This window comes from Spirosoma endbachense (assembly GCF_010233585.1).
In the GTDB taxonomy this organism is placed as follows: domain Bacteria; phylum Bacteroidota; class Bacteroidia; order Cytophagales; family Spirosomataceae; genus Spirosoma; species Spirosoma endbachense.
Genome location: NZ_CP045997.1, coordinates 461,374 through 519,044, shown reverse-complemented (window position 1 = coordinate 519,044; position 57,671 = coordinate 461,374). Strand labels below are relative to the sequence as shown.

The window sequence follows — 57,671 nt, the reverse complement described above, 5'->3', positions numbered from 1 at the left end:
CTGTGTTGCCCGGCGAAGCCACCTACCCGATTGTCCTGAAGACCAACAAATCGGAAGTTAATTAATCCCTTAAAACGTCCGCTGAATGCCTATTCCAACACGTTGGCGTAACCCAGTCACCGGACGGGGTTGATCGTATTGGAAATAAGTCAGTTCATAGTAATCAACAGCCTGGTATCGTTTATGGAATTGATACGAATACGTTACCCGTGCGTCCAGGAACGGACTCTTCCCCAACCAGCTGGCTGCGATTTGATCCCGGCCAAAATAGGGATAATCCGGGCGATAAACTGCACTAACGATCGCTGCAAATGCCTGTCCCTGAATGCGCTGCCTGGCGCTCAGCGGATAGGTTGCCTTCGCCGATACACCCAATGAGGCAACCGCAGTATACACAATCGTCGAACCCTCCATGTCCGGCGAATAATTCGTCGTATTGTTAAACAGGCGAACCCCAGGGCCTGCAAAATACTGAACCCGATTGTCCAGGCGGCTAACCGGTAACAACCGCCATTGGTAATCGAAGCTCAACGCCATAAGCTGGGTTGACGCTTTTCGGGAAACAATGGACTGGGGAGATGCCATTGCGTTTTCAATCGGTTCTGCCCATAGTAGGCTTGCAGGCCCAATCCAATTCCCCTGTAGGTGTAATCCGAATGGAACTGATCCTTGATTTGTGAGGGAGAAACTCCGGCTGTAAGTCCCCAGAATTGTGTTCGCTGCTGACCCAGAACCGGGTTAGCCAACATCCTCAATAGAGAAACTAGTAGGGCGTGCACTACGTACTTAGTCATAACAAAGCGGGAAGAATACCAAACCGGATCATACCAAATACCTGCGCCGTGTGTCCAGAATTCAAATTCCCCGCCGTAGAAACAATCACTATATTCACGCTCGGAATAACGACAATAAAATGACCACCGTTGCCCGACGCATAATAAGCGGGATAGGTTTTATCATCCATGACGAATTGCCTTCGCCACCACAAATAACCGTACTCCTGATCACGCAAAACGACCTGTTTTCGCGTCGATTCGTCCACCCAATTGGCAGAAAGTACCTGCTGGTCCTGCCATTTCCCTTTATCCAGAAATAACTGTCCAGGTTTCGCCATGTCGCGCGGCCGAATAAACATCCGCCCACTGGTGTTAACCTGACCGGTCGGCATGCGATCCCAGCGAATCGGCCCAATACCCAGCGGATTCCATAAATACGCCTTCGCAAATTCATCAACGGTTTTCCCCGTCGCCTGTTGAAGAATACCCCCCAACACCGCAACGCCCCCGGTGCAATAGTTGCTCATGGTTCCGGGATTCGCTTTCATCGGCAGGCTAAGCGTATAGCGAATCCAATCCGGCGACTGGTACATCGTTGCTTCGTTGCCCGGTGATTGCGGGTCGTCATCGGCACACTCCAGGCCCGAACTCATCGTTAGCAAATCCCGGATGGTCATTTGCTTTTTGGTGGCAGTGAGGTTCGGCAAATCGGTGTATTGCGGAAAATAATCGACTACCTTATCATCGATGCTCTTGATCAGGTGTTTGTCGACTGCAATACCAACCAATGCCGAGGTGATACTTTTCGTTGCCGAGTAAATGTTTTCGGGAATGGATTGGGTGTAGCCATTGAAGTAATTTTCATAGACCAGTTTCCCGTATCTGACAATCAGCAGGCTGTGGATATTCCGGTATTGTTCCGTCAGAATTTGATCCGTTAACTCTTCAATCGGCCTGGGGTCCAACTGCTGACTTTGGAGCGAAGCAACTGGCCAACCATCGGCGATCTGTCCGGGAAGCTGATGGGTATAGCTTATCGGAGGATCATTACGTAACCGATTACAGGCCGTTAAGCTGAATATCAACGTAATACGTGAAAGTAGACGAAAGCACCTCATAATTCCCTTTTAAGTGCCCACAAAGGTGAGTCGTTCAGGGAAGTAATAAAAAGGTTGCCCTTTTCCTTAACGTTATTTAACAGGAGGTTGAAACCTGCCTATCCTGCTGAATTTATACCTATACACCAGCTAAACGAGCTCTTATTCCTCACTGGAAAGCAAGCCGGTTACTCCAAACAGGACGGTTCCTAAAATTTTGGGGCCGAACTTTTTCCCAGTAAACCGGCCAAACTCACTCATCCATTTGGTCTTTTCCAAAACCTTTGCTCCGGTTTCCCGTAGGGCTTCCGTCGCTGCTTTACCCGCGGCTCTCCGGGTAAAGTACATGACAGGGGCGCTCAGCCCTAATACGGAAATCCCGATCAATGTTCCTGCCACAGCGCCAACGGCTCCGGAAAATTCTCTCCCCGATTCTTCGAACTGCTTCCATTTTTCTTCGAAATCATAGTCTTTTGCGTCCATGGCTTTTTTCACAATAAGTTGACTGAAAACTGTCACTTAAAGATAGGCATTAGCCGTTTAGAACCGACAATTGAGACTATTTTTAGGCGACGACAGGAATTTTAGCCTGAGAGCAAATAGCTTGAGCGGTAGACTGGCTTAAACTCTTTACTTTTTGCTCCCATATCTTAAGCTATCTCAAGAAAATTGAGTTGTGAAAGAGCCTTATCCAGTATTTTTCCAGAAAATTACTGGCCAGGTATTATGCTGAAATACATAGAAAATGAACACATTGGCAGGCCAGGAGATTGTTATTTTTCCAATTACTCATTCGAAATAAATCACCCCTGACAAAAGAACTACCTTTAAGCTAAGCTAACCCAACCCTCTTTCCGTATCGATCCAGAATCAACCTATGACACAAGCAGTTCCGGACAGTCCTACATCCTGGTTTTTTAAATTTTGTGAATGTGCGTTGGCGGCTACTGCTTTGCTCAATCTTCTCTTGATTCCCCTGGAGTTTCTGCCATTCTCATTTTTCGGGAAATACGGCCATTATATTGAGTTTATGTTAATTGGCACGGTCGGTTTGGCCTTACTCAGAAGCCTGATCTACGTTTGGGTATGGCATCGATGCGAGCAGGCCAAAACGGTGCACAGCGATTTATATCATGCCTGGCTACAAGGTATTATTCGCTACTGGCTGGCTTTATCAATCTCCAGTTATGGCTTTGCCAAACTATTAAAAACGCAGTTTCAAACCGCTGAGTACCGACTGGATATGCCCTTGAGTTCGGTTGATGGGATGGGCCTGACCTGGTATTATTTTGGGTACTCGTATCCGTTGGCAGTGATTATTGCCCTTTGTCAGATAGGCGGGTCCCTCCTACTGCTTTATCGCCGGACAACCCTACTGGGAGCGATGATCCTTTTACCGGTGATGGTCAACATCGTTCTGATTAATCTATTCTACAAAATAACGATAGGAGCTTTTTTTAATTCGGTCATTTATTTAATATCTCTGGTGTTTCTGCTGCTGCTGCACAGAAAAAGACTCAAACTTATTCTCTGGACTGTAGTCGATCATCTTCCTGCTATTGTCTTAGGGCGAAGTTGGACCAAGCACAGCCTACGCCTGCTACCTATTGCCGTTGCCTTTATTTCTATTAAAGCATTACTAGTCATGCATCCCGAAGACCAGACGCTAAAAGGCACCTGGGCAGTGGAAAACCTGATCCGTAACGGTCAGGTCCAACCAGCTGCGGCATGGTTAACGGATCGGAAGGCCTGGAGTCGAGTCTATTTTGCGGGATTTGAAGGCTGCGCCTTTAGTCCAAATCCGTACCGATTCGAATTCAGTGAAAGTTTACTGGGCAGCTATGAGTTCGATAGCCTGCAAAACAAACTGCAAGTGGCCTTCTATTCGTCTGATACATTACGGGCCACCCTTAGTAATCGTACCGCTGAAGCGATGCGGCTCCAGGGAATTCTCGGTCATGACACATTAGACATGCAACTGACTCGACTACACCGATAGGCTGCCAGAAAAGTAGCATTGAGTATTCTTGAATTGTAGTTCACTAATTTATTTCATTAAAGTCCTGCTGCTTGTCACTCCTGGTTATTTTCTTTACATGAAACCGCTACTGGCAGGCACGTAAACCAGTACATGATGGATAAATTTTCAACAGCTATTACAATAAATTCTGAACCTGCTGGCGTGTGGGCTGCTTTAACAAAGCCTGAATTAATGGCTACATGGTTAGGGGAGCCTGAAACGAAAATAGAAATCGATACTGAGTGGAAAATCAACTCTCCAATTTTCATTCGTGGTTTTCATCACGTAAAATTTGAAACGAAAGGAATTGTCCTTCAGTATGATACTGAAAGAAAGCTAAGGTACAGTCATTTAAGCTCAGTGTCCCGACTCCCAGACAAGCCTGAAAACTATTCAATCCTTGAGTTTACGTTAACCCCCATCGATAAGCAGACGCTATTGACGCTTACTATCGAAAATTTTCCGACTGAGTCAATTCAAAAACATCTGGAGTTTTACTGGAGAACGACTGTCTTACTCATCAAGAAAAGCGTTGAGGAACCAGCAGACTGCGTATAGAAGCCGCTCGTTGGATTGTTTCTTTGCTTGGGACCTTACTTATCTTGATTGTAGGAGTCGATAGGTTGAAAACTTAGCTTATAAAGCCAGTATCGTTTGTCGAACATGGGCGGTAATTCTTTCGCCTGCCTGAAACCCAGCTCTTCATACATTGTCCGGGCGGCATTCATGAATTCGCTGGTGTGCAGTGCTACCCCAATCTCACCCGTTGCTTTAGCGTGATGAATACAAAGTTCCGTGAGTTTTCTGCCAATCCGCAACCCCCGAAAATCAGGATCAACGCCCAACAAACGGATATAACTCCAGTCTGCGGGAAAAATAGGAGTCGGATTACCGGTTGGAAGCAAAAATATCACGCCCACCAACCGGCGGTTTGCCTCACAGACAAATGTTGTCGCTTTACCCAGCAACTCCGTGTATAAGTTCTCATTCGATAAATTAGCCTCCATCCGGGCCCAGTTGATGGGCGTCAAAACAGCTTTATAATCGTGATAGGCTTTCAGCGTTACCCGAACGATGTTCGGAATATCAGTTGCGTTTGCTTTACGGTATGTCAGGTCAGGATCGGCCATTTGGGTGTTTATCTTTCCACTCTATAGGATGCTCTTTTCCAGAATTACTCGCCCATTTTTATCCGGCTACCGAAATTAAATTGTAGTTTCTGGCCCGCATCATAGGTAATGCGCAGGACTGTACCCAAATAATTGCTGGGCATCGTTACCAGGTGCTTAATCTGAACCGGATCCGTACTGAGGGGAAGTCGACCACAGGACCAGACACTCGGATCACTCCATAAACCGGTTTTAACGGTGTACATACTGGTACAGACAGGAAGTGTTTTGAATGTATTGGAGGAAGTAAACGCTGAACTTTCGGTGGCTGAACAACGCGTTTGGATCTGCCACTCGTATTGCGTATCAATGGCCAGGCCCGATAGATCGAAATAACCCTGCCCCTGATCGCTGCTTAGATTTGATAGGGTGATCCAGTCGGTTGCACCGACCACTCGATAACGACCTTCATACCGTGTTCCTGCGTCGGCATTGGCAAAGCTCCAGTTCAAACGGGCCGACGTCATGGTCAGATTCGTGACGTTTAAGCTGTAGGGTGTACTACAGGCGTATGTAGAAAAGGTATTGGTGCCCGATGGGGCTGCATTGATTCCGTTGGTACACTGACTTCTGACCTGCCACTCATAGCTGGTGTTTCCGGTCAGCCCGGAAATGACCGTATTAGTGCTGGTCAGATTACTCACCGTTGTCCAGGTAGCCGTACCCGCCAGCCGGTAAAATACCTCATAGGTCACATCGACACCCGCCTGCCCCCAGGACAAAAAAGCCGATGTAACCAGGGGCGTCTGTGACAGATAATCGGCTGATTTACAAAGGGTAGAGAAGTTGGGGCCAGTCGAAAACGTTGAACTTCCTGTTGGCGAGCACACGGTTCTGATCTGCCATTCATAGGTTGTCTGATTGGTTAATCCGCTAATGGAATAATTCCCTCCTGTAGTGGCACTGCTCACGTTGCTGATGGTAACCCAGTTTGCCTCACCAACCGCCCGATAGCGAAGGTCGTACTTCGTACCGGGGTCAGCTGGATTATACCAGTTTAACCGTGCTGACGATGATGAAATCAGATCAGTTGAGAGGTAATTGGAAGAAGGTGCGTAGCAACCAGTCGTAAACGTCAACGTTGCGGTAAAATCAGACTGGGCTGTTGCCGAGCAGGCTATTCGCACTCGCCATTCATATGCTGTAGTAGGCATCAGACCAGTCAGTTGCCGGGAGGAATACCCATATCTTGCCGTTTCAGTGAGCAGATTCCAGGTTGGATTACCAACAGACCGGTATTGCAACTCAACAGTACTACCCGACTCCAGGGCATTGGCATTTACCCAGCCAAGCGTAACCGCGGTTGCCGTCGGCATACTGGAGAGCCCGATGGGAACCGCCGGACAATAGGTACTAAAAGTCGTTAACAGGCTATACGCCGACTCGTCAGTGACTGAACAAACGCTTTTGACCTGCCATTCGTAGGTTGTATTATTGGCCAAACCAGTCAGTGAACAGGTCGTGGTGGTTAGGCTGCTGACCGTCGCCCAGTTGGCAGTACCGACCGGTCGATAGCGAACGGCATACGTCCGTCCCGATTCGAAATAGGGCATAAACCACGATAAATTCGCGGATTCGGCTCTTGGCGTAGCGCTCGGATATAGAGGAGAAACACAGGCATAGGTCGTAAAGGTCAGCGGGTCCGTAAATTCTGACGTAGCCGTTGCGGAGCAAACGCCCTGCACCCGCCATTCATATTGTGTATCTGACGTCAGGCCCGTCAGCGTGTAGGAGGATGTGTTGGTTATAGTACTACTGGTATTCCAGGTAGCGGAGCCGACAGCCCTCCACTGCAGGATAGAGGCAGGTGAAAAGGTATTCCAGGACATAGCCGCCGAAACACGGGCCGGAATGACGCCAAACGAATACGTAACTGGCGTTTGGCAAAGGGTGGTGAAGGTAACTGGCCCCGAGTAGGTGTCTTGATCCGACGCTTTCACCCGCCACTCAACCGAAGTATATCCGCTTAATGAAGAAATAGTAACTGAGGTTTGTGGTAGACGCACTTGTTCGTTCCAGCCAGTACTACCGATCGCCCGCCATTGCACATCGTAGGTTACATTGTCGCCAAGGCTGTTCCAGTTTAATTTTGCAGTATTGGCCATAATGTTCGTCGTTGTCAGCCCGGTAACCGGGTCAGTGGTCCGGGGAGTTGCTATATCGGCGGTTGGGCTCAAACTACCGGTTGTGCTGTTGGACGGGCGAATGCGATAATAATAGTGCGTCCGAAGCCGGGTATCATAATCCACAAATGTGGTTTCATCAGGCCCTACCCCGCCAATGGGCACAAAACCCTCGGTGGCCGACGTTGTCGAACGCTCGACAAAATAACCCATTTCATTCGTGGCGTTGTCCTGCCAGGTTATCGTAATAGCAATACCATTAAGCGAGACCGCGACATTACTCGGGGACACGACATTCGTTGGAGGATGAGAAAGGGAATAGCTCGTATGAGTCTGTCGGAGGGCAAGACCAGCCTGCATCCTGTCGTACTGGCCCGGTGTAAAATCGTGCGTACACGGAAAATAATACGACATAATGTTGGTGATCGAGGGGGCGTAAAGATCCCCATTGGCATCGCGGGCCGTACTGCCAGGGCTATATTGCGGGCAGCCATTTGCGTCCGTCACATAGGCTCCGGCAATGTGATAGGGATCGGCGGGCGTATCGCAGATTTCATCCCCCGCCGTCGTGCAGTTGGCTCCAGCTCCTCGTGTCACCAACTCGTCAGTCGGATACTCTCCATTGGAATACCCAAAGGTATGAAGCACACTAAACGTATGCCCTAATTCGTGAGGAATCAGGCGATTGCCTAAATCAAAATCTCCTCCATTTGTTCCGATAAATGAACGGGTCGTAACGATGTCGTCTAAAGGAAAACGGGCAAATCCACCCACACCGGGGTTCGTAAAATGGGTAACATAATATTGGTTCAGCGCATCGGTCGCATCACGACCATCGACCGTATTTCCTTCAGGGAACGGAAAAACGTTGTATAAATCGTCATCATCGATGTAATCAGGCGTTGTACCAGCGAAGTAAAACTGGATGCCAAACCCATTGAGCAGGTAATAGCTATTGGTAACGGCCATTACCTGATTGAGTCGGGTTAGATTGAAATCGGCGCTACCGTCGCTCCGGCGAACGATGTGGGGACGGATGGAGACGTATGTAATGGCGGTTGGGGCAGCACCCGATGCCCGCTTGCGTTGCAGGGCCAGTCTTGCCAGTTGCCCAAGCGACAGGGACTGTGCAGGGGTTAAGCTTGGCGTACCACAGAACGGTAGAACGGGCGGGGTAACCGACTGGGCAACGACTAATGGGGACGCGAAAAGCCCAATCAGGCAGCCAATCAGTACGATAATTTGTCTGTATAAAGTCAATTTCATGGAGTAGGGAGTAGTGGATTCGCAGGAGGACTTGACTAATTTATTGGCAAACTTTTCATTCTTCAGAGAGAAAGAACACGGTTGGATTGGCTCTGTGGAGGTAGGGGTAAACCCAGAATAACCACCTACATTTCTAGCGTAAATGTAGGTGTGCCGCTTGTTAAAATGGAGCCAAATCCTATCAATATAGGGACATTTGACAAGGGGATGTACTAGCTGACAAAACAGAACGTTTCGTGCCGAACTGTTTTAACCTGCCAACCTCTCCAGGACATAGTGGCAGGCTATCACCAACGCAAACGGCGAATAGCCTTGTAGACAACACGATTGAATTTGACTAGTTTATGCAGCGAATTGCTCAGTAGTACTGCGGGCTCACCTTCAGCTTTATGATAACTCCAGACTGGTGAACTCATTTTTCTCCCCGACAGGCATGTCCGCCTGCCGAACCGATACAGTAGCAGGCAAAACACCTAACCAGTTTGCGGCCCACTCAACCGATAGTTCGGAAATGGCCTGTATTGCTATTGATTCGAGCAGTGGCTCCCCCCGACCACGAAGCAGGTATTCGGCCGATATTCGTGGCTCCGCCACAATAAGTTGTTCCAGTAGTTGAACGGCCGCTGTCGGCCCATCCCCGCTCAGTAATTGAGTCAAAAGGGCTAATGGTACGTTATGGTCTGTTGAAAATTGGCGTGCAGAACTGGTTAGGGCCGTGAAGACAACATTGATTCGGTCCGGGAGGGTAAGCATACGTTTACTTTTTAGCAATTTGGCACGACAAACCTATTGCGGTTTGTACTTACAATCAATGTGCCAATTAACTAATTTTTTTCATCCAGCCTACCTATCTTTTTCTGTTTAAGGTAACTCTGATGCCAGAGTGCCTGGCATTGAGCCTGTTCACCTCGTAGAAACCAGATCATTCCGCCCTTCCTACAAATCGAGCGCTAACTGGCCTCCCTTATCCAGTGAAACAGACTGAAGACTTGACAACGACACGCCCAGCAAGCGAATACCCTTAGGTGCAGGGATCAACGACGTTAATAAATCGAAGCTGATTTGTTTAAAATAAGCCGGGTCCCGGATCAGGCTAAGCACCGTTCGGCTGCGGGTAATCTGCTGAAAATCTGCATATTTAACTTTTAAGGTTACGGTCCGTCCCAGCACATCCGTCTTTTCACAATAGGCCCATACACTTTCCTGAAGCGGCAATAATGCCTCCCTCAACTCAGCCTCGTCGGTTAGATCCTGCTCGAATGTTGTTTCGGAGCCGATCGATTTACGCTCCCGGTCGGGCATGACCGGACGGTGATCGATGGCCTGGGCAATGGAATAATAATGGTGCCCCGCTTTCCCGAAATGCTGAACCAAAAAGGCTTCACGCTGCTGGCGCAGGTCCAGGCCCGTAAAAATGCCCAGTTGATTCATTCGGGCCGCGGTAACACGACCGACCCCATGAAACTGACCGACTTTCAGTTGTTCGACAAAGGCTTTCCCCTGAGTCGGTTTAATGACGAATAGTCCATCAGGCTTGCGATAATCGGATGCCAGCTTAGCCAGGAACTTATTATACGATACGCCCGCTGAGGCTGTTAGGCCGGTAACCGCCTTGATCCGGGCTTTAATAGCCTGAGCGATCAGTGTAGCCGACGGATTATCGACCAGATTATGCGTTACATCCAGATAGGCTTCATCCAGCGAGAGTGGTTCGATAAGGTGCGTGTATTCAGCAAAAATAGCCCGTATCTGTTCAGAAACGGCCTTATAAACGTCAAAGCGGGGTTTCACAAAAATAAGATCAGGGCATTTCCGAATGGCAATCGAGGAAGCCATTGCCGATCGAACGCCAAACTGGCGGGCTTCGTAGCTGGCTGCAGCCACTACACCTCGCTGCCGGGAACCCCCAACGGCAATGGGCTTGCCTCGCAAATCAGCATTATCCCGTTGCTCAACGGATGCATAAAACGCATCCATATCGATGTGAATAATTTTGCGATTGTCGGGCTGATCCACGTCCTTAAGTGCCGGAGTCGGTTTTGTTGAGTGTTTCTGGTAGATGAATTCGTCAGTCAAGCAGTGGATGTGGTGTCGGTTTCTCAAAATCGACACCACATCCACTGCTTGACTGACGAATTCACGGATCAATAACGTCTTTACCTGTCCCGAAAATACAACATAACGGAGGCATTTGCACGAAAAAAAACGACCCTTGGCCCATATTATTACTGTAGTTTGTATTTTTGAAATCACTCACAATCCTATTCGTTATGTTAGATCTGGTCATTGATGCACGCCCGGCATCATTAGGGAATGGGTTCAGTGTGCGACGGATTCTCCCCTATCGGTTGCGACGAATGCTCGGACCATTCATTTTTATGGATCATGCCGGACCCGTGAGTCTTGATCCGGCCCGAGTGACCAGTATGGACGTGTTGCCACATCCGCACATTGGCCTGTCTACAGTGAGTTATTTATTTGATGGACAGGTTACTCACCGCGACAGCCTGGGCGTACAGCAGATTATTCGTCCGGGTGAAGTGAACTGGATGACCGCCGGGAGCGGTATTGCCCACTCTGAACGGTTCGAGGACCCGTCTATGCTGGCAGGCGGTACGCTGGAGATGATCCAGACCTGGGTAGCTCTCCCCGAAGCTGACGAAGAAAATGCGCCAAGCTTTACCAATTACCAGCCCCAGGAATTACCCATTTTTACCGATGGCGGCATCTGGATGCGATTGATTGCTGGCGATGCGTTTGGCTTGCATAATGACGTAAAAACCCACTCTCCGTTGTTTTATACCCATGTAGTTCTGAAAGCAGGAACCCGATTTGGCTTGCCAATGGGTTATCCTGAGCGGGGTGCTTACGTGGCCAAAGGAAGCGTGGAAGTGGGTGGCCGGTTTTATACAGCTGGTCAACTGCTGGTATTTACGCCCGGAATTGATCCGGTCCTTATTGCTCGCGAAACCTGTACACTCATGCTCTTAGGGGGTGAACCACTGGGAGAGCGATTCATCTGGTGGAATTTTGTGTCTTCCCGGCGGGAGCGTATCGATCAGGCCAAGGCCGACTGGCAGGCAGGCCGTATTGCCCTACCACCGAATGACAATGTCGAATTTGTGCCGTTACCGGATGACCGGTCCAGACCCGCCGGAAACCCTCCACCCCCGCCCCTTTCCTGATCAGGTTGAGCGCGAATCTGTTCAGCAATGGTTCCAGCAACGATACCGTAACTGAACATAGCAGCGATGCTATTTATGGATGGGACTCATCGCTGCTATGTTCAGTTAATCAGCCACTTACAATAGCCTCAAATTAGCTGGCAGTCTACTTATTGAATTACTACCGGAAAGTCGGTATCCAGATCAGACGACCCCGGAGCAGGCGTTCCATTTTTCACATTCGGCTGGTGGCGAAGCACGACTTTCAGCTTTCCCGTTCCTGCGGCTCCCGTTGTCATCGTCGTCGTTAATCCAATGGGATAGGGTCCAGGCGCCGGATTTGTATCTTTGTCGGTGATTGTTACGGCCAGAGCCGAGGCTGCCCCGGTTGTTGCCGTATAGGTATATACGAAGAGGTGTTCGTTTGCTTTTTCCTTTATTTCTTCCGTAGCGTTAAGCGTGGGCGTTTTCGTTTTGTCATACAGCGACACAACGCCCGAATAGGTCGTATTGGCTTTCAGGTTTAGTGTTGCTTTACTGAAATCGGCGGAGGTGTTCAGGTTTTCGATCGTTGCCGTTACCACCTCGGTCGGCGTGGCTTTGTTTGTTAATGTCAGCGTGGCCGTCGTGATGGCTTCATTATCGTCCGTTGGGGCAACATTTTCTTCATCCTGTTTACAGGCTCCGGCAACCAGCATGACAGGAACCACCATCCAGAGGGCTTTTTTCAACAGATACATAACGTACATCAGGTTATATGTGAAACTAAATTGACGCAAAGAGAATCTCATTGACGACTGGCAAAGGTCAGCGGGAGCTTTAGTTTGAGCATGATATTTCGCCCTGGCTCATCGGCGAAGTAGCGAAACCGGTCGAGGTAGTCCCGATACGCCCGGTTCAGCAGATTTGTACCCGTCAGAATGACGGACATCGGGTGATTGCCCACTCGCCAGGAGAAACCGGCTTCGGCTCCAAACAACGTGTAAGCGGGCGGAGGGGGCGCAAAATCCCCCGTAAAAATGATCTGACCATTCTCCTGCCGTTGCGTAACAGTCGGAACCCGGTTTTGCCTGGCCACATACTGACTGGTAATGCTCACATACACGTTCGAAAGTCGCCCCCGATTTGTGGTTGAAAAATCATAACGCAGCCCATTATCGGTATGATTTGCCGGAATATAGACCAGGTAATCGTTGTTCGTGTGATCGTACGCAAACAGCAGCGACGTTCGCGAGGTGATGGTCAGCTGATCGGTCAGCTTATACCGAATGGTTGCATCAAGTCCCCGAAATGTTGCTCGAACCTGGCTGTATGAATAAGCCGGGAATGCGCCCCGTTGCCGAATAATCGGCACTGAATCGGGCTTCAGGTAGATGTAATTGTTAATCCAGTTGTTATAGAAACCCAGATCCGCATAAAATCGCTTGCCGGTATATTCGACCGACAGATTCATATTGTAAGCCAGTTCCGGATTCAGGTTTGGGTTACCACGCTCGTAGGCTACGGCACTTTGGTGCAATCCGTCGGAATAGAGATCACTCACCGTCGGGGCTCGCCAGGCGGTACTCATCGTGCCAGATAGCGTTAACTGCGGACTTGCCTGATAGGTGGCCCCCAGCGACCCGGTCAAATTGCTCCAGTCGCGCGTTTTGGCAGTAGTGAGATTGGTCGTCTCATCCAGAAAATACGCCCGGAGCCATCGGTAATCATACCGGACTCCCCCCTCCACGGTCCAGTTGTCGTTGGCGTATCGCTCAATGGCAAATAGCCCGGCACCATAATTTCGGTAGTTCGGAATCAGGAATAAATACCGCCGGACATTTCCCTGCGTGATCCCATTAAATCCGACCGTTCCGGAAAACTGGCCACCCGTTGCAGTTTTAATGGCCCGATGCTCCCAGATCAGATCGGCGGTCTGCGTCACTAATTTCAGGTAGAGTTCGGGGTCGGTTACGCGACTAAACGACTGCAAATCGTACTCCCGGCGAACATTCTGCTGCTGAGCAACCGTAATCGAAAGTGTTCCCAATCGCTCAGACCGGACAAAGGCTTTTACCTTCAGCAAATCGTGTTGCACCTGCTGATACGGCCGACCCAGGTCGTACGAAAATCCGGGCTGGTTTATGGGTTCGGGACGGGCGATGGCGGCATAAAAATCGGCCAGGCTACCGACCTGTGCACCGGTAAATAGTCCCACTTTCGTAGAAAACTGACTGTAAAAGATCTCGGCACCAACATGCTGACGGGTGTAATTGACTGTACCGGAGAAGTTATTCTCATGGTAACTACTGTTTTCGAGGTAGTAATCTGGCGTTTTTGTGTACCCTACACGCTTGAGAGTACCCTGTAGCCGCCAGCTCAGCCCCGCTAACTTTTTACCAAATGCCTGCTCAATAAGTCCCGAAACAATCCCCTGGTCTCCATTCGTACCACCAACCAGGTTAAGCTCACCGGCAATTCCGGGTACTGTTGGCATCGTTTTCGGCTCGACCAGAATTACCCCGCCAATGGCATCGGAGCCGTAACGAATGCTCGCTGCTCCCTTGATTACAGTAAGCCGCGAAGCCAGAAACGGATCAATTTGTGGGGCATGTTCGCTACCCCACTGTTGGTCTTCCTGCCGAACGCCATTGTTTAATGTCAGAATTCGGTTGCTGTATAAACCGTGAATAACCGGCTTGGAAATGGAAGGTCCCGTTTGAATCGAATACAATCCGGGTAATGTTTTCAGACTCTCCCCCAGCGACTGACCGCGCGTGGCATCGAGCGAACTCCCTGCCAGCTCCGTTTGCACCTGAAGCAATTGCTGCGCTTCAGATCGGTGTTCCGTCACAATGACCTCCTTCAACGTTTCATTGTCAGGTGTTAAGGCAACCGGTGGTAATGCGACCGGAGAATCCGTTCCAACGGCAATGGACACAACTCGCGTCTTATAGCCAACAAACTGATAGTCAATGCTATATTCACCCGAACAAAGGCCCGGTATCCGAAAATTTCCCGCCGAATCCGCAACGGCCCCGGTTGCCAGTTCACGAATATAGACGGTTGCTCCGGCGAGTGGTTCGTGGTTGTCCAGTCCCATAATTCGACCAGTCAATACGATACTACAGGCTCCAGATTGCGACTGACCCATGGAAGCGGTCCCTAACGACAGCCAGACAACACAACAAAGTTTTAGCAAATCTTGCATCAGTCCCCTACTCCGACGATGATTTATCCTGGTAGACTCAATCATCTTTATGCAACAACGTTGCAATATTAAGAAAAAGGGATGACACCACCCAAATTTGTGTGATTTTGTGCAGGATTTCTTTTGGAGATGCACGTTCAGCCCGCCTGACCAGCGAATGCTGAATCGAAGACGTGTTAATGCAGGATGTCGAATACCAGTTCGCGCAGGATGTCGCCCTCGCTCATCGTGGGTGTATCAATGCCTTTGCTCTGGGCATCGGCCCGGCGGATCGCATGTATAATATCGGCTACTTTAGGCAATGTGAAGGCACGTGCAGCAGTCATATAATCTTTAACAAAAAACGGATTGACGCCCAGCAACGGTGCCAGCCCTTTGTCGGTCTGATCTTTGGACGCCTGCACCAGCAGCACTTTACTAAAATAACCAAACAGTTGCGACAGGATCACAACCAAGGGGTTATCTTTCGGATTTCGGGCGAAATAGTCGATAATCTGGTTGGCTTTTACGATGTCGCGTTGACTGAGCGCCTTCTGAAGTTCAAAAACGTTGTATTCCTTGCTGATTCCAACGAGCCGCTCAACGGTAGCGGCTGAAATTTCTTCGCCTACGTGCAGGTTGATCAGAATCTTGTCAATTTCGCCCGCCAGTCGTTTCAGGTCATTACCGATGTGATCGGCCAGAAGCTGGCAGGCTTTGGGACTTACTTTGGCTCCCTGTTCCCGGCAATATTCCCCGACCCAATCGGGTATTTTGTTGTCGTAGAGCTTCTTGACACCCAGGAGCTTTCCCTTCGCACCAAATGCCTTTACCCAGGCTTTACGCTCGTCGAGGGCCGGTTTGCCGTCTTCCCTGACATAGCAAAGCATCAAAATCGTACTGGATAGTGGGTTCAGGGCATAGTCTTCGAAGAGCGTCTGCGCCGATTTATCACCGATTCCAGCCATTTGCTGCGCTTCCTTAACCAGCACCAGTTGCCGCTCGGCCATGAACGGATAGCGACGGGCGTAATTGAGCACGGCCCCTGCATCGGTGTCTTTTCCGAACAGTACGAATTGATTAAAGCCGCGTTCGGCAACCGGTACGGCTACTTTTTCGAGTTCTTCGGCAATTCGGTCGATATAAAAGGGCTCGTCGCCGTGAATGAGGTAAACAGGAGCAATCCGCTTATTGCGGATATCTTTTAACAGGGCATCTACGGCTGCAATCAAAACGGGAATCGGTTTACGGTATACGGTTCGCAAAATTAACAGTTCGGGGGCATTTACGCGGAAATAATACAGCAGGCCGTCGTTTCTGCATCGAATCTGCGTAAGTTTTTTATCTTTATTCCACTCACTCACAGACGCTTCACACGATGCAAAACCGTTTACACTGGCTCACCGGATTTTTCCTCTTTTTATCGTTTCAGGCCATTAGCCAATCGCCCAGCCCGTATGAACGGCAGGAAGTGATGATTCCCATGCGCGATGGCGTCCGATTGAATACGGTCATTTATACCCTCAAAAACAGCCAATCACCCCTGCCGTTTTTGCTAACCCGTACGCCTTACGGCGTCAGCCACACCGAGAGTCCGGATCGGATTCCTTACGTGAAAGACATGGCCGAGGATGGCTATATCTTTGTTTATCAAGACATTCGTGGGCGGTACAAGTCGGAAGGTACGTTTGAAATGCAGCGAATGAGCCGGAATAAGAAAGACTCGAAAGCCATCGACGAAAGCTCCGATACCTACGACACCATCGAATGGCTGCTGGCGACTATTCCCAACAATTCGAAAAAAGTAGGCATGTATGGCATTTCGTACGCGGGCTGGACCACCGTAATGGGTGCCATTGACCCGCACCCGGCCCTGGCTGCTGTGTCGGAGCAGGCAACCCCTTCGGATATGTTTCTGGGCGACGATTTTCACCATAACGGTGCGTTTCGATTGAGCTATGGCTTCGAGTATGCCTTTATGGAAGAAGCAACCAAACAGGATTCGCTGTTTCCGTTTCCAAACTACGATACCTACGAATGGTATCTGAAACTAGGGCCATTATCAAACGTCAACAAACTGTATTTCAAGAACAAGCTCCCTAGCTGGAATGACTTTGTCAATCACCCGAATTACGATTCATTCTGGCAGAAACAGTCACTTATTACCCGCATCGACCGTCCCAAAATACCCATCATGAACGTAGCGGGCTGGTGGGATCAGGAGGATTTTTACGGCCCGTTGAAAGCGTACCAGCTCTGGGAAAAACAGGATCAGTCGCATAAAAACTTTCTGGTGGCTGGCCCCTGGAATCACGGGGGCTGGGGACGTTCCGACGGCCGAACGTTAGGAAACATCCAGTTCGATACGGCCACATCGGTAACGTTTCGAAAAGAGATACAGGCGCCTTGGTTTGCTTATCACCTGAAGGGAAAGGGCCCGGGAAATTTTCCGGAAGCCATTACGTTCCAAACGGGTTCGAATAGCTGGCAACGTTACGACAGCTGGCCACCGAAAGAAGCGACTAAACGGAATCTGTATTTTCAGGCCGACGGAAAGCTATCATTCGAGGCCCCTAAAGCCACGTCTGGTGCTGATGCCTACCTCTCTGACCCGGCTCAGCCTGTTCCGTACCGAACACGCCCGATTGAAGCGACCTACGGGCCGGGTTCCCGCTGGCGCACCTGGCTCACCGAAGATCAGCGATTTGTTCACAACCGACCGGACGTACTTTCGTGGGAAACGGACGCGCTACCAAACGATATTACGGTAACGGGCGAGGTCTGGGCCAAACTTTTTGCCGCAACCACCGGCAGCGACGCCGACTGGGTCGTAAAACTGATCGATGTCTATCCGGCTCAATACCCGCAGCAGCCAGCGATGGGCGGCTATCAGCTTATGGTCGCCAACGATGTGTTTCGCGGGCGATTCCGGAACAGTTTTGAAAAACCCGAAGCCATTGAGCCAAACAAACCTGAAGTCTACTCGATTGATTTGCACAGCATTAACCATGTTTTCAAAAAGGGCCACAAGTTAATGGTGCAGGTTCAAAGCACCTGGTTTCCGATCATCGACCGTAATCCGCAAACCTTTGTCCCCACTATTTTCGACGCCAAAGAATCCGATTACCGGAAGGCCACGCATACTATTTTCCGGTCAGTTACTCATCCATCGCATCTGGAAATGAGCGTGGTCGGGAAATGAGGACGGAGCGAGTACACGCACAGTCCTCTGCTTGAACGCTCCTACAAACCAGCGAACTCGGCTTCTATCCATTTTGGCTACAACATATCCCAGTTTGGCTACAGTCAACTCCTGGCAAAAAATGACCTTTGTGTTCTTCATTAATACAAAGGTTATGATTCACTCGAAAGGATATGCAGCGCAACGTGCTGAAACGAATTTGGCCCCATGGAATTTTGACCGGAGAGACCTCGGCCCGCACGACGTACTGATCGATATTGCTTATTGCGGAGTTTGCCACACCGACGTTCATCTGACGCGTAATGAATGGTTTCCCGGTATCTTTCCAATGGTACCCGGTCATGAGATTGTCGGTATCATTTCGCAGGTTGGCAGTCACGTACAAACGTTTAAAAAGGGCGACCGTGCCGCTGTGGGTGTGATGGTTGACTCGTGCCTGACCTGCGAAGAGTGCAGAAACGGGCAGGAGCAATTCTGTAGCGTGAGCCCGGTGCTGACCTACAACAATCTTGACCACAGCGGCCAGCCTGTCTACGGTGGCTATGCCAACAACATTGTTGTGCACGAACATTTCGCCCTGCATGTAGCCGAAAACCTCGACTTTGCTGCCGTAGCCCCGTTGCTGTGTGCAGGCATCACGACCTATTCGCCCCTGCGCAAATGGAAGGTGGGCGAAGGCCATAAGCTTGCCGTTGTTGGTCTGGGTGGACTGGGCCATATGGCAGTGAAATTCGGCGTAGCCTTTGGCGCTGAGGTTACGGTATTGAGCACATCGCCAAACAAAGCTGATGCCGCGAAAAAACTGGGAGCGCACCGATTTGTTGTCACCAAAGATGAAGAGCAGATGAAGTCGGCTTTACGCTCGTTTCACTTCATTATCGATACCGTTGCCGCCAATCATGACATTAATCCGTATCTTGGTTTACTCAAAACGAATGGTGTGTATATCAATGTTGGCATGCCAGCCGAGCCCTGGCAGCTTCCTTCATTCGCCCTGGCTGCCGGCAATAAAGTAGTGGCTGGTTCGGGGGCAGGCGGTTTGCCAGAAACCCAGGAAATGCTGGATTTCTGCGCTCAGCATAACCTAGTTTCAGACATCGAGCTGATTGCTATCAAAGACATTCATACCGCTTTTGAACGGATGTTAAAAGGCGATGTGTTGTATCGTTTTGTGATTGATATGGCCACATTATAAACGTTGACGCCTTCGCCGGAATAGCTCCGGGTATTCCGGCACCTGTTCACTACTATGAAGAAAGCAACAAACCAACCCTATACATTCAACTCTATTTCGGAGTTACACAAGGCGCTCGGCTTGCCCAAACCCCTGCATCCCCTGATAAGTCTGAGCAATTATGCGGACATCAAAACGGACACGACAGACATAGCAAAGGGGATGATGACGAATCTTTACAAGATTTCGTACAAAAAGAATTTTACCGGCAAGGCAAGGTATGGTCAGCATTATTATGATTTTAATGAAGGGGGTCTCTGTTTTGTTTCGCCCAATCAGCTGATTTCAGAAGTGGAACCACAGGGTAGTTACGAAGGGTTTACGCTGATGATTCATCCGGATTTTATCCGGAATTATCCGCTGGGGAAAACCATCAAAAATTACGGGTTCTTTTCGTATTCATCCAACGAAGCCCTGCATCTTTCTGAACGGGAAAAAGAGAAAATCATGGGCGTTTTCAAGAGCATTGGGGAGGAACTGGCTTCGCCCATCGACCAGTTTAGTCAGGATGTGATTGTCTCGCAGATCGAGCTGCTGCTCAACTACAGCAATCGGTTTTACAACCGCCAGTTTATCACCCGCAAAGCCATCAACCACGACCTTCTGACAACGCTGGAAGCTTTACTTGCCGATTATTTTGACAGCCAGAAACCATTAACAACCGGCCTGCCTACGGTTCAGTACCTATCCGACCAGTTGAATGTATCGCCCCGCTATTTAAGCGATATGCTCCGCATGCTTACAGGGCAAAATACGCAGCAACATATTCATACTAAGCTAATTGAAAAAGCTAAGGAATTATTGAGTACTACTAATCTTTCGGTAGCCGAAATTGCCTACCAACTCGGCTTTGAGTACCCCCAATCGTTCAATAAAATCTTCAAACGTAAGGCCGATGTATCGCCGATTGAATTCCGGCAATCGTTTAATTGAAACACGATTTGTTAAGTTGTCCTGAAAAGACAACTTTCACGATAGCAAACATTCCAGACCAACTACACAATGTCCTATTGCCGAGCTATAGATTACATGCCTCAAGAACGCCAGTCCCTGCACAAAGCCTATCACGATCATCTGTATGGCTTTCCCATTCACGATGACAATGAGCTATTTTGCCGGCTGGTGCTTGAAATCAACCAGGCTGGCCTTAGCTGGGAAACCATCTTAAAAAAGGAATCGACTTTCCGAATCGCCTACGACAATTTTGAGCTGAAAACAGTAGCCGCCTATACCGATGCCGATCGGGAACGATTGATGGCAGATCCGGGCATTATTCGCAATCGGTTGAAGATCAACGCAGCTATAGAAAATGCAAAAACCATACTCGCGCTCCAGGCAGAACATGGCTCGTTTGAAAAGTGGCTGGAATTGCATCATCCCAAAACAAAAGAGGAATGGGTGAAGCTGTTCAAAAAGACCTTCCGCTTTACGGGCGGTGAAATTGTCAACGAGTTTTTAATGAGCATCGGTTTCCTGCCGGGTGCCCACTCAGCCGATTGTCGGGTGTATACGAACGTGCTGGAGGCTAAACCGAAGTGGATGAATGCTTAACAACAAGTTATAAGTAACTAAAAAGGCTATCAGTTATGATTAAGTCGATAGTAAAACCACCAATCGAGTTGAAGAATGCATCTTTTGTTGGCTCCATTACGGACTCAACGCATTTCGGTCACCCGTATTTAGTTATTGGATATCAGGCAAAACTCTATATTTGGCCATGGAAGTGAAAGTACACATACCATTTCAGGAGCTATTGACGATCGTCAGACAACTATCGCCTTCACAAAAGCAAGGCTACAAAAAGAACTAGCTCGGGCAACTAAGCCAGCTACCGAAAAGTCTCGTCTAACTCAATTACTACTCAATGGGCCAGTCTTTACGGATGAACAGATTAACACAATGGAGGAGGCCCGCAAATCGATGAATCAATGGCGGACCGAATCTTAATGGTTGATACCAGTCTGTTAATTGACTATTTTCGCAAGACCGACAAATCTAAAACCAAACTTGTTCAGCTTTCATTACAGTTTGAACAACTCGCTATTTCGAGCGTTACTGAATTTGAAGTTTACAGCGGTGCAACAGCAGCACAACTGGTGTTTTGGAATGAATTACTTTCTGAAATTCTCGTGTTTCCTTTTGACAGTAAAGCCGCACATACTGCTGTATCCAATCAATTACCCTTAGATACATTGAATCGTAAGCACGTTGACAATATACCGTCACTGACCCTGCTTAACACCTAAGATACTTCTGGCCTCTCCCACTCCATCGCCGACGAATCATACGCCCGGACTTTCTGACCCTCATACACCAATTTCCCGACGACCCAACAGTGTCCATATCAGTCGAGTGAACTTTTCGGTCGCCGATATAGGCGTTGTCCTATACGGTGGCGGGGTAGAACAAAACCAGATCGGCAACATAACCACGTGAAGTCAGTCAGCAGTTTCGTTAGCCCAGGTGTTTGGCGTTCAGGCTGATCATTTACTGGATGGTGATTTCGAGTGGCATTAGTTTCTGCTCCTACACGACTCGAAGCGAAAGTCCTATCCAAAAAGAATAGCATTTCCTATTCTTGATTTATTCCTTATTTCATGTCAAATCATTTTCAATTATACGAACAAAACCATAGTTTTAGCCAAATCTGAAGCATACCTATCAATGAATAATCGGGCAATTTTGCTCACAGACGGCTTATTGGCCACCCCCAACGCCAAAACAGCCCACGGACTGATCCGGGGGTCGGATCGCTATCAGGTCGTGGGCGTGGTCGATTTGCCAACGGCTGGACAGGACGCAGGCACCATTCTCGACGGGATATTCCGGAATATTCCCGTTTTTGCATCAGTCGATGAGGCACTTTCGACGGTTGGGCCGGTTTCCCATGCTATCGTTGCCGTGGCAACAAGTGGCGGAGTTTTACCCCCAACCATGCTCACCGATATTCGCCAAAGCCTGGAAAAGGGGCTGTCGGTGGTTAACGGATTGCATGAATTTCTGAATGAGAAACCCGACCTGGTTGCGCTGGCCCGGCAGTATGGTGGTCAGCTCATCGACGTGCGACGGCCTAAACCCCGGCAGGACCTTCATTTCTGGACGGGTGAGATTAACCAGATTACCGCCCCTATCATCGCGGTTATCGGCACCGATTGTGCCCTCGGCAAGCGGACAACCACCCGCCTGATCCGGGAAGCCTGTAACCAGCAGGGTATCAATGCCCAAATGATCTATACCGGCCAGACCGGCTGGCTTCAGGGTGGTCAATATGGCTTCATTGTCGATTCGACCCTCAACGATTTTGTATCGGGTGAACTCGAACATTCGCTCGTTTCCTGCTGGCGCGAAACTGGCGCCGATGTCCTGCTGATTGAGGGTCAGGCCGCGCTCCGAAACCCCAGTGGTCCCTGTGGCTCGGAGTTTCTGGTGTCGGGCAACGCCCGGTATGTGGTGCTGGTTCATGCGCCCCAACGAACCTATTATGACCATATTCCAGATTGGGGGCGCATACCTCCCGTTGATACAGAGATTAACCTGATCAATGCCTATGGCTCGACGGTCATTGCCCTCGCTCTCAACACAGAAGGATGCAGTCGGGATGAAGCCTTTGCTTACCAGAATCAATACAGAGAACAGCTTGGTATTCCGGTACTTCTCCCACTGGAAGAGGGTGTAGCGCCTATTGTACCTGTTATTCAGACCCTAACCACTGCGGCTCATGCGCATTAAAGCCATCCGCTCCTATTGCCGGGATCTGGCGCTTACGAAACCGTATACGATCGCTTACCAGACGATTTCGACGGTCGAGAATGTCTTTCTGGAAATTGAACTGGCAAACGGGATTGTCGGCGTTGGGGCTGCCAACCCTTCGCCGGAAGTGGTAGGCGAATCACCCGACCAGGCCTTGCAGAATTTGCAAAGTGACTGGACAACCAGACTCATCGGGCGCGATATCAGGCTCTTTTACAACCTGCTCGATGAAGCCAGTCAGCAGTTTCCGAATGCGCCGGGCACATTAGCCGCCCTGGATATTGCCCTGCATGACGCCTTTGGTCAATTTCTGGGCGTTCCGGTTGTCGCCTTTTATGGGCAGAAAATCCAGTCGTTACCAACGTCCGTAACCATCGGCATTATGAATGCTGCCGATACACTGGTAGAAGCAGTTGCTTATTATGAGCTGGGTTTTCGGGTGCTCAAGGTAAAAACCGGCTTGAATGTATCTGAGGATATTGAGCGAATCCTGAAGCTTCGGGAGCGTTATCCGCACGACCTGACCATTCGTGTCGATGCGAATCAGGGATATTCGCTAACTGAGTTGGAGGCTTTCCTGAAAGCGACATCCACTACTCAGATCGAACTGATCGAACAACCATTACAGGTTGGTACTGAACACGAATTACTTGGTTTACCCGATACCATACGGCGGTTACTGGCAGCTGACGAATCGCTAAAAAATCCCGAAGCGGCCTTAAAACTTGCCCAACACCCCCAGCCTTTTGGTATCTTTAACATCAAGCTGATGAAATGTGGGGGTATTCGGTCAGCACTTGAGATTGCCACCATTGCCCGGTCAGCTACCATTTCCCTGTTTTGGGGTTGCAATGACGAAAGTCGGATCAGCATTACCGCAGCCTTACACGCAGCTTTTGCGTGTGCAAATACCCGTTACATTGATCTCGATGGCAGTCTGGATCTTGCCGAAGATGTGGTATCGGGTGGTTTTGTTCTCGAAAATGGCGTCATGCGTCCAACCGGTGAAGCGGGCCTGGGATTACGTCGCCTGATATAACTTATTCATCCATTAGTAACCAATGCTCCCCTATTTCCCGTTTGGCCAGCAGTTTAATGACAAAATGGGTACGTATCCGTTGCCCGAAAGCGACTGGCTTGTTGAGGTTGATCCACAATATCAAACCGAAATTGCTCTAAAACGCCAGTTGCTGAACACGTTACCCAACTACTATTATCAGGCGTTGCCCGGCCACGAAACAGCTCAATGGGAGGTTTTGGAGCTGGTCCTGCAAAATTTGGCCCGGTTTTCGCCTGATTCGTTTACGCTTCATCAAAACGGCGATCAATGGTTTTGGCAGAATCGCATACTGAACGAAGAGACAACCTTTACCTTCGGCGATCTGCGAACCCTCCCCAACGATCCGCTCGATTGGGCAGGGCGACAGGTTCAGGAAGATCTGACCATTCTGGCGGGTAAGGAAGCCACGCTGGTAGCGGGACAATTGTGTTTCGGTAATGGATGGTGTCTGGATGAGAAACTTGGGTTGCCCTTCTGGCAGATTCACAGACCCATTGTCCCCATTGTAGAACCCATGATGCAGGCCGCACAAAAGCTTATGGAACGATTGCCAGTAGGTCGCCCGGTCTGGCGTGTGAACTGGAGTGTGAAAGTAACCGATCAATTGGACATGACAAGCCGCCATACGCCAATGCTCGAGAAACTTCTCGCGGATCAAAGTGCCCAAATGACGATCGACTCCATCGCAGAACAACTCTATATCCGTATCGAACGGCAAACGCTTACCCGATTACCCCGCTCAGGAGCCATTCTGTTTGGCATTCATACCTATCAGAATCTACTGGCTCGTGAAGTAGAAGAACGGGCCGATGCTGCCATTCGAATGGCTCAGGTATTTAGCACGACCCCAGCCGCAATGATTGACTATAAAGGAATGACCTCGTTTTTGCCCATCTTAATCCGTTACTTGAATAATATATACTCAAATTACTACAAATCAACTAGTTGAAATAATATAATCAGGCCATATTTACTTAACTTCATGACAAAACTCGCCCGCAGCATCACGCTTAACCAAGCCATTTTACTGGTTGTCAGTGGAATTGTTGGCTCTGGAGTTTTCAAAAAAGTAGCACCGATGGCGGCAGAGTTAGGATCACCGATACTGGTCCTGGCTTGTTGGGTTATGGCGGGTATTGTCAGTTTGGCGGGTGCATTAACCTATGCTGAGATGGCGGGTATGTTCCCTCAATCGGGGGGCGAATACGTTTATTTCAGACACATTTACGGCCGCCTGTTTGCCTTCCTGTACGGCTGGGGGGCGTTCACGGTTATGCGCACGGCCACGATTGCCGCTCTCGCGCATATATTCGGCCAGTCACTGCTCTCGCTTACAGGTACGCACGGAGCTTCTGCGGAATTAAGCGTAAAGCTAATTGCAAGCTCGCTAATCGTTTTTTTGAGTTTCGTCAATTACCGGGGTGTATCGTTCGCCGAAGGGCTTAGCCGGGCGCTGATTTACCTGACATTTGTAGCAGTCATCATTATTGCGTTTCTGGGTTTTCAAGCCCAGACAGGTAGCCTGACTCACCTTACCCAGTCTGTTCAGGAACCCGTTACAAATGCACGGGGCAGTTTACTGGGCTCCCTTGTTGTTGCTTCACTCGGTGCTTTCTGGGGTTATGAAGGGTGGAATCAGATTGGCTACATTGGCGAAGAGATCAAATCCCCACAACGTAATCTGCCTATCGCACTGGGCGTAGGCACCAGTATCGTGGTTGGCATTTATATACTCTTGAATGCGGTTTATTTATACGTGCTACCCATTGATAAACTTGTTCAATTAGCCAGCACACCCGATAAAATTGCGGCTGTTGAAGTCGTGCGGCAGGCGGCAGGCTGGGCCGGTGCCACGTTCATTTCGGTCTTGATCCTGGTAACGACCTCAAACTCAACCAATGCCTCTATACTGATGCCAGCCAGGGTTTTTTATGCGATGGCGCGCGATGGACTGTTTTTTAAAGCAGCTGCCCGTATTCATCCCCGTTATAAAACGCCATCGGTAGCCATTCTGCTTCAGGGCTTTTGGTCAATTATACTGGTCTGGTCGGGTAGTTTTGACCAATTGACCGATATGCTGGTTTTTGCTTCATTTATTTTTTACGGGGCCACTGCCCTGGGTGTGATTCTGCTTCGCCAAAAACAGCCCGACATCGTTCGCCCTTATCGGGTAATCGGTTATCCGATCGTACCCTTATTTTTCTTGTCCTGTTGTACGTTACTTGTTTTGATGACACTGATTAATCAGCCCCGCGAAGCGCTAACGGGCTTGGGGTTAATCGCTACCGGCCTCCCCTTCTATTGGTTCTGGCGCAGAAATAGGCCGGTAGTGGTCGAGAATCCGTAAATTTCAGTTCACCCAGGTAGCGAAAATTAGTCATACATTCCGATGTGTCTGAATAGTTTAAGTGAGCCATCTTTTTCCCTACGCCAGATCCGTAAATCTTTCCCAACCCCAACGCCCGACCAGTCACCATTTCTCACCGTAGCAATGTGGCTGGCGTATTCAATTACATACGTTCCCAGATGATCGATGCGGTCATTACGGATGTCCAGTTTTTCAAAAATTGGTAGGCCTTTGCAGTGTTCAACCAGAAAAGCATCCAGCTCTTTTTTACCCTTGTATATAGGATGTCCTGTGTAGCAAAACATGCCATCATCGGCATAAAACTGAGCCCATATCCGGTAATCATGCTGACTAACGGTAGCTTCCATCAGGCGATTCAGGGCAGCAAGTTCAAAACTTATGTTGTTTGTGATTGGCATGTGCGCCTGTACCGCAACGTCAACTACGGGTATCTCCTTAAATGTCAATAGATCGCCAATTTCAAGCGGGTGGTTGTAATTCCAGGCCTCCGTCATCAACAATAACGCACCATTCGCTGCCTTTTCCCAGATATTGACATACTTGCCCATTAGTTCATAGGCTTTACCAGTACGTTTTTCGTTCATTTTCAGAATAAATTGGCCAATCTCCGCTACCATCGACCCAAGGTCATTGACTTCCAGCTCGTTCCGGCTAAATTCCTGAACCACAAATCGTGTCCTAAAAGCGTTGTGGTATAACAGGGCATTACCTTTACCCATAATCGTTTTTTGATACTCGGGCATCAGTCGTATCGTTTCGGCACAATAGGCCTGAATCAGCGCTGGATTCTTTTCAAGCATACTCCTCGAATAATCAGACCTGAATTGCTTCAAATAAGCGATCGTTTTTTCATCCGCCTTTAAATCCGATTGGGCAAATAAACCAGCACTATTCACGATGGTTAGTAAAACGAGCAGAATGATCCATCTGTACTGTATCATGTCGATTAGCTCCTTGAGAATTTAGAGTGAGTAAGCCTTTATTGGTTGACATCAAACACGAGATACCGGGCCAGAAACGGGAGCACTCGTGCGTAGAAACGGCCATTTTCGGTCCAGTTTCTGTTCCAGGGATTACCCCGATACTCCTCGGCCTCGTGCTCGATACCCAAATCCTCAAGCTTCCGGCTGAACGCTCGATTGGACTGCACATGGTCCTGATTCGGATCGAAGCGCCCCCAGTCGAAGGCGATGCCGCGCATGGTTTGAAGATTCTCAACCGACTCGTCGAGTGTTTCTTCGAGGTGAAAGCCTCGTTTTGACTTTCTGGTATTTTCGACGTTGAGTTTCGGTTCACCGTTTTCGAGTTCCGTAAAGAAATCACAATAGAACGGAGGTCGATTCAGATTGGGCAGGTAAGCCTGGCTGACGGTTACGAAGATTTGCGCCCGTCCATCGCCTTTCAGATCGGCAAACGATTTTGCCCGATGAATTTTCTTCCAGTCGATGTCAACCGAGGTCCAGGGCAAAAAGCCAATCCCGGTAGCAACCGGGTGCAATGCGTAAACCAAGCTGAAAAGCTCAGGGTGCACCATCGCCAGCTTCAACGCGCCCCGTCCACCGATAAAGTCGCCAGCAAGCGCACGGCTATCGCGGTGACGAAGGGTACGAAATCGGCCATCTATAAATGGGACCAATTCGTCGGTCGTAAAATCGAGCCAACGCCCACTGACCGGTGAATTTTCATAAATACTGCCGGTTGTGGGCGAGCTGTAGTCAGCAGCGACAAAAATGAACTCGTTTACAATACCGTTCGCAAAGCCACGCTCCAACAGATTAATTATCGAACCATCTCCAACCAGTTTTTCCGCGTTCGAGAAAATACTATGGAAGTAATAGACGACTGGATAAGACTTGCTGGAATTCGCATAACCTGGTGGCAGATAGACCTTGATGTCACGGTTCGTATCAAGGCCAATTCGGTTATCACGGAGGATGGTCGATGCAAGGTTTTCAGTGACCAGAGTGCCATGTTTTATGTCCTGATCTGTAGCACTCTTCCCCTTAACCAGGCTCTTTGCTAATTTGGGTTGTGCAACTACATCGATGGCTATTATACGTAGAAGGGCCACTAGGGCAAATATGAATTTTGTTCTTTTCATACAGGCATTCAGGATTATGAGAAGTTAGAACTGTCCAGATTTACCGCTTCTGATCCTGAAGGAAAAGGCACTCAGCAACGGTTGGCAACAGACTTGGTGCCGTAAAAGAAGGTGTGATGAATCCCAAAAAAAAGAATGAATGACGATCGTCGCCCAATAATTGACCAACTGCCTGAAATCCAGATAAACAGGTAGAGAATCAGCAAATGCCCCCAATTTTACTGGTCATTTAGCCGGGAACGCGTTTCGTCAATTGGTATCGTCCGTTTATCGATCGAAAGCGCGAACTCTGCTGGATTTTTGTACTTTCGAAACAGCAACCCCCTTTTAGTCAGTACAGTTAGGGACAGGTCTCCCGAAAGCCTTACAAAATGAACGTGCTATCAATTTACCAGCCAGAAAAAAACTGGTTTTTTAGATACAAATTATATCACCTGCCGTTCTGGTTTCTGTACCATTATTTATGGTGGGTGGTTACGCTGGGCAATCCGGTAAAAGTCTTCCAGACGATAGTTATCTTACCCTATGCGCTTAAATACAGCTTCTACGTCATTTTTCAGGCATTAGCGGTCTATTTCAACTTATATTATCTACTTCCCAGGTATCTCGAAAAAAACAGAGTAACCAGCTACATCATCTATTTAACCCTGACGGTTTTGTGCGCTACCCTATGCATTGTCGGGGGATATTATTTCAGCGCCTACATCGGCGGTAAAACCATTGCAGAACTGTTTGGAAAATCGGCCTGCTTCAATACCTTTCTGGGAAATGCCTTGCCCTCAACTGTTGCCAGTGTAACGCTGGGTATGAGTATTAAACTGACCAAAAACTGGATTCAGACCAGACAGCGGCAACAATTGCTTGAAAAAGAGAAACTGGAAACCGAACTGAAATTCCTTAAAAACCAGTTCAACCCGCATTTCCTGTTCAATACCATCAATTCCATCTTCTTTCTGATTCATAAAAACCCTAACATGGCCTCCGACTCATTGGCCAAATTTTCCGAATTACTACGGTATCAATTGTACGAATGCAATGATCAATTGATTTCTCTGGACAAGGAAATCAGCTATCTGGAAAATTTTATTGAGCTGGAAAAACTACGGCAGAATACGAACATGCAATTGACGTTCGACATCGAACCAGGCTATATGGCTCACTTAAAAATCGCTCCATTTATCCTGATGACCTTTGTCGAAAATGCGTTTAAGCATGTTTCCCGGCACAATGACCGACCGAACTGGATTGCCATTAAATTAGAACTGGATGGTCAGCAACTCGACTTTTTTGTGGCCAATAGTACCTCTACTGAGATAGCCAATGACGTTGTCAGGTACGGGGGTATTGGCCTGCAAAACGTGCAACGACGTTTGGATCTCCTGTACCCAGGCCAATACGAGCTGACTATTCAACATGACCTGAACCAATTCGAGGTGAAGCTGCGGCTGACCCTGACGGAGTCCGTGCATGCATCACCTTTACCCATTTCCGGCATACCCGTATGAAACTCAATTGTGTCATTATCGATGATGAACCATTAGCCAGGGAGGGCCTGGCCAGTTACGTACGGGAAGTGGATTTTTTGCACCTGACCGATACCTGTGAAAATCCGCTTGAGCTCATCACGTTATTGGATCGGCAACCCACGGATTTGATTTTCCTGGATATTCAGATGCCTAAAATGAATGGCATCGATTTTTTAAAAATCGTAGAAAATCCACCAATGGTCATTATTACAACGGCCTACCCCAGCTTTGCGCTGGAAGGTTTTCAGTTAAATGTGCTGGATTATCTGCTAAAACCGATTACGTTCGATCGTTTTTTCAAGTCGGCCAATAAAGCGAAAGAATACCACCGGCTCCTCACCAGATCGGCATCGGCAAATCCACAAAAAGTCGAAGCGAACGATGATTATTTCTTTATCAAATGCGGAAATAAATACGAAAAAATAGTCTTCGACGATATTCTGTTTGCGGAAGGATTGCAAAACTATGTGACCATTTATACCACTAAAAGTAAATACGTAACCCTCTTGAATTTGAAAAACCTGGAGGAGAATTTACCGAGTCAGTCATTTATCCGGGTGCATAAATCTTTCATGGTTTCTACGAATAAAATTGAGTCGATCGAGGGAAATGAAATCTTTATTCAAACGCATCGTATTCCAATCAGCCGGAATTATCGCGATCAGGTCATGGCTAAAGTGCTGACGGATAAATTGTGGAAGAAATAGGTAAGACCCGGTTTGTCTATTGGTAAAAAAAGCTTGGGTATTGCTTCTAAGCATTAAGCGCCTTAATGGCTCCTTTCATTAAGCGACGCCTGCCAATTGCTTATGCCAATCCGCTCCATTCGTTCGCTTAGCCTTTCGGCAACATTAATCATGCTGACGATCAGCCTGATGGCTCAAACAGCCTTGACACAGGACCAACGACTAGGGTGGTGGCGTGATGCTCGTTTTGGCCTGTTCATTCACTGGGGGCCGGTCTCGCTTATCGGCAAAGAAATCAGTTGGTCTCGAGCTGATTACGGTAAAAGCCGGTATGACTCGCTTTACCGGCGATTCAACCCTACCCGTTTCAATGCCAGAGAGTGGGTAGCCCAGGCAAAGGCCGGAGGTATGAAGTACGTCGTGCTCACCGCCAAACACCACGATGGTTTCTGCCTGTGGAACACGAAATCCACAACGTACAACATCATGTCGACCCCGTTCGGGCGGGATGTCTGCAAAGAGCTGGCCGATGCTGCGCGAGAAGCAGGGCTTAAGATCGGCTGGTATTTTTCACTGGCCGACTGGAAAGACTCCGACTGCCGCAATCCGGCCAGTAACAACGAGTTTGTTGGCCGGATGATGACCCAGCTTACCGAACTACTGACTAATTATGGTCCAATTGATCTGTTGTGGTTCGACTATGAAGGCTCACCCTCTCCTGCCAAACCGAAACAGGTTTATGAGCTGGTTCATCGGCTACAACCGGATATTATTCTGAACAACCGACTGGAAGTCTTTAGTCCCGATGAATCACACAGTCAACCCGGCACCTATGGCGATTATGCAACACCAGAAGGGTTTGTAGCGGGGTTTGGGCAAACTCCCTGGGAAACCTGTACGAATATGGGGCACCAATGGGCCTGGAAATTTGGCGATACGCCCCGGAGCCTGAGCGAGTCGGTACACACCCTGTTGCGTTGTGTAGGCAGCAATGGCAATTTACTGCTTAACGTTGGCCCCGACAGTCTGGGCCAGTTCCCTGCCCTTTTCACAAACCGTCTTTATGATCTTGGTTCCTGGATTAAACCCCGTTCAGAAGCCATTTATGGCACAAAAGGTGGTCCTTACACCCCGACCGATTCGTATGTCTGTACGCAAAAGGACAATAAAATTTTTCTGCATATTCTGACGGGAACTGACGGCACCATCGTGCTCCCGCCCCTACCTGTACCTATCAAACAAGCAACCCTATTGACTGGCGGTCCGGTGACGTTCCGCCAACGGAAGGAAAATCTGGAACTGGTGATTCCAACGGCAATGCGCGACTCAATCGCCACAATTATTACGCTCACCATCGATCAACCGGCGGCTACACTATCCCTCATCCGGCCGTTCTCAAAAACGGGTTCGCTGGCCTATACTAAATCAGCCAGGGCATCCAGTGAGCTTAGTTCGTTCTTACATAATGCCGATGCCACTGTCGACGATGACCCGAAAACTTACTGGAAATTAGGCCGTCGACGTGATGGTCAATTCGACGCCTACTATGGCACGGATCTTTCGTTTCAATCGGCAAAACTTCAGGCACTATTTAACTCAACTGGCTGGCTCGAAATTGATCTTGGCAAACCTCAGCGCGTTGGCCAGGTGATGGTCAATGCATTTATCCCCGCTAAAACATCAGCTGTAACCCCACAGATCGGACGATTTGCCATTCAATATGAAAAAGATCAGCAATGGATTACGCTAATGAGTGGTCAGCAACCTGGTAGCGAGTGGCGAAAGACCATAACTCCTGTCACGGCAAAACGATTCAGACTGATTATTCAGGAGTCTGTAGGGAGTATTGGCATCCGAGAATTTCAACTGTTTCCACCAAAATCAACTAACTGACAATCAGACCATAGTCGATACTTTACCTGCTTTGCCGATTCAGCTTATTCTGCTTTTGATAGCTGTATTCGTATTTGCTCAACATGGTCAACCAATTCCGGCCAGAAATGCATAAAGTGTTCACCAATCTGGTCATAATACAGGACCAGATCGATTATTGCCGTATCCAGACCCGACGGAAAAGCAGTCCGACGCGAAATGCCTTTCAGCGATTGGTCAATACCTTCGGTAGTCTGGTAGCCCATAACCCAATCATAGCGAACCAGTGCATGGAGCATGCGCGCTGCCGGTGTCGGAAAACGGGGTGAAAGTCGCTGTAGGGCACTATAAAAATACCGGGTAAAATCAGGTAAGGACTCGCCAGTCAACTGATCGAAATTACGGGCCAAAAAATGATCAAAAAACACATCGACAGCCACTCCTGCGTACTTATGGCAGCGCGGATGCAATAGCTCACGGACAGCCGCAACATCGGGATGGGCATCCGTAAATGTGTCGATTTCGCGGTGTAAGCGAACGCCTGCCACTTCGTGGAGTGTAAGCTTATGCCGCGGATGGGCAGGATTTCCCTTGATGAAATCGCCGATAAAATTTCCGATCAATAAGCCGTCTTTTCTAGCTGACAGATAACCATGCGCCAGAATATTCATCGTAAAGACGAATCGCGTTCCGGCGTTCCGGCGGTTTTCTGAGCATTAGCCGGACCTGACAGGGGCGGTTCAGCCAGTAGCGTTACGCCTTCGCCGGGTTCATACTGTTCAACCGTAACCCCAAACCGGCGCAGGAAATCAACACCTTCATCCGATGGGATTCCCTTGTATTCAGCGTATGAATGGAGGTAGATGACCCTGGCGATTTTCATGCTGTAGATGATTCTGGCGCAGGCAATACAGGGCGACAGCGTCACATAAATTGTTGCCCCTTCTATCTCAGAGCCATTTTTGGCGGCATAAAGGATCGCGTTTTCTTCGGCATGTAAGGCCAGCGAACAGGAGCCTTTGGAATCGCGGGGGCAACCAGCGCCCTGAAATTCTTCATCACAGTTGTGCGTACCAGCTGGTGGGCCATTGTAGCCGATGGAAATGATCCGGGTATCGCGGGCCAGTACCGCTCCAACCTGCGCTTTGATACAATGCGACCGTCGGGCGAGGTTAACGGCCAACTCCATGAAGATATCGTCGAAACGGGGCTTGGCATGGGGTTCGGGCGTATGGGTAGTCAGCAACATTATCGTTAACCGCTTCGGCGGATCAGTGTAGTCTTAATGAGTACGTAAATTTCACTGATTTTATTTTCATAATCGTAATCCTGTTACCCAATCAACTAATTCAAGTCTACAATGTAGCCCATCCACTTACTGGAGTTTCCACCAAATACGGTACTGAATTCGAATTAAATAGGTTATTTTTATTTAAGTTTGTTCGCATAAGCATACTTTATTTCAACTTTTATGGAAAAGCTTTCCTTTCTTATTTTCTATATATTATTATCACTGTCTACATTCGCTCAACCAATCATCTACGTAACTCCATCCGGGGCTGGTACTGGCTCTGGTAATTCCTGGGCCAATTCACTCTCTGGAACACAATTAGTTAATCGTGTAGCCATCGCAACGGCCGGAACACAGTTCTGGGTAGCGGCCGGAACGTATAAACCAACCACCACAACCAATCGGGCAGCCTCGTTCAGTATTGCAACGGGGGTATCCGTTTATGGCGGATTTACGGGAACGGAATCTAGTTTGGGGCAACGGAATTATACGGCCAATAAAACCATTTTGTCGGGCGATATCGGCTTACCCCACGATACAACGGATCATTCGGCGCTACCGGTCACCCAGGCGGATAACTCATACCATGTTGTTTACTTTCAGGATGTTGATGCCACTACCCAACTGAACGGCTTGACAGTCCGTGAAGGAGTGGCAAATCTGGCAAACGGCCCGACCTCCTATCTGCTTGGCCAGGAGGTTCAGGCAAATGATATTGGTAAAGCTGGCGGTGGCATTCATAATATCAGCCTTACGAAATGCAGCACGCCATCCATCCTAAATTGTACAATCGAGCAAAACAGGGGAAGTTTTGGAAGCGGCCTGTATAGTAGCGGGGGAACATGCGGACAAGGATCTACTTTTCTGATCAGCAATTGCTTATTTAAAGCCAATGAATCCATTGGCCTGGGAAGTGGCGGGGCTATTTATCTTCATAACTTTACCAACACGTCGATCAAGGGATGTTTGTTCCTTGATAACCGCTCGTTTTGGGGTGGTGGCGTATTTGTGATTAACTGTAATCCACAAATCACCAATTGTACATTCAGCAGGAATCATGCCGGTTTTAATATTGGCGGTAGTGGTGGTGGTCTTTTTGTCGATGCCTACAATCAGGACTGTAGCCCGGTCCTGTATAACTGCCTGTTTACCGATAATCAGGCAACAGGTGGTGGAGCTGTATTTACGGGGTCTTTTTTCAATGGAACCAGTACTCCTCAGTTTATTAACTGTAGTTTCACCCAAAACACGTCGTCATCGAATTCGGGGGGCGCTTTTTCCATTCAGGACAGTGCCTATGGCGACGGCTACAATAAACTGAACGACAATAATCTTCCCCATCCCGTTATTAAAAACTGCATCATCTGGGATAACATTTCGTACAAATACGAATCCATATCGTTTGATTACCAAGCCTTTCCAACGGTTGGAAACTCTATTGTCGGGGGTAACTTTCTCACGCATGATTTTGTCAATGCCCCTCCTGGGTATAATGCAGGCAATAACCTCAATACGGACCCGATTTTTGTCAATCCCGGCACCGGCAATTTCAGGCTGGGTTTAAACAGCCCCGCCATCAACGCCGGCAATCCTGATACAGCAGGTTTACCGGCTACCGATCTTGTTGGGCAATCCCGCGTTCAGGATGGCCGGGTGGATATGGGTGCCTACGAGTCTGCTGCTTGCCGACCTTCTATTTGTGTACCCTTCATCGTTCAGCGCCGTCGATTATAATCACCAAAAAGCCCGATGGCAATCGCCATCGGGCTTCCTTGTTGTCGAAACTAAACACAAGTAGCTACCGCTGGATCAGACTGCTATCTTTTTCGACTTCAGCCATTCAGGTTTCGTTGTTACCACATTGGCTTTCAATTCATTAAGCATGGCGTATAGGCCATAGTACGTTCGGTTTACGTATAGGCCATCCTGCGAGCCCCGTGCGACCTTCGACTTTTTCAACTCCTCTACTTTCGACAAATCTTCGGCAAAGGCATATACTTTATTGAAGTAGGTATCATCGCCAAAATCAAACTCGTCGACGGCGAATGGTTCACCCAGCATACGGATCATCTGCTTAAACAAATCCGAGAAAAACGCCCGATCTTTGGGAGAATCCTGCGGGGTCAGAAATTCCAGATTTTCAAAAATCGTTTCTGTTAGCGAATTATTCTCGATGGTGTCAGGATTGACCAGCCGAAAATAATTGTCGTAGTAAAATTCGGGAATGACCTTCACGCAGCCAAAATCGATGACGCCCATTGTTCCATCAGGCCGCATCAGAAAGTTACCCGGATGTGGATCAGCGTGAACCTGCCGTAAGGTATGAATCTGAAAATCGTAAAAATCCCACAGTGCCTGCCCAATCTCGTTCCGAATCGCCTGCGACGGTTTCGTTTTCAGGAAATCTTTCAGATGAAGTCCGTCCACCCAGTCCATCGTCAGGATTCGTCTGGATGAGAATTCAGGATAGTATTTGGGGAATACCAGACCCGGTATATGGGCACAGGCTTCCGAAATTTCAATGGAGCGACGGAGTTCAAGTTCATAATCGGTTTCTTCGAGGAGTTTCGACTCTACTTCCCCCATATACCGGTCGATGTCACGCTCATTCAGATTCAGTAACCGAACGGCCAGCGGTTTGGCAATTTTCAGGTCAGAACTCACGGCATCGGCTACGCCGGGATATTGTACCTTTACGGCCAGCTTCTTCCCGTCTTTCCAGGCCAGATGAACCTGACCAATACTGGCTGCATTGACAGCATCGATGTTAAATTTATCGAACAACTGGGTCGGGGTTTTCCCAAAATAGGTCTTGAACGTTTTGACAACCAGTGGCCCCGACAACGGTGGCGCTGAATATTGCGCCATAGTAAACTTGTCTGAATAAGCCACCGGCAGTAAGCCCCGGTCCATACTCAGCATCTGGGCCATTTTCAGAGCAGAGCCCTTCAGTTCGCTTAATGCTTCATATATGTCAGCCGCATTGTCCTTGTGCAATTCATCTTTCGATAAATCGGGATCAATCAGCTTTTTACTATAATGTTTTATATAATTTCCGCCGACCTTCACCCCGGCTTTCACAAACTGGCTGGCACGGGCAACTTTGGTCGTCGGAACGGAGTTTTGGGTTTTCATTTGTTAATGAGTGATTGTGCGACAGGGTGAACGAGTGATCGCATGGAACTGGCTTAGCCGATTCATCACGCGATCGTTCGTACCTCCATTCGCTTATTTATTCTGATAGATAAATTTGGCGAAGTCGAACAGGGTATCGAGCGGAGAACGGCCGATTAGATCGAAGGCGGTGTTAACGGCTTTTTCGATAGCGGTATCGGTTTTCTCGAAGTTTTTACTGACATCACGTACCCAGAAATCGAGTAAATAAAGCGTTTGCGCCCATAATGCATTCGGATAGCGATCAGTAATGAACGGGCGCGGTTCTACCTCTTTACTTTCCCGACCTTCGGCCAGCAGATCGCGGGCATAGTCGAAAAAAGCTTCCTTAAATGGATTTAGAACCTGTGATTTAGCCGAAACGCTGCCTGAAAGCCTGCCCCGAGCACCCTGTGTGCTGCTTTCTGCACGCAATCGCCCAAAACTATAGACAACAAAACTGCGCTGTGCTTTGAGTAACTCGATCCAGGTATAATAAAAGGCCAGCAACTTTTCCCTGACCGAATAACCCTGGTAGGTATCGTCGGCCTCAACGGTTGCTTTTGCCTGGTTAAAGAACGTTAACCAGATATCGGCTTCTATAGCATCAAACGATGCGTAGTCGTTATAAAAGTCAGCCTCGGCCAGCTTTAGTTTCCTGGCAAACTGAAAGACGGAAGTGGGTTGTTTTCCGTTTTCCAGTACGTACTCGGTGTACGCCTTCCGGATTTTTTCGAGCGTTTCCATATATATGGCTAACGGACTGTTTGCGAGAAAAGTTTTGGCTGATTTCCTTTAAACTAAAGGCTTTTCCGGTTTATTACCGGACGAACAGGCAGTCGAAGCTTAACGCATTCGGTTGATTTTTTTTATCTGCTTGGTTCGCTTTCTGAGCCCTATTTGACCATCAACCAGCAACCTTACTGGCTTTTATTGCCCTATTTCCAGAGTTGGCCGGAAGCATTCGTTCACTTGATGCACAATTCTTTTATTTTTTACCGAACTTCGTATTTCAAAACTGTACTTGTTTAGCAAACAATCATCATGAAATTCCGAATTCGTTTAACCACATTGATTTCTAGTATATGCCTGAGTGCTGGCCTGCTCTTTGGCCACCTGAGCTTTGGTCAGTATGGGGGCTATGGTGGTGGATACGGCGGTGGGTATGGCGGCCGGATGGGTGGCGGTATGGGTCAAAATATTCCCAGTTCTCCTCCAAGGGCTTCAATCCCCAACATAGCCGGGGACATGGCCAATAAAGAAACGAAGTGGTTGAAAGAAAACCTGTCTTTATCCAAAGACCAGCTAAAAGCAGTTAAATCCCTGAATAACGAATACGCCAACCAACAGCAGGATGCCATCAAAGATATCGTTGGTACGGGTGGAGGACGCCCGTCTCCCGAAACGATCAAGCAGATTCAGGATATGATGCTAATGATGAACGAAGAAAAAGAGGATAAACTTCATCCAATCCTAACCAGCGACCAATGGGCTCTCTATCAGTCTAAAAAAGAAGACATGAAGAAGGAAATTGGTGGGTTCCGTCCACCAGCGCCAAAGAAAGATTCGCTAACCAAGGCGGTCAATTAGCGATCAATGGAGTGATCGAATATCACTCCACTTCACTCTAATTCCGTAACATACGCTCCCATCTGGCGTACGGAGTAACAGATAATTCCGCGCGTCCTGGCTTCAGTCAATAGTCTGTCTGTCAGTGGTGTTTTATTCGAATCATCGAAAATTATGTGCCGGGCCACTACCCGACCATTGAGTTGATCCCAATCGTGCAGAGCATTCCGCCGAATAATCAGGTAATCGATAACCGCTGGCAGTCGCCATCGGTTTCGTTCGGTCAGTTTGTTGACCAGTAACAGCGTTTTTCCTTGCCAGACCCATAAAGCGTACTCGCTTGACTGGAAATACGTGGAAATTCGTTTTGATTCTGACGAGCTATTACTACTAGCGTGTGTACTAGCCCGCTTAAGTCGCGAAACACCCCATTGACCGAATGTATTCCTGAGGTAGAAGTCAAACGAGCGGGTATCAGCAGAATCGAGGTCGGTCAGCAGGATACTTTCGTGGCCAGTGGTCAGGCTAACCGCCGTTCGGTGTGGCACAAAATGAACGGCCAGTCGTTGCTGGTGAGCCTGTTCATAATCGCTCCAGAGCAATGCACCGGAAAGTAGTAAGGTACTCACACATGTGGCCCATAAAAAGGCTCGTTGACGAGTCATGACCAGCGCTACGCCAGACAATAGTACGGCATAGGTTAGCAGCATTGCCACTGGCGACAACCATAGACCATCCCAGGCGGCTCCTGGCAACTGACCGGTTTGTGTTACGGCAGAATTTAACAGCCAGGCTGTTTTCTGCAGAAGCCAGCCCAGCCAATCAGCCAGATAAGGCACCCAGCTAAACGCCAGTGTGGCCATAGCCAGTGGCAATAAAATCTCCGACATGACAATTACGACCGGATTTGCCACCAGAAAATAAGTCGGAAACTGGTGAAAATAGAATATGCCGAGCGGAAAGGTAATAAGTTGCGCCACGATAGCCACTGCTGTTAGCTCCCAAAGTCGATTCAACCATTTATTACGAAAAGTAAACACCTGGTTTAGCGATGATTGCCAGGCACCAATGCCTGCCACAGCCAGGTATGACAGTTGAAAACCGGCAGAAAATAACGCATATGGATCGAAACACAGGATAAAAAAAGCCGATGCACCGAGCGTATTCATTAGTTGCTGTTGCCGGCCGAGTGCATTTGCTAATATGAGCAGTGTAAACATACCCGCCGACCGAAGTACGGGTGGCGAAAATCCTGTAACGAGAGCGTAAAACCACAAAATCACCAATTGCAGTACCGCCATTATGATTTTCCCCTTAGGTCGTTTAATCAAAAAGCTCAGGAGGTAAGTCAGAACGGCAAAGAGAATTCCAACGTGCAATCCTGACACCGACAAAATATGGACCGCCCCTGCCGCTGAATAAGCCCGATACAAATCCGTGTCGAGATCGTCGCGAATGCCCAGAATCATGGCGTTAACAAGTCCATATTCAGCGCGGGAGCCCACTTGTTGCGTAAAAACGCTGTCGGCCCAACGATTAACAACTGTTGCCAGTTTTGTAACCGGATTGGGAGGATCATACCCCAGAACCGTTCGTTGATAAAGGCGCAGGTACTGTTGATGATAGATGTTCCGGTAGCTGAGGTAACGTTTATAATTAAACTCACCGGGGTTAAGTGGAGGATCGATTGGCCGGGGTGAACCCGAAACGAGCCATATGTCTCCATAACGGGGCATTCGCTGGCCAGCTTTATCGAGGTATACGATAACTCTGCCGCTGATCGATTGCCACTGGTCACGACCCGCCTTACCTGCCCATTCACCCTTAGTCATTTCCAGCTCAACGCGGTATGTTCTGGCTCGTTCTTCGGGCTGCGATGCGACCACGCCCACATAAGCGCGTAATGAATCGCTGAGATGAATACTATTATCGGGTCGATTGCTGTCCGTATGCTGGTATGCAATCGACCAACCCAATGCAAGGAGTATTAATAACCCACCTGCTCCCTGTTTGATCTGGATGGGCTTGAGGGTCTGCTTAGAATTCCGTTGAAATGCCCAGCCGAAAAGCCCCGTTCCCAATACAATGGCAAGCAACGGAATAAGGTAGAAATCCGGGTAGTTCACATACAGAACAATCCCTGCAATCAGCCCTGCCGCATACCGAACAAATGGTTGGCCTCGTGTGCCCAGACCGTTCATTCTTTCGTATAAGCTGAACCGGGTAATACCATTTTATAGTGCTGAATACCGGCCTCTTCGAACATCGGTCCAACGGGTACAAACCCAAAATCCGCGTAAAGTGGCATGGCCGTTAACTGAGCATGCAGGTAAATACGTTCGATCGGCTCGGGCTGTTGGCTAAATACATCATCAAGTACGGCCCGAACAAGCGCCTTTCCAACACCCTGCCCCCGAAACGCCTGAAGTACGGCGAAACGCTCTAACTTAACACCGTTAGATGTGCGTCTCCAGCGGGCTGTACCGCAGGGTTCACCATCGGCGCGAGCTAGAAAATGTGTACTGGTTGATTCAAATTCGTCATATTCCTCCTCAGATCGCACCTTTTGCTCCTCAACAAAAACGGTTCGCCGGATGGAAAAAGCAATTTCCAGATCCTTAGGATTCGATATCGCTAAAACTGCTATCATAACTTGCCAGTGTTGTAATTTTTTGGGTTACGGTTGCCAAGTATACGATTTATTCTGATAGTTCAGCTCTCGAAATAAGCTATAATCCATAGCTTAGACAACTTTCCTACTGAATAAGTAACCGTTTGCTGGAGGTTTCATTACCCGTCTTGACCCGTAAGACGTACAAGCCAGTCGATAATCCACCGATGGGAATCGTTACACGCGTACTGGGTGCATCGGCGTAATTAAGTGCACGTAACTGCCGGCCACTCATGTCAAAAAGCTCAACCGAAAACGACTGAAACCCCTTTAACTGCACATCCACAGTCGGGTCAGCCGCAGCCGGGTTTGGATACAGGTTAATGGTCAATGTTTCTGTTTCAGGCAGAGCTGCTACCGACCGGAGAAGTTTGACCCGGCGCGGGCTGAACTGCAACACGGCCCGCATCCGATCGACCTGCCCCTTCGTAAACAGATTCATGCACGCATCTGGTGAATAATCCATGTAATCTTCAGTCAGATCACGAGTCTGTTTCCCATTCACACAGGTCGAATACGTAGTTCGGCACTGCGTCGTCTGATTCGGTGATTTTGTTGGAGGAGTATCGGCCACGTAGTCTTCGGCACACCCATCGCCATCGCCCCAGGTATGAATTAACCCCAGCCAGTGGCCGATTTCATGGGTTGCCGTACGACCCAGCGAGTAGGTAGAACTGGTTACTGTACCTATTTTTCGGCCAAAATACCGATAATCGATCATCGAGCCATCCACAAACTCATTCGAATCACCAGGCAACCCTTTGATCGTATCAGCCGCCGTCGGAAACTGGGTATAGCCAAGGTAGTTGTTTTGTAAGGTTGTTACCCAGATGTTCAGATAGCGGTCACTTGGCCAGTAGGCAATCTGCGAAAGGAGTACATCATCCGAAAAAATATCAAATGATGATTTCTGGGCGTAATAATGTCGGGTAATCCCCGTCGTTGGCTGACCATTCGGGTCTGTTGTCGCGAGGAAAAATTCAATTTTTGCATCGGCACCTATCGTGCTCGAATTAAAGCCGTTCGTGCCTTCTTTACGACGATAATCTTCGTTAAGAACCTGAATTTGAGAGGCAATCTGCTCATCAGAAATATTCGGGTTGTTAGCCCCACCAATCTGGCCGGATGCATTACTATGCACCACATGAACAACAATTGGAATCCGGTAAACCGTCTCATCGGCGGCCTGTCGAAGCGAACTACCGTTCGATTCTGCCTCCTGAATTCGGCGGTTCAGTTCATTAATTTGCTGAAGTCGGTTCGGGTTTCGAACCTGCAAAACCATTTTTTCATAATCGCTGGTGCCACACCGCTTTAGATCCGTGTCACTTGGTATCTGTGCCCACGCTGGCGACATCAGAAAGTACATAAAAGAACCGGCCAGCCATAGCCAGTCGGTTCTTAGAAATGTGTTCGTCAGGCTATTGCCCTGCTTTTTCATATGCTGTGATAATTTCCCGCACAAGCCGATGCCGCACAACATCGCGACCGTCAAGTTCGACGAAAGCGATTTCCTTTATCGATTTCAGAATCTCAACAGATTCAATAAGTCCTGATTTCTGCCGATTGGGCAGGTCAATCTGTGATCGGTCACCGGTGATGATCGCCTTCGACGATGGCCCCATCCGGGTCAGAAACATCTTCATCTGCATCGGCGTCGTGTTCTGCGCTTCATCGAGCAGAATAAACGCATTATTGAGCGTTCGGCCACGCATGTAGGCCAGTGGAGCGATTTCGATGATTCGATTTTCGGTATAAAACTTCAGCTTTTCAGCCGGAATCATATCATCGAGTGCATCATAAATAGGCCGCAGATAAGGGTCTATCTTTTCCTTGAGATCACCCGGCAAAAAGCCCAGATTTTCACCTGCTTCAACGGCGGGGCGCGTAATGATAATTTTCTTTACTTCCTTATTTTTGAGCGCCCTGACCGCAATCGCAACAGCGGTGTAGGTTTTACCTGTACCGGCCGGACCGATGGCAAATACCAGATCGTACTTTTCGGCCGCTTCAACCAGACGTTTCTGGTTATCGGTTCTTGCGCGTACGACGACGCCACGATTGCCATAAACGAGCACTTCATCATCATCGGGTAGCACAGGCAGTATTCCCCCGTTACTACCAAGAGGCTGACCGCTATGACTGATGTAGTTCTGCACGTTTTCCTGAGTGATTTTGCCGTACTTTTGATAATGTTCCATCAGCGAATCCAGGATATCACTGATGCGGGTAATCTCGGGCGTAGTGCCTTTGATCCGGATTTCGTTACCGCGTGAAATGATTTTGCTCATAGGGAACGCAGCAGCCACTTCTTTAATGTTGTGGTTCTCTACGCCCAGAAAGTCGATGAGCGAGACATTGTCGAGGGTGATGACTTTTTCGACCAAACGATAGTTAGCGTTTAAAATGTGATTCCGAAAAGTAAGCGATTTCTCTTCTTCTACAACACATTTCGCCAAAAAATTATTCGTATATACTAATTTCTTACCTAGTGCGCCCTGTGGATAAAAATGGATGCATTTGTGTGAAGAAATTGCTACCTTGCTGACACACAGCCTCCTGCCGTTTTTTATATCCTATACGCGAAAATGCCCCTCTACCGTTGCGCAAAAAAAGTAATTTTTTTTCAGGCTGGTAGTGCCAACATTACCAGAATGTTACGGGCAAATCGTGGCTTATATGAACGAACCAACAGGCAACCAGGGCTTGCCTTATGCAGGGATGAATGCGTAAACTTGCAGTAAGAGATGGAAAATAACGCACGCCCTAACCAACACCTTCGCAAACCCTCGGCCTTTGCCGGAGGCCGTCAGCAAGCAGGCAATCACTGGCTCGATACGGGGCTTGGTAAACTGCCGCCACAAGCGCTCGATCTGGAAGAAGCGGTGTTGGGTGCGTTAATGATCGAAAAAGATGCCCTCTCATCGGTCGTTGATATTCTTAAGCCTGAAACGTTCTATAAGGAGTCCCATCAGCGTATTTATAATGCAATACTGACTCTATTCGGCAACTCCGATCCGATCGATCTGCTAACGGTTACCAATCAACTTCGCAAAACAGGAGAGATTGAGATTGTCGGTGGCGGTGGATTTGTCGCTGAATTAACATTCCGGGTCAATTCGGCAGCTAATATTGAATATCACGCCCGCGTCATTTCAGAACAGGCGCTGAAACGGGCGCTGATCGCGATGTCGTCTACGATTCTGCGCGATGCCTATGAGGACACGACCGATGTGTTTGAACTCCTCGACCGCACGGAGCAATCGCTCTTCAAGATTTCGGAATCGAACATCAAGAAGAACTACGCCGACATGAGCACCATCGTCCGGATGGCCTTAAATGAACTGGAAACCAAGAAAAACCAGGAAGGGCTAACCGGAGTACCCTCAGGATTTACAAATCTGGACCGGGTAACGTCGGGCTGGCAACCCACCGAATTAATCATTCTGGCGGCCAGGCCAGCCATGGGTAAAACGGCGTTTGTGGTTTCGGCGCTCCGGAATGCGGCCGTCGATCATGGCAAACCGGTTGCCATTTTCTCGCTGGAAATGTCGTCGGTCCAGTTGGTTAACCGTCTTATTTCGGCTGAAGCCGAGATCGATTCCGAAAAAATCAGAAAAGGAACACTGGCTCCGCACGAATGGACGCAATTACACCACAAAATTCAGCGGCTGACCGAAGCACCCATTTTCATTGATGATACCCCTGCCCTATCCATTCTGGAACTGCGGGCAAAATGCCGTCGTCTGAAAGCGCAGCACGACATTCAGATGGTCGTTATCGATTACCTTCAGCTGATGTCGGGCGATACATCGGGGCGTGGTGGTGGCAACCGCGAACAGGAAATTGCGTCGATTTCACGGGCGCTTAAAAACCTGGCGAAAGAACTGAACGTGCCGGTTATTGCACTGTCGCAGTTGAGCCGGGCCGTTGAAACGCGCGGTGGGGATAAAAAACCACAGCTTTCTGACCTTCGGGAATCAGGATCTATCGAGCAGGATGCCGACATGGTCTGCTTTCTTTACCGTCCTGAATATTACAACATTACCCAGGATGAAAACGGCAACTCGACCGCTGGTATTGGAGAAGTAATTATCGCTAAAAACCGAAGTGGTTCGCTCGATACAATCCAGCTCCGCTTCATTAACAAGTTCACCAAATTCTGCGATCTGGACTCGTATTTTGAACCCGTTCCTACACAGGGATTCAGTCCGGATACAAATGGATTGAGTAGTTTCGATTCACCACCAATGGGTAACGTATTCAAGAGCAAGGCCAACGACCGCTCCAACTTCGGCAACGCAGACCCAGCTCAGGAAACGCCTTTTTAAACCTATAAGGTCTTTGAGACCTTATAGGTTTGGGTTATCGTTTCACCAGCAGAGCCACATTTTCTACGTGGTGGGTATGCGGAAACATATCGACTGGCTGCACATCGGCAACCCGGTACCCTTCATCCAGAATGCCCAGATCACGCGCTTGGGTAGCCGTATTACAGCTGACATACACGATACGCTCAGGAGCCGCTTTCAGCAGTTGACGGGTTACAGCTTCATCCATGCCCGCTCGGGGTGGATCGGTGATCACTACGTCCGGACGGCCATGCTGATCAAAAAAGCCATCCGTCAGGATGTCGCGCATATCGCCCGCTACAAACGTCGTGTTGGTGATCCCATTTATTTCGGCATTGACACGGGCATCGGCTACGGAGGCTTCGACGTATTCGACACCGATCACATGCTGCGCCTGCCGGGCAACGAATAAGGCGATGGTGCCCGTTCCGGTATATAGATCATAAACCCGTTCGCGACCAGTCAGTCCCGCCCAGTCGCGGGCAACTTTATAGAGATTAAACGCTTGTTGGGCATTGGTCTGGTAAAATGATTTGGGTCCAACCCGGAAGGTCAGTGGTTGCGGCTCCCCGCCAGGACCGCTACCCGCTTCCATTAACTCTTCAATATAAGGTTTACCCCCCCAATTGATAACCTCCTGGTCCTGATAACTGTCGTTTTTCTTGGTGTTGATGATGTAGTTCAGCGACGTGATCTGTGGGAAAGTGGTGTGCAGGAACGAAAGCAATCCATTCAGCATTTCCGGCTCATCCTGTGCAACCTGCACCGTCACCATGAGCTGGCCGGAGGAAGCCGTTCGAATGATGAGCGTCCGCAGAAAGCCCGTATGAACTTTCAGGTTATATAAAGTTAAGTCATGCTGGTACGCATAGTCGGCAACGGCCAGCCGGATGGCATTCGACGGATCGGGTTGCAGATAACAGTGATTGATCGGCAATACTTTATCGAACCGGCCCGGCACATGAAACCCAATAGCCCTGGGGTCGACAGGCTGGCTGGTACCCACTTCGGCCTGCGTTATCCATCGTCCTTCGGCGCACGTAAATTCAAGTTTGTTGCGGTAATATTGGGTCGGCTCAGCCGCCATAATCGGGCGAATATCGGGCAATTGCACTTTACCAATTCGGGTCAAATGGTCGACAACCTGCTGGTGTTTGAACCGCAATTGTTCATCGTACCGAATATGCTGCCATTTACAACCGCCACACGTGCCAAAATGCTCACAAAAAGGCTGTGTTCTGACCGCCGAAAATTCGTGTATACGCTCAGCAACAGCTTCCCTGTATTGCTTTTTTTTGTTCGTGATTCGGAGGTCAACCACGTCGCCGGGAGCAACCCCTGGCCCGCCCGTTGGATTTTCGACGAAAATTACGCCCTCTTCGGTACGTACAATACATTTGCCCTCGGCTGCAACGGCATCGACCAAAACTGCGTACAACCGTTCGGGGGCTTTATGACTCTTTCTACGCATAAGTGTCCTAAAAAACCGCTAATTTAAGCAGCCGTTTCCGGACGGTCTTACTTTACCTAACCGATTCCTTTTATGGTGCATCTATACCGTAGACGCTTGTTGATGATGGGGATAATCAGTTTGTTGCTGATTGTCAGTGGGGTTGTACGCGCTACGCATATCGTTGGAGGTGAATTAGAACTACGTTATCTCGGTCCGCAGAGTGCCTATTCTCACCGAATTAATTTAAATCTTTATTTTGACGATGTGAATGGCGACCAGGGGGCCGATGATGGGCGCGTATCGGTCGGTGTTTTTTCGAAACGCACGAACGAACTTTTAGGGTATGTGCCACTCAATCGGGTGAGCAGCGAGTATGTCCCTTACACAAATAACAGCTGTCAGACGGCGATGCTGCGAACCCGGCTCATTCGGCACACACTGGATATCAATCTTGATCCGAATGTTTTTAACGATCCGGGTGGCTATTATTTATCGTGGGAACGATGCTGCCGCAACAGCAGCATTGTTAATTTGCAAAATCCCGGCGATGCGGGGTCAACCTTCTACCTGGAATTCCCCGCTCTGTCTACCAAAAATTCATCCCCGGTTTTTACTGTTCCTAAAGGGGATTATGCCTGCATAGGTCAGCCATTTAGCCTTGACTTTAGCGCCAAAGATGCGGATGGTGACAGTCTGAGTTATACCATCGTCACGCCTTTCAATGGATTTAGCAACCGTGCCACGCCTAACCCTGGTGCGTTAAACCAGCTCAACAATCCAATTTTCTATCCGGGGCCCTACCCGCCCGTAACCTGGATCGCGGGCGTTTCGGTTGCGAATGAAATTCCCGGCACTCAGCCACTTCAGGTCAATGCCCGCACCGGACTCTTAACAGTAACACCCAATCGCGTGGGGCTCCATGTGTTTTCGGTGCAGGTAGATGAATTTCGAAAAGGAGTTCGGATTGGGCGCGTCCGTCGCGATTATCAGGTATTGGTGGTAGACTGTCCTAAAAACGATCCGCCAAAGCTACTCTTCAGGCCAGAAGGACAGGCAAAGTTCTATACACAGGGCACCGTGCTGACGATTGCCGAAAAAGACACCAATTGTCTTGACCTGTATGTTACCGATCCAAATCCCAACCAACGCATTCGGATTGTCAATATGAGCGGGTCGCTGCCCGGTCTCACTCTGGCTCCGGGCGATCTGTTTACCCGAAGTACGAGCGATACCCTTCGAACCAAATTCTGTTTTGGGCGTTGCGTCGGTGGAAATGGTCAGCCCTTTACGCTATTGATCCGGGCCACCGATGAAGGTTGTCCACAAGGGTTGAGCGATACAATCAGCATCCGGCTGAACATTATTCCTTCGCCGAATAATAAACCGGTTGCCACTACGGACTTGCCCCGAAACAAAGGAAATGCCACGGTTGGATCGTCTTTAACATTTACCGCGTTTGGCAACGACATCGACAACGACAACATCACGATTCAGGCCGTTGGGCGTGGATTTACACTGGCACAGGCAGGAATGACGTTTGGTTCAGCATCTGGGGTTGGTAAAGTTGCCCAACCGTTTACCTGGAAGCCATCCTGCACCGATGCTACCCGTTCTGAATACATCGTGGATTTTATTGTAACCGATACCCGCTGCAATCGCAACCTACGCGACACCGTAACGGTCAATTTGGCGGCAGTTGGGTTACCCAGTAAACCGCCAACTGTTCGCACAACACTATCGCAACAGGTAGTCGAACTATCTGTTGGCCCTAAAGACTCGGTGAGCAGCACCTTCACAGTTATTGGCGATGATCCCGACCGGGACACAATCCGGCTAATGGCGGTTGGCCGGGGGTTTGACTATAAAGCCATGGGCATGAATTTTACCGATAAAACCGGCCCCGTGGCTCTCCAATCCTTATTCGGCTGGAAACCGACCTGCGAACTGATGGCCGGTAAGTCGGAAGCTACGTTTGTGGTTGACTTTATTGCCGACGACCGATCCTGTCAGCCGAAACATACGGACACCACAACGGTCATCTTTCATGTAAAAGATCCATCGGTGGTTGCCGACATTAAAGTTCCGAACGTTTTTACGCCCAATGGCGATGGTTACAATGATTTTTTTGCCGTCAATGGTCTACCCGAAAATTCCTGTGCTGAGCAGTTTAATAAGGTTGACATCACGAACCGTTATGGGCGAACGGTCTTTACCTCCAGCGACCCTAAATTTCGCTGGCTCGGCACGAATGACCCGGCAGGGACCTATTATTACCTCATCCAAACCACTACCCGAACGTTTAAAGGCCCATTGACGCTAATTCGATGAATGAATGGCTGGCCGTCGACCCGTTACCATACTTACCCTTTTACTGAATTCCCTTATCTTCGCACCCACGATTATGAAGGATAAAGTAGTTCTCATTACAGGGGCATCGTCGGGAATTGGCCGTGCGCTTGCGTTTGCGTTTGGCCGCGAAGGAGCCAGTATTGTTATCTGTGCCCGTAAAGCGGATGCACTTCAGGAAGTTAGTACCGACTTGCAACAGGCTGGCATCTCTGTACTATCGCTCATTGCCGATGTTAGCAAGGAATCTGATGTTCAACAGCTCATCGAACAGACCATTGCCCGATTTGGTCGCCTGGACATACTCATCAATAATGCAGGGATTTCAATGCGTTCCATGCTGATTGACACGGATCCGGCAGTAATCCAGAAAGTGATGGACATAAACTTTATGGGCACCGTTTATGCCACTCGATACGCACTCCCTTACATTCTGAAAACGAAGGGATCTATTGTTGGTATTTCGTCCATTGCCGGTTACCGTGGACTTCCTGTGCGGAGTGGTTATTCAGCCTCAAAATTCGCGATGAATGGCTTTCTAGAGGCCGTACGAACGGAGTTGCTGCATTCCGGAGTTCACGTTTTAACAGCCTGTCCTGGCTTCACAGCATCTAACATTCGTGTTTCAGCTCTTGATGCCCACGGCCAGGCAAAAGGCGAAACCATGCGTGACGAAAGCAGTATGATGAGTGCCGAAGAGTGTGCCGACCACATTCTGCGGGCCGTAAAATCCCGTAAACGCGAACTCATCCTGACAACACAAGGGAAATTTACCGTTTTCATAAATAAATGGCTTCCCGCCCTCGCCGATAAACTCGTGTTCAACACGCTGGCCAAAGAGAAAGATTCACCGCTAAAGAAATGATTGAGGGGCTGAATGATTGAATAGGTGAATGATTGAATAGTATTGCACACGACTCATTCAATCATTCAACTACTCAATCATTCAACCATTTCTAGATAACCCAGACGTTATCGCGCCGGATGTAGTATAATTCATTGTGCCAGAAAACTCGTAGGTAAATATCCTGGCTACCAATGATGTTTACTTTATGGCCACGGCCAATAATTTCGGCGACAGGTGCTGCTGCCGATGGATCTGTACGAAGCAGGACACGATCATGGCTTGTAATTCCGGACTGAACTCCTTCCGGCAGGTTTACAAAGAGCAATAAACCGATTAGGTACAGGAGTAAAACCCATTTCTGCCGAACTGGAATTGTTTCCTTCCGGAACAGTTTGACGAGCAATACACCAAATGCATAACCGGCCGGAATAAGCAAAAAGAGCAGGAAATAGATACCGTACTTTTTGTAGAACAAGTAAAAATAGTTGAGGTCGTCCGTTTCATACCCATTGAGATTGTTAGCACGGGCTACTTCGTTCATTCGGTGTAGCACGGCATCATCGGGATGCCGGTCAAAATAGACCTGAAGGTAATAAAGCAGGTGAGGTACGTCATTCTGGTGTTCATAGGCACTAGCCAGTTTAAGCAACATGCCATCTGTGGCTGATTTTCCCTCCGCCATTGCCGTTTCATATAATTTAGCAGCATCAGCCTGAGACCCAGAGGCAAACAGCGAATCGGCCCGCCGAATTGGGTCAACCTGGGCGGCTTTCATCGAGAAGCAACCAGCCATCAGACAAAAAAATAGGCTTATTTTAAGGAGAAAGGCTTGCATTGAACGAAATAAGGCTATAATTTTGCACCGCGTTTGATAAACATACCCCTTATCATATATCGCTTACCATCCAAGATTTGGTAGCTCAGCTGGTAGAGCAATACACTTTTAATGTATGGGTCCTGGGTTCGAATCCCAGCCGAATCACTAAAGTAAAAAGGAGGACAGAAATTGAAATCAATTTCTGTCCTCCTTTTTACTTTAGTGATTGTTAGCATCAGAAAGGCAAATCATTGCTTTCATCGTCAAATGTTGTGTTGAAAGGCATAGCAGCTGGTTGGTTCTGAGCAGCCGGACGCGCCTGCTGGGGTTGCGCCGACCGCGCCGGTGCTGGTGGTGCCGAATAACCGCTATCGCCTTCGGCCACTTCAATCCGAAAGGCACGAAGTTCGGTATACCAGCGGTCATTATACTCACGCGACTCGGCACTAAATGTTGCTTTCAGCGTGTCACCATCGGCAAACTGTTTCAGGTCATTGGCTTTATCGCCCCAGGCTGTCAGACACACTTTTTTAGGATACTGGCTATCAAGCGTTTCAATCACAAATTCCTGCTTGTTCCATGCACCGTTTTTGCCTTGTCCAGTCACTTCGGGCAATACTTTTATAAGTTTTCCTATTAGTTCGAGCGCCATGCTTTGTAAACTTTAAAACGTTATTTCAAGGACTAAAAGTACAAAATTTTGGCCAATTTCGGGGCAATTTTCAAGAAAATATGAAAAGAAAAACAAGACAATTTGGATCCATAAAATCAAACTACTATGTTTGCACCCGCAATCAGGAAATGGCCACGTGGTGAAACTGGTAGACACGCCATCTTGAGGGGGTGGTGCTGCAAGGCATGGGAGTTCGAGTCTCCCCGTGGTCACTCTCAAAAACGCCCAAATTAGCTCAATTTGGGCGTTTTTATTTATATCAATTGCAATATTGACCAAAAAAAGACAACCCCTCATGGCAAAAAAACACCATTGGTCAGTGTCTCCGAAAGGCAAATACCTCTATAAAGATGCCCGGTTTTATGATGCCAGTGGCGACCTTTCCAAACAGTAGTTCGTTGACTATTATAACAGGAGTGAACAGCAGAAAAAGCTCGTCGGCATACGGGTGATCACTGCTGGCTCGACCGCTACCGCACGAGCCGACAAATCCAAAGAAATCAGTAAGTAGATTAATGCCGTTCTGATAGCAGGCCCGCTCGCCTATAGGCAATTGATTGTGCCTCGGTAGCCTCGTATTGTTCATTTCCGCACAGCAACGGCTGACCGCTGGCGCCAGGCGACGTTTGGTTTTCGCTAACATCGAACATCAAATAGAGTCCGGGTAGATAAATAGGTCAATGATACTATGGTGATTTCCAGCAATAACCTATATGAATCCTATTCACTACGCAGGCTCCTGACAGGGTTCATCAGGGCGGCTTTAATACTCTGATAACTGACCGTCAATAGTGTAATTCCTAAAGCACCAACCGCAGCGATGACAAACACCCACCACGAAATGGCGACCCGGTAATCATAACCTTTGAGCCAGTCGGTGAGGTAGTAATAGGCAATCGGGGAAGCAATCAGACAGGCAACCAACACCAGTAGCGCAAAATCTTTGGTGAGTAACTGCCAGAGATTCATAACGCTGGCACCCAACACTTTGCGAATGCCGATTTCTTTCGTGCGTTGCTCGGCAATGAAACTTGCCATACCGAAAATACCCAGGCACGAAATAAAAATGGCCAATACGGCAAAGTAGGCCGATAAGGTGCCAATCCGTTCCTCCGCTTTAAATTTGCTACCATACTGCTGATCGACAAATTCATACTGAAAGGGAACATTCGGTACGTATTTCCGCCAAATCTGCTCAAGCAGCGCCATTGACTGGCTCGGACTTTTAGCCGCCTTCAGGCGAATGGTCATATTCCATGGCGTATCCGAATCGATATGATACAGGGAGGGACGGACGGGATAAAAAGGCGATTCAGCCATAATATCACTTACCACGCCAATAATCGTGTAGGGCTTATTCTCCCATTTCAAAATTTTTCCCACTGGGTCCTTGAAAGGCAGAAATTGCTTCATGGCTTCGTTGATGATAAAGGCCGATGAGTCGGTTGCAAACTCTCGGGAGAAATCGCGTCCTTCTTTTACTTTCCAGCCAACTGTTTTGCCCCATTCGTAGGTCACATTAGAGTTGGGAAAATCAACCGCCTGGTCAGGATCTTTGCCCGCCCAGTCAAAACCACCGTTGGTATTCCACACACCCGTCAGCGGACTACTCGAAGCCGCCATTTCTTCGATGGCACCGGCCGCTTTCAGCTCGGCCCGGAAGGCCTCGAAATGGTCTTTTATTTCTTTCTCAACGCCCAGGTTGACCAGCCCGTTGCGATTGTAGCCAATAGGTCGGTTTTTGGCGTGCTGGATTTGTTGGTAGACGATGATCGTGCCAATAATGAGGATAATGGAGACGGTAAATTGCACGACCACTAAGGCCTGGCGAGGAACAGCAGCCCACTTTCCCACCCGAAACGTGCCCTTCAGCACGCTCAGGGGTTGAAACGACGACAGGTAAAAAGCTGGATAGCTACCCGCCACTAATCCGGTGACCCCTATGAAAGCCAGGCAGATGAACCAGAATAGGGGCTTAGTCCAAAGAAACTCGATTTTTTTATCGGCTACTTCGTTGAAGGGCGGCAACAGCAGCAACACCAGCAACACAGCTACCAGGAAGGCCAGGAATACAACCAGATATGACTCGGCAAAGAATTGATTCACCAACTGCGACCGCACCGAGCCAATGGCCTTGCGGATGCCCACTTCTTTGGCTCGTTTCTCACTACGGGCTGTTGCCAGGTTCATGAAATTGATACAGGCCAGCATCAGGACAAATATGCCAATGATGCCAAACATCCAGACGTATTTAATTTGACCGCCGATGTTCATGCCATTTTTGAATTCACCATACAGTTCCCATTTACTCATGGGGTGCAGAAAAGCCACCCATTTATACCTGGCCTCTTCCTTACTTAGATTATCAAGTTTTACGTTTTTGATTCGCGTTGACGCGTCTTCCATGGCTACTTGATCGGCCACCTGGGCGTACGTCTGGCTAAAGTTGCTTCCCCAGGGTTTTTTCATCGTTTTGACCCAGGGGTTGTCGATCAGCCACAACGCCCAGGGCATAATGACGGTTACCTTCCGAAACGAGGTGTTGTAGGGCAGGTCTTCATAGACACCTGTCACTTTTACATCGTATTTCCTACTGACTTTCAATGTTTTGCCCATCGGGTTTTGGTCGCCAAAGAGCGATTTTGCCACTGACTCCGAAAGCATAATCGAGTAGGGGTCCTTGAGGCCCGCATAGGTTCCCTGCCGCATTCGCAGACCAAGCATGGCCGGGCCATCGGGTTCAAAATAGATCCCTTCTTTCGATACATGATTATCACCAATCGACAACACATACGAACCTGGCCAGGACGCCTGCACCACGTATTTAAAATTGCTCCCATACTTTGCCCGGAGTTCGGGGCCCATGACGGCGGGGTTAGCCACCTGCGATTCGACCTTACCATTGGAGGTAGCATGCTGCATAACCTGAGCAATACGGTCGTAGCTAGGATGGTATTGGTTGAAACTGAACTCATCGTATACCCAAAGGCCAATGAGCATGGCAACGGCCATGCCCACCGCCAGCCCCCCAATGTTGATGGCCGAATACACCTGGTTCTTAGTCAGGTTTCGAAAAGCGATTTTGAGATAATTCTGTAGCATATCCGTCGTGGAGGGGGTTGGGTACTCGTTGGGTTGTCGTTTATAAAAAAAGGGAGTCAGGTAGTGTAACACTGCCCAACCATACTCCCGTCGGGCTTGTGTGAGACCTACCTGAGTGACACGCTTCAGGAAGATCTCCTGCAAGTCGCCCTGCAGGTCTTCCCGCCGGTGAGGGGCAACAAACCAGTCCAGTAGGTGGTCGGCCCAGTGGGGCGGTTGGGGATTCGAAGGCTCAATCCGTTCCTTGTTTGTAGACATCAGTAACGACAGGAGTTGGATTATTGACCAATCAATTGAAGTTTACCATCTGGGATAGCCTGCCATAACTGCTGACGCATAGCCTGGATCTCCAGCAGGGCTTTGCTGCCCAAGGCAGTTAAGGCAAAAAATCGCTTTCGCCTTCCGCCCCGCTCGGCGGTGGCACCACCCAGCTGTGAGGATAAATAGCCTTTTTCTTCGAGTCGGTAAAGCGTTGCATGGACAGCACTGATGGTAATGCTGCGGCCGGTCTGCTGCTGAAGTTGCTCCCAGATAATGACTCCATAAGCCTCTTCTCCACAAGCCGCCAACACCAGCAGGACTACTTCTTCAAACTCCCCCAGAAAGGTTCTTTTCATTGGATTGGCACTCTGAACTGTTAGTTATAGTAAAGCAAAACAAATCCAGTGCCAATCTAGACGATATGGCGATTGGGCTGAATAAGACCCTATTTGTTTTGAATAGCTCAGTAGTTTCTGTCCAGAAACGGACAGCCAGCGGACACGGGTGGACAACAAAAATATGTAGCTGTAAAAGGTTGCGGAATCCCATTTAGCGACAACCCTCGTTTGAATAAAGCCGATACTAATGGGTGAACCGATTGAAGAAGCCCAGTTCATTCAGGAACACATGAATCTTTTGCACAACTTTACGAGCCGTTACTATTGCCCTTCTCTTACAGTTGCTTTATGTTACCCAAATTAACATAGATTTACATATTGTGCGTTACTTTTCCTAAGGAATAGCACCTATCCCCAGGTTATCTACATTTATCCCTAATGCCGCCTGTAGAGAATATTTACAAAAAGAGAGTTTTGTGTCTACTACTACCCTGAACTGGCAACAGCAGGCATTATTGTTGTACCAACTTGTGCATTAACAACTTTATTTGGATAGTAGTTTACTAACGCCGTATCGAATAGACACGGCGTTTTTTATGCTACCTGCCCAAGGCTAGCTGTCGTTAAATTTGACCGGGTAGTCCTTTTTAATGCGTATATCGATCGGCAGCACAATAGCTTACCCCTACCCATAAATTCAGGCCAGATTAGCTTAAAACACTTGTTGAGAGTTTCCTTAATGATATACCTGAACAGATGAAGGCCGAGGCAATTTTAATTGCCCACTGGCCTGGTTTTTGCTTGCTGGCCAGCGGGCAATTAGTAGCGATGTAGAAAGGCAGAAAAGCCGGGATTTGGCCAGGTAAGTTATTGCTTTTTTGTTGAGCGATGGCTAATTAGGAATGTCTGGTTCTGCATGTGATAAAGATGCACTATTGTTACTATTTTTGTTATCCAATAAATAAGTACGATATTGCACTATACAATTAGGATTCAATACAATAAGAGATCAGAAAGCCCGGATTCGGTGAGTCCGGGCATTTTTATTGTTCACGTTTTAGCGATGTGTTGATGTGGTGTCACTTTCTCAAAACTGAAATAGCCAGGACGGTTCGCCGAGCGACGGTTCGCCGATGCGACGGTTCGCCGATGCGACGGTTCGCCGATGCGACGGTTCGCCGATGCGACGGTTCGCCGATGCGACGGTTCGCCGATGCGACGGTTCGCCGATGCGACGGTTCGCCGATGCGATTCTCAAAACCTGGTCGTTCATAGCAGACGCGGTTTTGAGAAACCGTAGAGGTCAGGTTGAAGGACCTGACCTCACGGCAATAAACCTGGCCTCACTCACGCGAATACCCGCGAACATTGATAAATCAAGCCGTGTAGGCTTTAAGTACATTCTCAACGGAATTAAAGGTCGTAATCTTCGTAACCTTCCCTTCGGCAATCTGCCAGACGTGTACCCATCGGTTCTGATAGGTTTTCTGTGTTTTATTCACCATTGCCTCTTCAGAGCCAAGAACGACAACAGTCGACTCACTGGCTAAAAAATCCGTGGGAGCAAACGTGGATATGGTTAGGTCTGAACCCATTTTGGTAAACAGTTCACCCAATTGCTTTTTCCCGCTATATATTCCGTTCAGGGAAACGCCCTCGATGTAGAGTGAATGCCATTCAACAGAGTCATGAAGTTGGTCAAATAAGCGGGCCAAGTCACCCATGCCAAAGGCCTGGTAACAGCTTTGTACAAGAGCTGTATTGGTTTGAGAGCTAGTCATGTTGTTGGGGTGTAGATTTTTTTACTGGTTAATCGAGCTAAGTCACATTCTACTTAATCTGTGACGGACGAGCTTAACAGGTTTTCCCGATCAGTGTTTAAAATTAATTGCCCGGTAATTGATATCCCCAGGATTGGCTGCTAATCACCGGAGAATGTACGTGAACGACAGAGTTGAGGTAATGAACCATGAATCCTGTTCACCTGAGGCAATTTGCGGTTGAGGTTCGACTGCAACACATCTGGAAGCAGCAAATAGCCCCTCCGTGTGGAGACAATCATGCAAAAAAAAGCATTCACTCGTCGGGAGAGTAACCCAAAGCAACGGTTTCCCCCAACTTAGCATCTTTAGCTGGTAAACCGACATTCCATCCATGACTCCTGCTCAACAAAATATACTATCGCTGGTCTGTCTACTGGTCATCATGGCTTTTA

50 protein-coding genes and 2 tRNA genes (1 of these 52 running past the window's edge) are annotated in these 57,671 nt (G+C 48.6%); 24 read left to right on the top strand and 28 right to left on the bottom strand.

All coding sequences use genetic code 11. The annotated features are described in order from the left end of the window. Window positions 1–69: 69 nt before the first annotated feature. The 4 genes from GJR95_RS02000 to GJR95_RS01985 all read right to left on the bottom strand — a co-directional run bounded on the left by GJR95_RS02000 (window position 70) and on the right by GJR95_RS01985 (window position 2,356). A complete protein-coding gene (locus GJR95_RS02000; protein ID WP_162384289.1) occupies window positions 70–585 on the bottom strand; it encodes a hypothetical protein in 516 nt (171 codons plus the stop codon). Next, window positions 528–794: a hypothetical protein gene (locus tag GJR95_RS01995; protein WP_162384288.1), complete on the bottom strand. Its 267-nt coding sequence runs from the start codon at window positions 792–794 to the stop codon at window positions 528–530. The genes GJR95_RS02000 and GJR95_RS01995 overlap by 58 nt, the downstream gene beginning before the upstream one ends. After that, the gene (locus tag GJR95_RS01990; protein WP_162384287.1) at window positions 791–1,861 is read right to left on the bottom strand and encodes a serine hydrolase domain-containing protein; all 1,071 of its coding nucleotides are present in this window, start codon (window positions 1,859–1,861) and stop codon (window positions 791–793) included. The genes GJR95_RS01995 and GJR95_RS01990 overlap by 4 nt, the downstream gene beginning before the upstream one ends. A 174-nt stretch (window positions 1,862–2,035) precedes the next feature. Next, window positions 2,036–2,356 (bottom strand): hypothetical protein, encoded by a 321-nt coding sequence (locus tag GJR95_RS01985; RefSeq protein ID WP_162384286.1) that lies wholly within the window; start codon window positions 2,354–2,356, stop codon window positions 2,036–2,038. A gap of 394 nt (window positions 2,357–2,750) precedes the next feature. Here GJR95_RS01985 and GJR95_RS01980 point away from each other — a divergent pair, with 394 nt between their 5' ends. Continuing rightward, window positions 2,751–3,872, top strand: a complete 1,122-nt coding sequence (locus GJR95_RS01980) for a hypothetical protein (RefSeq protein WP_162384285.1) — start codon at window positions 2,751–2,753, stop codon at window positions 3,870–3,872. A 132-nt stretch (window positions 3,873–4,004) separates the two neighbouring features. After that, window positions 4,005–4,451: an SRPBCC family protein gene (locus GJR95_RS01975; protein ID WP_162384284.1), complete on the top strand. Its 447-nt coding sequence runs from the start codon at window positions 4,005–4,007 to the stop codon at window positions 4,449–4,451. 35 nt (window positions 4,452–4,486) lie between these two features. Here the strand turns inward: GJR95_RS01975 and GJR95_RS01970 are convergent, their stop codons facing one another. From GJR95_RS01970 to dinB, 4 genes are all read right to left on the bottom strand, one after another. Further along, window positions 4,487–5,023: a GNAT family N-acetyltransferase gene (locus GJR95_RS01970; RefSeq protein WP_162384283.1), complete on the bottom strand. Its 537-nt coding sequence runs from the start codon at window positions 5,021–5,023 to the stop codon at window positions 4,487–4,489. Window positions 5,024–5,067: 44 nt separating this feature from the next. Beyond that, window positions 5,068–8,451, bottom strand: coding sequence for a fibronectin type III domain-containing protein (locus tag GJR95_RS01965; protein ID WP_162384282.1), 3,384 nt, complete (start codon window positions 8,449–8,451; stop codon window positions 5,068–5,070). Between the two features lie 387 nt (window positions 8,452–8,838). Continuing rightward, a complete protein-coding gene (locus tag GJR95_RS01960) occupies window positions 8,839–9,204 on the bottom strand; it encodes a hypothetical protein (protein ID WP_162384281.1) in 366 nt (121 codons plus the stop codon). 183 nt (window positions 9,205–9,387) lie between these two features. Then, complete coding sequence (dinB, locus tag GJR95_RS01955) at window positions 9,388–10,428, bottom strand: DNA polymerase IV (protein WP_232541260.1); 1,041 nt, start codon at window positions 10,426–10,428, stop codon at window positions 9,388–9,390. 293 nt (window positions 10,429–10,721) lie between these two features. On the opposite strand from dinB, the gene GJR95_RS01950 reads away from it, so the two are divergent. Then, a complete protein-coding gene (locus GJR95_RS01950) occupies window positions 10,722–11,636 on the top strand; it encodes a pirin family protein (protein WP_162384280.1) in 915 nt (304 codons plus the stop codon). 149 nt (window positions 11,637–11,785) lie between these two features. Here GJR95_RS01950 and GJR95_RS01945 read toward each other — a convergent pair whose 3' ends face one another. The 3 genes from GJR95_RS01945 to holA form a co-directional block, all read right to left on the bottom strand. Beyond that, window positions 11,786–12,355, bottom strand: a complete 570-nt coding sequence (locus GJR95_RS01945; protein ID WP_162384279.1) for a hypothetical protein — start codon at window positions 12,353–12,355, stop codon at window positions 11,786–11,788. A gap of 47 nt (window positions 12,356–12,402) precedes the next feature. Beyond that, window positions 12,403–14,748 carry a TonB-dependent receptor gene (locus GJR95_RS01940; protein ID WP_232541053.1) on the bottom strand — a complete coding sequence of 782 codons (2,346 nt, stop codon included), beginning with the start codon at window positions 14,746–14,748 and terminating at the stop codon, window positions 12,403–12,405. A 233-nt stretch (window positions 14,749–14,981) separates the two neighbouring features. Continuing rightward, complete coding sequence (gene holA / locus GJR95_RS01935) at window positions 14,982–16,016, bottom strand: DNA polymerase III subunit delta (protein WP_162391533.1); 1,035 nt, start codon at window positions 16,014–16,016, stop codon at window positions 14,982–14,984. A gap of 146 nt (window positions 16,017–16,162) precedes the next feature. Between holA and GJR95_RS01930 the strand changes: the two genes are divergently transcribed. From GJR95_RS01930 to GJR95_RS01890, 9 genes are all read left to right on the top strand, one after another. Then, on the top strand, window positions 16,163–17,986 hold the full coding sequence (locus GJR95_RS01930) for a CocE/NonD family hydrolase (protein ID WP_162384277.1): 1,824 nt from the start codon (window positions 16,163–16,165) through the stop codon (window positions 17,984–17,986). Between the two features lie 154 nt (window positions 17,987–18,140). Further along, window positions 18,141–19,181 carry an NAD(P)-dependent alcohol dehydrogenase gene (locus GJR95_RS01925; RefSeq protein WP_162384276.1) on the top strand — a complete coding sequence of 347 codons (1,041 nt, stop codon included), beginning with the start codon at window positions 18,141–18,143 and terminating at the stop codon, window positions 19,179–19,181. Between the two features lie 54 nt (window positions 19,182–19,235). Next, window positions 19,236–20,153, top strand: a complete 918-nt coding sequence (locus GJR95_RS01920) for a helix-turn-helix domain-containing protein (RefSeq protein WP_162384275.1) — start codon at window positions 19,236–19,238, stop codon at window positions 20,151–20,153. Between the two features lie 96 nt (window positions 20,154–20,249). Continuing rightward, a complete protein-coding gene (locus GJR95_RS01915) occupies window positions 20,250–20,771 on the top strand; it encodes a DNA-3-methyladenine glycosylase I (RefSeq protein ID WP_232541052.1) in 522 nt (173 codons plus the stop codon). Window positions 20,772–21,148: 377 nt separating this feature from the next. Then, window positions 21,149–21,466 (top strand): type II toxin-antitoxin system VapC family toxin, encoded by a 318-nt coding sequence (locus tag GJR95_RS01910; RefSeq protein WP_162384273.1) that lies wholly within the window; start codon window positions 21,149–21,151, stop codon window positions 21,464–21,466. A gap of 418 nt (window positions 21,467–21,884) precedes the next feature. After that, a complete protein-coding gene (locus tag GJR95_RS01905) occupies window positions 21,885–22,949 on the top strand; it encodes a DUF1611 domain-containing protein (protein ID WP_162384272.1) in 1,065 nt (354 codons plus the stop codon). Continuing rightward, window positions 22,939–24,009, top strand: a complete 1,071-nt coding sequence (locus tag GJR95_RS01900; protein ID WP_162384271.1) for a dipeptide epimerase — start codon at window positions 22,939–22,941, stop codon at window positions 24,007–24,009. The genes GJR95_RS01905 and GJR95_RS01900 overlap by 11 nt, the downstream gene beginning before the upstream one ends. Before the next feature lie 22 nt (window positions 24,010–24,031). Further along, window positions 24,032–24,979 (top strand): heme-dependent oxidative N-demethylase family protein, encoded by a 948-nt coding sequence (locus GJR95_RS01895; RefSeq protein WP_162384270.1) that lies wholly within the window; start codon window positions 24,032–24,034, stop codon window positions 24,977–24,979. Window positions 24,980–25,012: 33 nt separating this feature from the next. After that, window positions 25,013–26,377, top strand: a complete 1,365-nt coding sequence (locus GJR95_RS01890) for an APC family permease (protein ID WP_162384269.1) — start codon at window positions 25,013–25,015, stop codon at window positions 26,375–26,377. A gap of 26 nt (window positions 26,378–26,403) precedes the next feature. Here the strand turns inward: GJR95_RS01890 and GJR95_RS01885 are convergent, their stop codons facing one another. Together GJR95_RS01885 and GJR95_RS01880 are read right to left on the bottom strand one after the other, a co-directional pair. Continuing rightward, window positions 26,404–27,339, bottom strand: a complete 936-nt coding sequence (locus GJR95_RS01885) for a YybH family protein (RefSeq protein ID WP_162384268.1) — start codon at window positions 27,337–27,339, stop codon at window positions 26,404–26,406. Between the two features lie 38 nt (window positions 27,340–27,377). Beyond that, window positions 27,378–28,499, bottom strand: coding sequence for an alpha/beta hydrolase-fold protein (locus GJR95_RS01880; RefSeq protein WP_162384267.1), 1,122 nt, complete (start codon window positions 28,497–28,499; stop codon window positions 27,378–27,380). Window positions 28,500–28,870: 371 nt separating this feature from the next. On the opposite strand from GJR95_RS01880, the gene GJR95_RS01875 reads away from it, so the two are divergent. The 3 genes from GJR95_RS01875 to GJR95_RS01865 all read left to right on the top strand — a co-directional run bounded on the left by GJR95_RS01875 (window position 28,871) and on the right by GJR95_RS01865 (window position 32,604). Continuing rightward, a complete protein-coding gene (locus GJR95_RS01875; protein WP_162384266.1) occupies window positions 28,871–30,004 on the top strand; it encodes a sensor histidine kinase in 1,134 nt (377 codons plus the stop codon). Then, entirely contained in the window at window positions 30,001–30,732 is a 732-nt protein-coding gene (locus GJR95_RS01870; RefSeq protein ID WP_162384265.1) for a LytR/AlgR family response regulator transcription factor, read from the top strand. Before GJR95_RS01875 ends, GJR95_RS01870 begins: the two co-directional genes overlap by 4 nt. 102 nt (window positions 30,733–30,834) lie before the next feature. Next, window positions 30,835–32,604: an alpha-L-fucosidase gene (locus tag GJR95_RS01865; protein ID WP_232541051.1), complete on the top strand. Its 1,770-nt coding sequence runs from the start codon at window positions 30,835–30,837 to the stop codon at window positions 32,602–32,604. A gap of 44 nt (window positions 32,605–32,648) precedes the next feature. On the opposite strand, the gene GJR95_RS01860 is transcribed toward GJR95_RS01865, so the two are convergent. Both GJR95_RS01860 and GJR95_RS01855 read right to left on the bottom strand, forming a co-directional pair. Continuing rightward, window positions 32,649–33,254: an acyl carrier protein phosphodiesterase gene (locus tag GJR95_RS01860; protein ID WP_162384264.1), complete on the bottom strand. Its 606-nt coding sequence runs from the start codon at window positions 33,252–33,254 to the stop codon at window positions 32,649–32,651. After that, window positions 33,251–33,832: a deoxycytidylate deaminase gene (locus tag GJR95_RS01855; RefSeq protein WP_162384263.1), complete on the bottom strand. Its 582-nt coding sequence runs from the start codon at window positions 33,830–33,832 to the stop codon at window positions 33,251–33,253. The genes GJR95_RS01860 and GJR95_RS01855 overlap by 4 nt, the downstream gene beginning before the upstream one ends. Window positions 33,833–34,054: 222 nt before the next feature. Here GJR95_RS01855 and GJR95_RS01850 point away from each other — a divergent pair, with 222 nt between their 5' ends. Beyond that, window positions 34,055–35,608 carry a right-handed parallel beta-helix repeat-containing protein gene (locus tag GJR95_RS01850; protein ID WP_162384262.1) on the top strand — a complete coding sequence of 518 codons (1,554 nt, stop codon included), beginning with the start codon at window positions 34,055–34,057 and terminating at the stop codon, window positions 35,606–35,608. 75 nt (window positions 35,609–35,683) lie between these two features. On the opposite strand, the gene GJR95_RS01845 is transcribed toward GJR95_RS01850, so the two are convergent. Together GJR95_RS01845 and GJR95_RS01840 are read right to left on the bottom strand one after the other, a co-directional pair. Then, entirely contained in the window at window positions 35,684–37,009 is a 1,326-nt protein-coding gene (locus tag GJR95_RS01845; RefSeq protein WP_162384261.1) for an ABC1 kinase family protein, read from the bottom strand. A 93-nt stretch (window positions 37,010–37,102) separates the two neighbouring features. Continuing rightward, window positions 37,103–37,774, bottom strand: a complete 672-nt coding sequence (locus tag GJR95_RS01840) for a TetR/AcrR family transcriptional regulator (protein ID WP_162384260.1) — start codon at window positions 37,772–37,774, stop codon at window positions 37,103–37,105. Between the two features lie 297 nt (window positions 37,775–38,071). Here GJR95_RS01840 and GJR95_RS01835 point away from each other — a divergent pair, with 297 nt between their 5' ends. After that, window positions 38,072–38,617, top strand: coding sequence for a hypothetical protein (locus tag GJR95_RS01835; RefSeq protein ID WP_162384259.1), 546 nt, complete (start codon window positions 38,072–38,074; stop codon window positions 38,615–38,617). A 32-nt stretch (window positions 38,618–38,649) separates the two neighbouring features. Here GJR95_RS01835 and GJR95_RS01830 read toward each other — a convergent pair whose 3' ends face one another. The 4 genes from GJR95_RS01830 to GJR95_RS01815 all read right to left on the bottom strand — a co-directional run bounded on the left by GJR95_RS01830 (window position 38,650) and on the right by GJR95_RS01815 (window position 43,654). Then, the gene (locus tag GJR95_RS01830; RefSeq protein WP_162384258.1) at window positions 38,650–40,797 is read right to left on the bottom strand and encodes a ComEC/Rec2 family competence protein; all 2,148 of its coding nucleotides are present in this window, start codon (window positions 40,795–40,797) and stop codon (window positions 38,650–38,652) included. After that, window positions 40,794–41,246: a GNAT family N-acetyltransferase gene (locus GJR95_RS01825; RefSeq protein ID WP_162384257.1), complete on the bottom strand. Its 453-nt coding sequence runs from the start codon at window positions 41,244–41,246 to the stop codon at window positions 40,794–40,796. Before GJR95_RS01825 ends, GJR95_RS01830 begins: the two co-directional genes overlap by 4 nt. A 106-nt stretch (window positions 41,247–41,352) precedes the next feature. Continuing rightward, window positions 41,353–42,708 carry a M43 family zinc metalloprotease gene (locus GJR95_RS01820; protein WP_162384256.1) on the bottom strand — a complete coding sequence of 452 codons (1,356 nt, stop codon included), beginning with the start codon at window positions 42,706–42,708 and terminating at the stop codon, window positions 41,353–41,355. Further along, on the bottom strand, window positions 42,689–43,654 hold the full coding sequence (locus GJR95_RS01815) for a PhoH family protein (protein WP_162384255.1): 966 nt from the start codon (window positions 43,652–43,654) through the stop codon (window positions 42,689–42,691). Before GJR95_RS01815 ends, GJR95_RS01820 begins: the two co-directional genes overlap by 20 nt. 360 nt (window positions 43,655–44,014) lie before the next feature. Here GJR95_RS01815 and dnaB point away from each other — a divergent pair, with 360 nt between their 5' ends. Next, window positions 44,015–45,598, top strand: coding sequence for a replicative DNA helicase (gene dnaB / locus GJR95_RS01810; RefSeq protein ID WP_162384254.1), 1,584 nt, complete (start codon window positions 44,015–44,017; stop codon window positions 45,596–45,598). A gap of 34 nt (window positions 45,599–45,632) precedes the next feature. Here the strand turns inward: dnaB and rlmD are convergent, their stop codons facing one another. Then, complete coding sequence (gene rlmD, locus GJR95_RS01805; protein WP_162384253.1) at window positions 45,633–47,090, bottom strand: 23S rRNA (uracil(1939)-C(5))-methyltransferase RlmD; 1,458 nt, start codon at window positions 47,088–47,090, stop codon at window positions 45,633–45,635. Window positions 47,091–47,162: 72 nt separating this feature from the next. On the opposite strand from rlmD, the gene GJR95_RS01800 reads away from it, so the two are divergent. Both GJR95_RS01800 and GJR95_RS01795 read left to right on the top strand, forming a co-directional pair. Next, complete coding sequence (locus GJR95_RS01800) at window positions 47,163–49,400, top strand: gliding motility-associated C-terminal domain-containing protein (protein WP_162384252.1); 2,238 nt, start codon at window positions 47,163–47,165, stop codon at window positions 49,398–49,400. A gap of 73 nt (window positions 49,401–49,473) precedes the next feature. After that, a complete protein-coding gene (locus tag GJR95_RS01795; RefSeq protein WP_162384251.1) occupies window positions 49,474–50,283 on the top strand; it encodes an SDR family oxidoreductase in 810 nt (269 codons plus the stop codon). 91 nt (window positions 50,284–50,374) lie between these two features. Here the strand turns inward: GJR95_RS01795 and GJR95_RS01790 are convergent, their stop codons facing one another. After that, window positions 50,375–51,100 carry a hypothetical protein gene (locus tag GJR95_RS01790; RefSeq protein ID WP_394369983.1) on the bottom strand — a complete coding sequence of 242 codons (726 nt, stop codon included), beginning with the start codon at window positions 51,098–51,100 and terminating at the stop codon, window positions 50,375–50,377. Between the two features lie 74 nt (window positions 51,101–51,174). Here GJR95_RS01790 and GJR95_RS01785 point away from each other — a divergent pair. Further along, a tRNA-Lys gene (locus GJR95_RS01785) sits at window positions 51,175–51,247 on the top strand. A gap of 70 nt (window positions 51,248–51,317) precedes the next feature. On the opposite strand, the gene GJR95_RS01780 is transcribed toward GJR95_RS01785, so the two are convergent. After that, window positions 51,318–51,734, bottom strand: coding sequence for a DUF3127 domain-containing protein (locus GJR95_RS01780; RefSeq protein ID WP_162384250.1), 417 nt, complete (start codon window positions 51,732–51,734; stop codon window positions 51,318–51,320). A 151-nt stretch (window positions 51,735–51,885) separates the two neighbouring features. On the opposite strand from GJR95_RS01780, the gene GJR95_RS01775 reads away from it, so the two are divergent. Beyond that, window positions 51,886–51,967 (top strand) — tRNA-Leu (locus tag GJR95_RS01775). A 508-nt stretch (window positions 51,968–52,475) separates the two neighbouring features. Here GJR95_RS01775 and GJR95_RS01770 read toward each other — a convergent pair. The 4 genes from GJR95_RS01770 to GJR95_RS01755 form a co-directional block, all read right to left on the bottom strand. After that, window positions 52,476–55,115 (bottom strand): ABC transporter permease, encoded by a 2,640-nt coding sequence (locus GJR95_RS01770; RefSeq protein ID WP_174260179.1) that lies wholly within the window; start codon window positions 55,113–55,115, stop codon window positions 52,476–52,478. Window positions 55,116–55,135: 20 nt separating this feature from the next. Continuing rightward, the gene (locus tag GJR95_RS01765; RefSeq protein ID WP_162384249.1) at window positions 55,136–55,474 is read right to left on the bottom strand and encodes a PadR family transcriptional regulator; all 339 of its coding nucleotides are present in this window, start codon (window positions 55,472–55,474) and stop codon (window positions 55,136–55,138) included. Window positions 55,475–56,543: 1,069 nt separating this feature from the next. Next, window positions 56,544–56,729: a hypothetical protein gene (locus GJR95_RS01760; RefSeq protein ID WP_162384248.1), complete on the bottom strand. Its 186-nt coding sequence runs from the start codon at window positions 56,727–56,729 to the stop codon at window positions 56,544–56,546. 103 nt (window positions 56,730–56,832) lie between these two features. After that, entirely contained in the window at window positions 56,833–57,237 is a 405-nt protein-coding gene (locus tag GJR95_RS01755; RefSeq protein ID WP_162384247.1) for a nuclear transport factor 2 family protein, read from the bottom strand. A gap of 188 nt (window positions 57,238–57,425) precedes the next feature. On the opposite strand from GJR95_RS01755, the gene GJR95_RS42475 reads away from it, so the two are divergent. Further along, window positions 57,426–57,551, top strand: a complete 126-nt coding sequence (locus GJR95_RS42475; RefSeq protein WP_262889749.1) for a hypothetical protein — start codon at window positions 57,426–57,428, stop codon at window positions 57,549–57,551. Between the two features lie 59 nt (window positions 57,552–57,610). Then, on the top strand, window positions 57,611–57,671 hold the beginning of the coding sequence (locus tag GJR95_RS01750) for a hypothetical protein (RefSeq protein ID WP_162384246.1). It continues 587 nt past the right edge of the window; the window shows 61 of its 648 coding nt (coding positions 1–61); the start codon lies at window positions 57,611–57,613; the stop codon falls past the right edge of the window.

Coding starts and splice junctions, on each gene's coding strand:
- GJR95_RS02000 (WP_162384289.1), bottom strand. CDS start 585: ATGGCATCTCCCCAGTCCATTGTTTCCCGAAAAGCGTCAACCCAGCTT.
- GJR95_RS01995 (WP_162384288.1), bottom strand. CDS start 794: ATGACTAAGTACGTAGTGCACGCCCTACTAGTTTCTCTATTGAGGATG.
- GJR95_RS01985 (WP_162384286.1), bottom strand. CDS start 2,356: ATGGACGCAAAAGACTATGATTTCGAAGAAAAATGGAAGCAGTTCGAA.
- GJR95_RS01980 (WP_162384285.1), top strand. CDS start 2,751: ATGACACAAGCAGTTCCGGACAGTCCTACATCCTGGTTTTTTAAATTT.
- GJR95_RS01975 (WP_162384284.1), top strand. CDS start 4,005: ATGATGGATAAATTTTCAACAGCTATTACAATAAATTCTGAACCTGCT.
- GJR95_RS01970 (WP_162384283.1), bottom strand. CDS start 5,023: ATGGCCGATCCTGACCTGACATACCGTAAAGCAAACGCAACTGATATT.
- GJR95_RS01965 (WP_162384282.1), bottom strand. CDS start 8,451: ATGAAATTGACTTTATACAGACAAATTATCGTACTGATTGGCTGCCTG.
- GJR95_RS01960 (WP_162384281.1), bottom strand. CDS start 9,204: ATGCTTACCCTCCCGGACCGAATCAATGTTGTCTTCACGGCCCTAACC.
- dinB (WP_232541260.1), bottom strand. CDS start 10,428: ATGGATGCGTTTTATGCATCCGTTGAGCAACGGGATAATGCTGATTTG.
- GJR95_RS01950 (WP_162384280.1), top strand. CDS start 10,722: ATGTTAGATCTGGTCATTGATGCACGCCCGGCATCATTAGGGAATGGG.
- GJR95_RS01945 (WP_162384279.1), bottom strand. CDS start 12,355: ATGTATCTGTTGAAAAAAGCCCTCTGGATGGTGGTTCCTGTCATGCTG.
- GJR95_RS01940 (WP_232541053.1), bottom strand. CDS start 14,748: ATGGGTCAGTCGCAATCTGGAGCCTGTAGTATCGTATTGACTGGTCGA.
- GJR95_RS01930 (WP_162384277.1), top strand. CDS start 16,163: ATGCAAAACCGTTTACACTGGCTCACCGGATTTTTCCTCTTTTTATCG.
- GJR95_RS01925 (WP_162384276.1), top strand. CDS start 18,141: ATGATTCACTCGAAAGGATATGCAGCGCAACGTGCTGAAACGAATTTG.
- GJR95_RS01920 (WP_162384275.1), top strand. CDS start 19,236: ATGAAGAAAGCAACAAACCAACCCTATACATTCAACTCTATTTCGGAG.
- GJR95_RS01915 (WP_232541052.1), top strand. CDS start 20,250: ATGCCTCAAGAACGCCAGTCCCTGCACAAAGCCTATCACGATCATCTG.
- GJR95_RS01910 (WP_162384273.1), top strand. CDS start 21,149: ATGGCGGACCGAATCTTAATGGTTGATACCAGTCTGTTAATTGACTAT.
- GJR95_RS01905 (WP_162384272.1), top strand. CDS start 21,885: ATGAATAATCGGGCAATTTTGCTCACAGACGGCTTATTGGCCACCCCC.
- GJR95_RS01900 (WP_162384271.1), top strand. CDS start 22,939: ATGCGCATTAAAGCCATCCGCTCCTATTGCCGGGATCTGGCGCTTACG.
- GJR95_RS01895 (WP_162384270.1), top strand. CDS start 24,032: ATGCTCCCCTATTTCCCGTTTGGCCAGCAGTTTAATGACAAAATGGGT.
- GJR95_RS01890 (WP_162384269.1), top strand. CDS start 25,013: ATGACAAAACTCGCCCGCAGCATCACGCTTAACCAAGCCATTTTACTG.
- GJR95_RS01885 (WP_162384268.1), bottom strand. CDS start 27,339: ATGATACAGTACAGATGGATCATTCTGCTCGTTTTACTAACCATCGTG.
- GJR95_RS01880 (WP_162384267.1), bottom strand. CDS start 28,499: ATGAAAAGAACAAAATTCATATTTGCCCTAGTGGCCCTTCTACGTATA.
- GJR95_RS01875 (WP_162384266.1), top strand. CDS start 28,871: ATGAACGTGCTATCAATTTACCAGCCAGAAAAAAACTGGTTTTTTAGA.
- GJR95_RS01870 (WP_162384265.1), top strand. CDS start 30,001: ATGAAACTCAATTGTGTCATTATCGATGATGAACCATTAGCCAGGGAG.
- GJR95_RS01865 (WP_232541051.1), top strand. CDS start 30,835: ATGCCAATCCGCTCCATTCGTTCGCTTAGCCTTTCGGCAACATTAATC.
- GJR95_RS01860 (WP_162384264.1), bottom strand. CDS start 33,254: ATGAATATTCTGGCGCATGGTTATCTGTCAGCTAGAAAAGACGGCTTA.
- GJR95_RS01855 (WP_162384263.1), bottom strand. CDS start 33,832: ATGTTGCTGACTACCCATACGCCCGAACCCCATGCCAAGCCCCGTTTC.
- GJR95_RS01850 (WP_162384262.1), top strand. CDS start 34,055: ATGGAAAAGCTTTCCTTTCTTATTTTCTATATATTATTATCACTGTCT.
- GJR95_RS01845 (WP_162384261.1), bottom strand. CDS start 37,009: ATGAAAACCCAAAACTCCGTTCCGACGACCAAAGTTGCCCGTGCCAGC.
- GJR95_RS01840 (WP_162384260.1), bottom strand. CDS start 37,774: ATGGAAACGCTCGAAAAAATCCGGAAGGCGTACACCGAGTACGTACTG.
- GJR95_RS01835 (WP_162384259.1), top strand. CDS start 38,072: ATGAAATTCCGAATTCGTTTAACCACATTGATTTCTAGTATATGCCTG.
- GJR95_RS01830 (WP_162384258.1), bottom strand. CDS start 40,797: ATGAACGGTCTGGGCACACGAGGCCAACCATTTGTTCGGTATGCGGCA.
- GJR95_RS01825 (WP_162384257.1), bottom strand. CDS start 41,246: ATGATAGCAGTTTTAGCGATATCGAATCCTAAGGATCTGGAAATTGCT.
- GJR95_RS01820 (WP_162384256.1), bottom strand. CDS start 42,708: ATGAAAAAGCAGGGCAATAGCCTGACGAACACATTTCTAAGAACCGAC.
- dnaB (WP_162384254.1), top strand. CDS start 44,015: ATGGAAAATAACGCACGCCCTAACCAACACCTTCGCAAACCCTCGGCC.
- rlmD (WP_162384253.1), bottom strand. CDS start 47,090: ATGCGTAGAAAGAGTCATAAAGCCCCCGAACGGTTGTACGCAGTTTTG.
- GJR95_RS01800 (WP_162384252.1), top strand. CDS start 47,163: ATGGTGCATCTATACCGTAGACGCTTGTTGATGATGGGGATAATCAGT.
- GJR95_RS01795 (WP_162384251.1), top strand. CDS start 49,474: ATGAAGGATAAAGTAGTTCTCATTACAGGGGCATCGTCGGGAATTGGC.
- GJR95_RS01790 (WP_394369983.1), bottom strand. CDS start 51,100: ATGCAAGCCTTTCTCCTTAAAATAAGCCTATTTTTTTGTCTGATGGCT.
- GJR95_RS01780 (WP_162384250.1), bottom strand. CDS start 51,734: ATGGCGCTCGAACTAATAGGAAAACTTATAAAAGTATTGCCCGAAGTG.
- GJR95_RS01770 (WP_174260179.1), bottom strand. CDS start 55,115: ATGTCTACAAACAAGGAACGGATTGAGCCTTCGAATCCCCAACCGCCC.
- GJR95_RS01765 (WP_162384249.1), bottom strand. CDS start 55,474: ATGAAAAGAACCTTTCTGGGGGAGTTTGAAGAAGTAGTCCTGCTGGTG.
- GJR95_RS01760 (WP_162384248.1), bottom strand. CDS start 56,729: ATGAACGACCAGGTTTTGAGAATCGCATCGGCGAACCGTCGCATCGGC.
- GJR95_RS01755 (WP_162384247.1), bottom strand. CDS start 57,237: ATGACTAGCTCTCAAACCAATACAGCTCTTGTACAAAGCTGTTACCAG.
- GJR95_RS42475 (WP_262889749.1), top strand. CDS start 57,426: ATGAATCCTGTTCACCTGAGGCAATTTGCGGTTGAGGTTCGACTGCAA.